This is a genomic window from Desulfomarina sp., assembly GCF_054039375.1.
The window spans coordinates 1-42,960 of sequence record NZ_JBPLBA010000012.1; the positions used below are offsets into that span (position 1 = coordinate 1).

39 protein-coding genes are annotated in these 42,960 nt (G+C 47.7%); 16 read left to right on the forward strand and 23 right to left on the reverse strand.

Annotated elements, in window-relative coordinates; genetic code table 11:
• Positions 1 to 520: 520 nt before the first annotated feature.
• Complete coding sequence (locus ACXLDX_RS00620) at positions 521 to 2,614, forward strand: methyl-accepting chemotaxis protein (RefSeq protein WP_457575250.1); 2,094 nt, start codon at positions 521 to 523, stop codon at positions 2,612 to 2,614.
• A 106-nt stretch (positions 2,615 to 2,720) separates the two neighbouring features.
• On the opposite strand, the gene ACXLDX_RS00625 is transcribed toward ACXLDX_RS00620, so the two are convergent.
• Positions 2,721 to 3,149, reverse strand: coding sequence for a hypothetical protein (locus ACXLDX_RS00625; protein WP_457575251.1), 429 nt, complete (start codon positions 3,147 to 3,149; stop codon positions 2,721 to 2,723).
• A gap of 526 nt (positions 3,150 to 3,675) precedes the next feature.
• Between ACXLDX_RS00625 and yaaA the strand changes: the two genes are divergently transcribed.
• Positions 3,676 to 4,458 carry a peroxide stress protein YaaA gene (gene yaaA, locus ACXLDX_RS00630; RefSeq protein WP_457575252.1) on the forward strand — a complete coding sequence of 261 codons (783 nt, stop codon included), beginning with the start codon at positions 3,676 to 3,678 and terminating at the stop codon, positions 4,456 to 4,458.
• A 185-nt stretch (positions 4,459 to 4,643) separates the two neighbouring features.
• Here yaaA and ACXLDX_RS00635 read toward each other — a convergent pair whose 3' ends face one another.
• The 10 genes from ACXLDX_RS00635 to htpG form a co-directional block, all read right to left on the reverse strand.
• On the reverse strand, positions 4,644 to 5,120 hold the full coding sequence (locus tag ACXLDX_RS00635; RefSeq protein ID WP_457575253.1) for a hydrogenase maturation protease: 477 nt from the start codon (positions 5,118 to 5,120) through the stop codon (positions 4,644 to 4,646).
• Positions 5,117 to 5,593: a hypothetical protein gene (locus ACXLDX_RS00640; RefSeq protein WP_457575254.1), complete on the reverse strand. Its 477-nt coding sequence runs from the start codon at positions 5,591 to 5,593 to the stop codon at positions 5,117 to 5,119. Before ACXLDX_RS00640 ends, ACXLDX_RS00635 begins: the two co-directional genes overlap by 4 nt.
• The gene (locus tag ACXLDX_RS00645) at positions 5,590 to 5,841 is read right to left on the reverse strand and encodes a 4Fe-4S dicluster domain-containing protein (protein WP_457575255.1); all 252 of its coding nucleotides are present in this window, start codon (positions 5,839 to 5,841) and stop codon (positions 5,590 to 5,592) included. The genes ACXLDX_RS00640 and ACXLDX_RS00645 overlap by 4 nt, the downstream gene beginning before the upstream one ends.
• Positions 5,842 to 5,845: 4 nt before the next feature.
• Entirely contained in the window at positions 5,846 to 7,258 is a 1,413-nt protein-coding gene (locus ACXLDX_RS00650) for a Ni/Fe hydrogenase subunit alpha (RefSeq protein ID WP_457575256.1), read from the reverse strand.
• Positions 7,259 to 7,261: 3 nt separating this feature from the next.
• On the reverse strand, positions 7,262 to 8,191 hold the full coding sequence (locus tag ACXLDX_RS00655; RefSeq protein WP_457575257.1) for an NADH-quinone oxidoreductase subunit B family protein: 930 nt from the start codon (positions 8,189 to 8,191) through the stop codon (positions 7,262 to 7,264).
• 22 nt (positions 8,192 to 8,213) lie between these two features.
• Positions 8,214 to 8,708 (reverse strand): hypothetical protein, encoded by a 495-nt coding sequence (locus ACXLDX_RS00660; RefSeq protein ID WP_457575258.1) that lies wholly within the window; start codon positions 8,706 to 8,708, stop codon positions 8,214 to 8,216.
• 282 nt (positions 8,709 to 8,990) lie between these two features.
• Positions 8,991 to 9,611, reverse strand: a complete 621-nt coding sequence (locus tag ACXLDX_RS00665) for a YqaA family protein (RefSeq protein ID WP_457575259.1) — start codon at positions 9,609 to 9,611, stop codon at positions 8,991 to 8,993.
• Entirely contained in the window at positions 9,592 to 10,269 is a 678-nt protein-coding gene (locus ACXLDX_RS00670; RefSeq protein ID WP_457575260.1) for a protein-L-isoaspartate(D-aspartate) O-methyltransferase, read from the reverse strand. Before ACXLDX_RS00670 ends, ACXLDX_RS00665 begins: the two co-directional genes overlap by 20 nt.
• Positions 10,235 to 10,633 carry a hypothetical protein gene (locus tag ACXLDX_RS00675; protein ID WP_457575261.1) on the reverse strand — a complete coding sequence of 133 codons (399 nt, stop codon included), beginning with the start codon at positions 10,631 to 10,633 and terminating at the stop codon, positions 10,235 to 10,237. Before ACXLDX_RS00675 ends, ACXLDX_RS00670 begins: the two co-directional genes overlap by 35 nt.
• A 312-nt stretch (positions 10,634 to 10,945) precedes the next feature.
• On the reverse strand, positions 10,946 to 12,817 hold the full coding sequence (gene htpG, locus ACXLDX_RS00680) for a molecular chaperone HtpG (protein WP_457575262.1): 1,872 nt from the start codon (positions 12,815 to 12,817) through the stop codon (positions 10,946 to 10,948).
• 242 nt (positions 12,818 to 13,059) lie between these two features.
• Between htpG and ACXLDX_RS00685 the strand changes: the two genes are divergently transcribed.
• The 13 genes from ACXLDX_RS00685 to glpB all read left to right on the forward strand — a co-directional run bounded on the left by ACXLDX_RS00685 (position 13,060) and on the right by glpB (position 28,801).
• A complete protein-coding gene (locus tag ACXLDX_RS00685; protein ID WP_457575263.1) occupies positions 13,060 to 13,743 on the forward strand; it encodes a metallophosphoesterase in 684 nt (227 codons plus the stop codon).
• The gene (hemG, locus tag ACXLDX_RS00690) at positions 13,740 to 15,137 is read left to right on the forward strand and encodes a protoporphyrinogen oxidase (protein WP_457575264.1); all 1,398 of its coding nucleotides are present in this window, start codon (positions 13,740 to 13,742) and stop codon (positions 15,135 to 15,137) included. The genes ACXLDX_RS00685 and hemG overlap by 4 nt, the downstream gene beginning before the upstream one ends.
• A gap of 182 nt (positions 15,138 to 15,319) precedes the next feature.
• Complete coding sequence (locus ACXLDX_RS00695) at positions 15,320 to 16,090, forward strand: DeoR/GlpR family DNA-binding transcription regulator (protein ID WP_457575265.1); 771 nt, start codon at positions 15,320 to 15,322, stop codon at positions 16,088 to 16,090.
• Positions 16,091 to 16,296: 206 nt separating this feature from the next.
• A complete protein-coding gene (glpD, locus tag ACXLDX_RS00700; protein ID WP_457575266.1) occupies positions 16,297 to 17,817 on the forward strand; it encodes a glycerol-3-phosphate dehydrogenase in 1,521 nt (506 codons plus the stop codon).
• A 119-nt stretch (positions 17,818 to 17,936) separates the two neighbouring features.
• Positions 17,937 to 19,031, forward strand: coding sequence for an ABC transporter ATP-binding protein (locus tag ACXLDX_RS00705; protein ID WP_457575267.1), 1,095 nt, complete (start codon positions 17,937 to 17,939; stop codon positions 19,029 to 19,031).
• A gap of 12 nt (positions 19,032 to 19,043) precedes the next feature.
• Positions 19,044 to 20,135, forward strand: a complete 1,092-nt coding sequence (locus tag ACXLDX_RS00710) for an ABC transporter ATP-binding protein (protein WP_457575268.1) — start codon at positions 19,044 to 19,046, stop codon at positions 20,133 to 20,135.
• Entirely contained in the window at positions 20,135 to 21,016 is an 882-nt protein-coding gene (locus tag ACXLDX_RS00715; protein WP_457575287.1) for a carbohydrate ABC transporter permease, read from the forward strand. Before ACXLDX_RS00710 ends, ACXLDX_RS00715 begins: the two co-directional genes overlap by 1 nt.
• A 1-nt stretch (position 21,017) precedes the next feature.
• The gene (locus ACXLDX_RS00720) at positions 21,018 to 21,815 is read left to right on the forward strand and encodes a carbohydrate ABC transporter permease (protein WP_457575269.1); all 798 of its coding nucleotides are present in this window, start codon (positions 21,018 to 21,020) and stop codon (positions 21,813 to 21,815) included.
• 15 nt (positions 21,816 to 21,830) lie between these two features.
• A complete protein-coding gene (locus ACXLDX_RS00725; RefSeq protein ID WP_457575270.1) occupies positions 21,831 to 22,112 on the forward strand; it encodes a DUF2160 domain-containing protein in 282 nt (93 codons plus the stop codon).
• A 77-nt stretch (positions 22,113 to 22,189) separates the two neighbouring features.
• Complete coding sequence (locus tag ACXLDX_RS00730; protein WP_457575271.1) at positions 22,190 to 23,911, forward strand: ABC transporter substrate-binding protein; 1,722 nt, start codon at positions 22,190 to 22,192, stop codon at positions 23,909 to 23,911.
• Between the two features lie 244 nt (positions 23,912 to 24,155).
• A complete protein-coding gene (glpK, locus tag ACXLDX_RS00735; RefSeq protein WP_457575272.1) occupies positions 24,156 to 25,649 on the forward strand; it encodes a glycerol kinase GlpK in 1,494 nt (497 codons plus the stop codon).
• A 281-nt stretch (positions 25,650 to 25,930) separates the two neighbouring features.
• The gene (gene glpA / locus ACXLDX_RS00740; protein ID WP_457575273.1) at positions 25,931 to 27,508 is read left to right on the forward strand and encodes an anaerobic glycerol-3-phosphate dehydrogenase subunit A; all 1,578 of its coding nucleotides are present in this window, start codon (positions 25,931 to 25,933) and stop codon (positions 27,506 to 27,508) included.
• Positions 27,509 to 28,801, forward strand: coding sequence for a glycerol-3-phosphate dehydrogenase subunit GlpB (glpB, locus tag ACXLDX_RS00745; RefSeq protein ID WP_457575274.1), 1,293 nt, complete (start codon positions 27,509 to 27,511; stop codon positions 28,799 to 28,801).
• A gap of 41 nt (positions 28,802 to 28,842) precedes the next feature.
• On the opposite strand, the gene ACXLDX_RS00750 is transcribed toward glpB, so the two are convergent.
• From ACXLDX_RS00750 to ACXLDX_RS00760, 3 genes are all read right to left on the reverse strand, one after another.
• Complete coding sequence (locus ACXLDX_RS00750; protein WP_228854786.1) at positions 28,843 to 29,475, reverse strand: TetR/AcrR family transcriptional regulator; 633 nt, start codon at positions 29,473 to 29,475, stop codon at positions 28,843 to 28,845.
• A gap of 347 nt (positions 29,476 to 29,822) precedes the next feature.
• Positions 29,823 to 30,818, reverse strand: a complete 996-nt coding sequence (locus ACXLDX_RS00755; RefSeq protein ID WP_457575275.1) for a phospholipase A — start codon at positions 30,816 to 30,818, stop codon at positions 29,823 to 29,825.
• Between the two features lie 507 nt (positions 30,819 to 31,325).
• Positions 31,326 to 31,463, reverse strand: coding sequence for a hypothetical protein (locus ACXLDX_RS00760; protein ID WP_457575276.1), 138 nt, complete (start codon positions 31,461 to 31,463; stop codon positions 31,326 to 31,328).
• Here ACXLDX_RS00760 and ACXLDX_RS00765 point away from each other — a divergent pair.
• Positions 31,462 to 32,958 carry an AMP-binding protein gene (locus ACXLDX_RS00765; protein WP_457575277.1) on the forward strand — a complete coding sequence of 499 codons (1,497 nt, stop codon included), beginning with the start codon at positions 31,462 to 31,464 and terminating at the stop codon, positions 32,956 to 32,958. The two genes, ACXLDX_RS00760 and ACXLDX_RS00765, sit on opposite strands and share 2 nt — an antisense overlap.
• Positions 32,959 to 33,079: 121 nt before the next feature.
• Here ACXLDX_RS00765 and ACXLDX_RS00770 read toward each other — a convergent pair whose 3' ends face one another.
• The 9 genes from ACXLDX_RS00770 to ACXLDX_RS00810 all read right to left on the reverse strand — a co-directional run bounded on the left by ACXLDX_RS00770 (position 33,080) and on the right by ACXLDX_RS00810 (position 42,739).
• On the reverse strand, positions 33,080 to 33,937 hold the full coding sequence (locus ACXLDX_RS00770) for a polysaccharide biosynthesis tyrosine autokinase (RefSeq protein WP_457575278.1): 858 nt from the start codon (positions 33,935 to 33,937) through the stop codon (positions 33,080 to 33,082).
• A gap of 60 nt (positions 33,938 to 33,997) precedes the next feature.
• Positions 33,998 to 34,978, reverse strand: coding sequence for an ExeA family protein (locus ACXLDX_RS00775; protein WP_457575279.1), 981 nt, complete (start codon positions 34,976 to 34,978; stop codon positions 33,998 to 34,000).
• Between the two features lie 215 nt (positions 34,979 to 35,193).
• Positions 35,194 to 35,586: a universal stress protein gene (locus ACXLDX_RS00780; RefSeq protein WP_457575280.1), complete on the reverse strand. Its 393-nt coding sequence runs from the start codon at positions 35,584 to 35,586 to the stop codon at positions 35,194 to 35,196.
• A 157-nt stretch (positions 35,587 to 35,743) separates the two neighbouring features.
• Positions 35,744 to 36,550 (reverse strand): ABC transporter ATP-binding protein, encoded by an 807-nt coding sequence (locus ACXLDX_RS00785; protein WP_457575281.1) that lies wholly within the window; start codon positions 36,548 to 36,550, stop codon positions 35,744 to 35,746.
• A 93-nt stretch (positions 36,551 to 36,643) separates the two neighbouring features.
• A complete protein-coding gene (locus ACXLDX_RS00790; protein WP_457575282.1) occupies positions 36,644 to 37,942 on the reverse strand; it encodes an ABC transporter substrate-binding protein in 1,299 nt (432 codons plus the stop codon).
• A 113-nt stretch (positions 37,943 to 38,055) separates the two neighbouring features.
• The gene (locus ACXLDX_RS00795) at positions 38,056 to 39,150 is read right to left on the reverse strand and encodes a branched-chain amino acid ABC transporter permease (protein WP_457575283.1); all 1,095 of its coding nucleotides are present in this window, start codon (positions 39,148 to 39,150) and stop codon (positions 38,056 to 38,058) included.
• A gap of 3 nt (positions 39,151 to 39,153) precedes the next feature.
• On the reverse strand, positions 39,154 to 40,047 hold the full coding sequence (locus ACXLDX_RS00800) for a branched-chain amino acid ABC transporter permease (RefSeq protein WP_457575284.1): 894 nt from the start codon (positions 40,045 to 40,047) through the stop codon (positions 39,154 to 39,156).
• A complete protein-coding gene (locus ACXLDX_RS00805; protein WP_457575285.1) occupies positions 40,047 to 41,972 on the reverse strand; it encodes an AMP-binding protein in 1,926 nt (641 codons plus the stop codon). The genes ACXLDX_RS00800 and ACXLDX_RS00805 overlap by 1 nt, the downstream gene beginning before the upstream one ends.
• A gap of 5 nt (positions 41,973 to 41,977) precedes the next feature.
• Positions 41,978 to 42,739, reverse strand: coding sequence for an ABC transporter ATP-binding protein (locus tag ACXLDX_RS00810; RefSeq protein ID WP_457575286.1), 762 nt, complete (start codon positions 42,737 to 42,739; stop codon positions 41,978 to 41,980).
• Positions 42,740 to 42,960 lie beyond the last annotated feature (221 nt).

Genomic DNA, 42,960 nt, shown 5'->3' on the forward strand with positions numbered 1-42,960 from the left:
TTTCCTTTGCCTGTCCGTTTTCAACATCATGCAGGAACCCTGTCGCTGCAGGACGGGTTGATTTGAGAACAGGTTCAAGATCACGCCTTAACTCCTGAAGAACATCTTTTTTCAATGATCTCACTTCATCGCTGAGAGCATCCAGCTTCTCCAGAATCAACGCTTCATTCATCGTATTTCACTCACCGGTTAGAATTGCGGAAGAACCACCATGTAGTATTACTACCATGTAGTAGCATACTCCAGCAAATATGTGAAGGAAAAAAGAAATGCAATAATTTACCTAAATACTTTAGCACTCGATATTTTTTTTGAGTTATGTTTTTTATTATTAAATTAATTAGTTAATCACAGGCGTACTCTTAATCCCTCCAGGCTTCCACTCCTTAAATTGATCAGGTGACACAAGAATCCATCTAAATAATTTGACAATAATTCTTATTTACGAGAAAATACGTAAATCGTTTGAAAACGAGAATAAACATACCCGCATGATGCCCGGCGCATACAAGGAGAATACATGTTAAAGCTGAAGGATATTAAAATTAAACCAAAACTGACCATTCTCTTTCTTCTCGCGGGGATCATTCCCCTGGCTGTTGTCGGCTGGTGGTCCAGCTTTAAAGCCAGTGACGCCCTGATGCAGAGTGCTTTCAATCAACTGAGAACTTTGCGGAGTGTAAAAAAGATTGAAATTGAGTCTTTTTTGAAAGAGCGCATGCAGGATATTGAAATTCTAGCAAGAAGCGCTGATACACATAATATTATCAACCATTTTTTTAAATATCATCATGAATTCAATATCAAAGCAGATGGCCCGTACAATACATCCACACCTGAATACAAAAAGATCTGGCAGGAACAGGGAGAAAATCTTTTCAAATATATGAAAGAATACGGTTATTATGATATTTTCGTTATCTGTGCCAAACATGGCCATGTCATGTATACAGCGGCAAAAGAATCAGATCTCGGTACCAATCTCAGTCATGGACCGTTGAAAGACAGTGGTCTTGGCAAACTCTGGGCCCGGGTAGTGAATACACAAAAACCGGCCATTCAGGATTTCAAGCCCTATGCCCCGAGCAATAATGAACCGGCGGCATTTATCGGTTATCCTGTTTTTGATGAAAACGGAAATCTCGAAAGCATTGTGGCACTGCAACTCTCTCTGGAAGCAATCAATAATATAATGCAGGAACGGGAGGGTATGGGTAAAACCGGTGAAACGTACCTGGTCGGCCAGGATAAACTGATGCGTTCAGACTCCTTTCTTGATCCAGAAGGACATTCGGTCAATGCATCCTTTGCCGGCAATGTCGCCGGTAACGGGGTCGACACGGTCGCCAGCCGAAAAGCTCTGGCAGGAACAACAGATGCGGGAATTATTATTGATTACAACGGCAATCCTGTTCTTTCCGCCTACACGCCGGTCAAGTTCGGAAATACCACATGGGCCCTTATAGCGGAAATTGACAGGGCCGAGGTAAAGGAACCGATCAACAATCTCATTAAAAGTGTTATCATTATAGCAATCGCGGCAACAGCGCTGATTACCTTGTATGCTCTGTTTATTGCAGGAATGATAGCAAAACCACTTATCCGGGGTGTCAATTTTGCGCAAACCATCGCCGGAGGTGATCTGACAACACATTTTGACCTCAACCAGAAGGATGAGATCGGCGACCTTGCCCGGGCTTTGAATGAAATGGGCAAAAAACTTCGTACAATGTTTCAGAATATTGCTGGTGGAATTCAAACTCTCTCATCAGCCTCAAATGAACTTGCCGCCATATCCGGCATAATGTCCACCAGCTCTGAACAGACAACAGAAAAAGTCAACAGTGTGGCGGATGCAGCCAAAGAAATGAGTATGAATATGGACTCGGTCGCCGCTGCATCTGAACAGACCTCAGTGAATGTCAATATGGTTGCGGCTGCAGCAGAGGAAATGTCTTCAACAATCGCAGAGATATCATCCAACACCGATAAAACCAGCACAAAAACACAAACAGCAGTCAACCAGTCGGACAATGCATCAAACAAGATTCAGGCCCTGGGTGAAGCCGCCCAGGAGATAGGTAAGGTTACAGAAGCAATCACTGAAATATCGGAACAGACAAATCTTCTTGCACTCAATGCGACCATTGAAGCCGCCCGGGCAGGTGAAGCGGGCAAGGGTTTTGCAGTGGTTGCCAATGAGATCAAAGATCTGGCAAGGCAAACATCGGACGCAACAGCCGAAATCAGGGACAGCATCTCAAGAATACAGGATGCCACCAGTAATTCGGTCATGGAAATCACCCGGATTTCTGCAGTGATTGGTGAAATAAATGAAATGGTATCTGTTGTTTCTGACACAGTGAACGAACAAACCAATGCCACCCGTGAAATTGCCGACAACATATCCCAGGCCTCCCTGGGCATACAGGAAGTGAATGAAAATGTATCCCAGGCATCAATAGCAACCAGAGAAGTGGCAAAATATATTATCGAGGTGGGAGAGACATCTGAAGGAATCAACTCAAACAGTGAAAAAGTCAACACAAGTGCAGGAGATTTAAGAAAACTGGCCGGACAATTGACCGACATGATCAATCAATTCAAGCTATAGGGTGCCTTGGAAGATCAGTTTTTTCCTTCGAAATCAAGGAACTGAAAAGACACTCCAGCTTCGAAAATTTCATTTTTTCTCCAGACATCTCATCCTGGAAATCTGTTTATTTTCCTGCAGCTGTGCCCGCTTCTTTCAGGCGGGCAACAAGATAGGCGGCAAGCTGTTTATCATCTTCAAACATATCGAAACAATAGCCATCACTTCCGGAAAGACCTCTTGGAATGACCTCTCCTCTCTCTTCGGGGTCCGTAATCATATCACCGTAAAAACAGACGGACAGCCAGCGTTCCGCCGGATCATCATCAATAACGTCAATGATGGCAAACAGCTCCCTGTCGGTCTGCCTTCTATGCTTCGGCCTGATGGAAAAACTGACTCCGGGCCGGGCAACAAACTGCAACTCAACATCTTCCATAGTTTTTACGGTATCAAAAAAGAGCCGAAACCAGTTCTTCATCGGCTGATCACCCTCTCCACCCCAGTCACTGAGAAATGTTTCGATTTCAGATTCCACCATTTTCTTTTCCATCATTTCACCCTCCATAAAACTAAAATGATTTAACCACTCACAGGTCAATTAACCATGTGCTTTTTCGTAATTGGTCACAGGGGTAGTAACTCCAAGAGTAATTACGCTTTTTCTCTCTGAAATGTAATGAAAATTCTTCTAAATAACAAAAGTTATTTTTAATTTGACCCGGCAACGCCCAGGTGGAACGCTGATTACGTACAAAATTCAGCCTGATACTTGAGACCTGTGGATGTGCCTGTTTTATAAGGCGTATTTCAAAAATCACATTGTACTGGTTTGAAAATAATCTGGACTGACACTTTTTTCATTTGAATTCCTTATCAATTGAGATTTCCAGTGATTTTTGACCGTAAGCTAGCCTTGTAAAGCAGGTCCAATCCACAATTTGGCTGAGTTTCATGGGTAATCAAGATGAAAATAGAGTACCGTGTAAGCTAGGTTTTTTTTAGACAACCGGCCACTCCCTTTCCAGCGAAAATGCTGTTTTCCAAGGTGGTCTGCACACAATTCAGCCGATTACTCTACAATGCTTCTCATTCTTGCACCTTCAAAAACACAAGCCTTCAATGGACGTGATTTTCCCCTTTATTTCCAGCCGCTCTTCCCAGACAAAACCGAGTCACTGATCAACCAGCTTCAGGCCATGTCAAAGGATGAACTTGCAACCATTTTAAAGACCAGCAGGAAACTGACGGAAACAACCTATGAACGTATCCACAGTTTCCAAATTCCCCTGCGAAAGGGACGTGTCCACCAGGCCTTTTTCACCTTCCAGGGAGATGTGTACAGAGGAATAGGAACTGATTCTTACAATAAAGACCAACTCCAGTACTGCCAGGATCATATCTTTATCCTGTCGGGACTTTATGGAATCCTGCGCCCTCTGGATCTCATGCATCCATACAGGCTCGAGATGGGAACAAAACTTGTGACGGGGAACGGGAAAAACCTCTATCACTTCTGGAGTGATCACATCACTGAAGAAATAAACAGGACACTCCTGAAAACTGGATCAAATACAGTCATTAATCTTGCTTCAACCGAGTACTCCAGAACAATTCTCAAAAAAAAGCTGCAGGGAAAAAGAGTGGATGTGGTCTTTCAACAGAAAAAAAACTCTATTTACAGAACAATTCCAATCCATGCAAAACGGGCCAGGGGATATATGACTGATTTCGCCGTCAAAAATGGTATTGAAAAAGCGGAATATCTCAAAGAATTCGATCTTGAAGGTTATCGTTTTCAACCCCGGGATTCGACAGAACTGCGATGGCTGTTCAGGCAGGAAAAAGAAACACAGGGCCAATAACTCACAGTTTCCCAGCCTTTCATGCTCTCTTTTGCCCGCGCAGGCTGAAGCAGACTATAGCGAACAAAAGAACCTGAAAAAATCTTTACCCCCCTGCAGGTAATTACTTTTTGTTTCCTGATTACCCATGAAACTCGGCCAAATTGTGGATGTGCCTGCTTTATCAGGCTGAGTTTTGTGCGTAATCAGATTTTGTTTTTCTTGCCATTGAGAAGATCAAGCACCCGATCCACGGCAGGATCTATTGCCTCTGCGACCTTATCACTCATCCCCGTTCCCAACTGATCAAACTGATGCCCCTCTATTCCCACCAGGTAAATTTCATCCGGCACCTTTTCCGGGTAAATCCTGGCAGCAACCTCAACAGCTTCCCGTATTCCGATTCCATGCCCACTGACGGGACGGCCCCCTAGGGATGGAATTTTATCCCAGGGTAATTGATGCACCGTTCCCGACGGACTTCCAAGCTGAACACTGTCCACCACCACCAGAATCTGCCCTCCCGGTAAATATTCGAGAAGGTCCATTCCTCCAAGGCCAAGATATTCCACCCGGACACCAGAAGGTAAATCGAGTTGTTTCAGTCGCTCATAGACTGCAGCACCAACGCCGTCATCACCTATAAAATCATTACCGACACATATGACAAGACCTTCAGTCATTGTCTCTTTAACCCACTGAACGCCAGATTAAAAATGCACCGCTCACCGGTGGAAACAGTTCGTGGTCGTACCGGCATACCTGCAAGTTCAGCCACCATCCCCGCAATATAGTAATGAAACATCTGACAGGTCTGCCCGTCAATCTCCATTTTCCTGTTCTCGCAGACACTGCCGATTGGACATTGATTGATTGTAATCACAGCCTCCGTTCCTTCAAAATGTCCACTCAACTCCAGCTCCTGGATTGAGAAAACACGGACAAGCTCCTCAATAACCTTTTCAGGGCTGTTATCCGTCAGATAAACCGGCAGATTGGCCGCCATTTTCCTGCCCGCGGCTACCGCCAGGGACGGCGTGGATTTACCGACGAAAACAGTGATGGTCTCAACGAACATGTCAAGAAGAAATGAGACTTCGGTAAACGCCTTGTCATAGTCTTCCAGAGTCAGGTTCAGCTCATTTTCCGTTATCATAAGAATTTCCCCATCCGACGACTGAATTGTATGTTACGATAAAAATTCTTGACTACATGATGATTTCTGTGACTGATGGCAAGGGACGGACAGATATAGGCACAACTCAGGCATTCGATACAACTCGCTATTCTCACGACCACAGCTTTCCTGTTCTCCTCATCAAATTCAAAACAGTCGGTTGGACAAACTTCAAGACATAACCGGCAACCACGGCAGGCCTTCTCATGAATGGTCATTTCCAGCATTATTCTACCTCCTGATTCTCCTGATTACCTGGTTATTGCATCGTATTTCGACTTCCAGAGCCATTCTTCCAACAGCATGGGTGGAACATGCCAGGCATGGATCATAACACCGCACAACAAATTCGAGATTATTCAGCACCTGTTCATCATCACTGCCGGTCAACAGACAATTGCCACTCCGTTTAAGCGAACTGTTGATGGCTGCCGTATTCTGCTGGGTGGCAATGATCATATTCGCCTTTCTTACAAGCCCTCTTTCGTCAATTTCATAATCATGAATCAACGTGCCACGGGGAGCTTCGATATGGGCAACACCTCTTCTGCCGGCAAATGATGCCTCCACCCGTGTTTTCCCCCGCAATGCCGGATCATTAATCAGCTGATCCGCCCGCTCACAGGCATATATCAGTTCTATCAGTTTGGCATACATCTGAATGATACTGTTATGGCAGGGCGAATCAAAGCTGGTTCTGAACCGCTCAAATTCGGCCTGGGCCAGGGGCGTTTCGATCCCGTCAATCACGTTTAACCGGGCAAGGGTGCCTACACGATACATATTTTCCACATTTGCATGGAGAAAATAGACCTCCTTGGCGTAGGAGTAGGTAACTGCGCGCTCCACCAGGCAACGATCATACTCAGCAGCTCGAAACTCTTTTCGGATTACACCGTTTTCATCCATACCGCGCAAAACTCCATCATAAAAATTGAGTGTACCATCGCTGACATTACCCAGGTACCATGACGGCAGGCTCTGGCTTTCAAGCAGCCGGGGGTTGGCGTCGAAAAGACGAAATAAAAGTTCCCTGATCTGTCCTGCAAGCTCCGAACAAAGATTCACCGTTTCCGCCGTCAGCTCCTGCAGCCTGGAAAACTGTCCGTCACTGAGCGAAAATGAGATTCCTCCGGCAACCGCGGTCACGGGATGAATCCCCCGGCCGCCAATAGCCTCGTTTATTTTCTGGCCCAGACTGCGAAGGCGGAGTCCTTTTTTGGTGAGCTCCGGTTCCACTTCAGCCATCCCGACAATATTTCGGCCCGCATCTTGGCCCTGCAGACCAAAAACCAGATCCGGACCGGCAAGAATAAAAAGGGACAGGGCATGAGAGTGAATCACATGGCCCATATACATGAACTCCCGCAGCAGTTTCCCTGCCTCGGGGACGGTTACACCGGCCGCCGCATCAAGAGCCTTTGCCGCCACCAGGTGATGGGCCGTGGGACAAACCCCACAGATACGCGCAGTAACCTGGGGCAGTGTATGAGCTTCCATACCAACCAATATTCTCTCAAAACCCCGAAGCTCATTAACACAGAAAAAGGCATCTTCAACCTGACCTGCTTCATTGCAGTCCAGCAGAATACGGGCATGCCCTTCAATTCTCGTCACAGGATCAATTCTGATTGTTGTGGACATGTTTTATTCCTCTGAATCGGCTATCCATTTCTTTATGAGAAATGTTGGTTTCTGGCCAACCATTTTTGTGGCCATTGCATAGGCGTAATGTGTCTTGGCTGATTTTTCCATTTTTTCCATGATATCATCATAAGGAATTGCAGTCAGCTTGGACATGCGCTCACTCACCTCCGTTCTGATATCCCTGGTGGGTTCAGTGAGAATCTGCATCGTCGGTCCTGCACAACCAGTACAGGGAATCCCATGGGAGGGGCAGGGAGCCAGGCAGCGATCAAGGGTGACGGAACCAAGACAGATATAACCCTGGCTGAGAAAGCAGATATCGTCTTCGGCGATTCCCTCATGACCGGCCCTGACAGCAGTGACGTCGGTCTTCTCCATTACCCTGTTGCAACCGGCACATACCGTTTCCTGAAGAACCCTAGGTTCCGATCCAACTACAAGGGAGGAGAGTGCCTCAAAAATAAAACGGGCATGGGGAGGACAGCCTGGCAGGTACAGATCCACATCAATGACCTCATCAATCGGAATAACCATCTTTTCCAGGGATGATATGGAGTTTCCCGGAATAAGATCCGTTTTTGTAGTAGGATTCTTCCTGTAGACATGATCCAGGATTTCTTCCCTGCTGTGTGCAAGACCGGCACCGTGGAATCCCCCGTAAACAGCACAGGTACCAAAGGCAATAATGGTTTCACATTTCTCCCGCATCTCAATAGCGGCATTGCGATCATGTTCCGTTCTGATGGCACCGGTGACAATGCCGATATCAGCCTCCGGATACCCTTTTTCATCCGTCAGTACCGGGCATTTCTGGATTTCTATGGATTCCAGGACCCGCAGCATCTTCTCATGCAGATCGACAATAGCCACGTGACACCCTCCACAATCGCACAGCCACTCACTGTTCAGGCGAACCTTTTTCTCACTCATCTTTTCCTCCGGGAAGATCCCCTCAAGCCGCAACCGTCAGTTTTTTCAGACAACTGTTCTCACCGGCATGTTTTATGGTCAGTGTCGCTTTTTTTCCCATGATAGACTCCAGGGCACCCGCAAAAAATCCATACATCATGTTACACAGGGAACCCTGCTGTGGATGTCCGAAACGAAAAAGAGCCTGCCTGATCATACAGTCCCGAAAGACCAGAAGCATTTCGAAATCACCCTTCTCATTTCTGCAGACGAACTCCTCCTGCCCTTCAGGTTTAAACGGTTCAAATCCCCACAAACAACTGTTGGCCACCAGAATATTCCTGACTTCTTCCACTGCTTCCAGCAAATCATCCGTTTTCCTGGCATCCTCAGAAAATTTCCGTCCCAGGTTTCTCCCTGCCGACATGGTCATGCTGTTGGCTCCCCTGCCGAGAATCGGTTCTATTCCGGCAGACAGTGCTACCATGAAATTCATCGTTTCCTGAAGGGTCCGCCTTTTTTTCAATATTTCTTCCACACCCCGCTCCTTTTTCCATCTACTCCACCGTAACTGGTCACAGGGGTAGCAATCATATGATTATATTACCTCTGAGCCGGAATTGCTCACAGGTACCCCAGGGTATTAATGGTTGAACCATTTGAACCGGCCGTACCGGTTTAAATACAGGCTCACGCATTCAGGGTATAGAAAGAAAATTGGAAATTCAAGAAAAATCAGGCAAGATTGATAGAGTCAGGGGTTTCTAACAATTAAAATAAGCACAACTTGGCCCATTAAGCACTTTTGGCCCAATGAAGATCAGAAAAAATATTTGACCAGGGCAAAACCCGCAACAAGAAGAAAGACAAAAAGAAGGGAGAGGATATTAAAATAACGATCTATAAACGTCTGTATCCAGGGCCCGAACTTACGAATAAGTCCTGCCACCAGAAAAAATCTTGCGGACCGTGCCACCAGTGACACAATCATGAATGTAATAAAATTGGAATGGACAAAACCGGCCGTAATGGTGAACAGTTTATATGGAATGGGCGTAAATCCGGCTGTACCCACTATCCAGACATCATACTCTCTGAAATAGTGCTGCACCATCTCATACTTTGCAGACAAACCATACCACTGCACAATTGGCATACCGACACTATCCATGAACCAGTATCCCAGACCGTAGCCAAAAGCCCCGCCCAGAACTGATCCAACAGAACAGATTGCAGCATACCTGAAGGAAGTCAGCGGAGACGCCACACACATGGCAATGAGAAAAACGTCAGGAGGCAAGGGGAAAAAAGAAGATTCAACAAAGGCAATCAGGAAAAGTGCATACGTACCGTATGGGCCACTGATCCAGTCCATACATCTATCATACAGTCCACGAATAATACTTTTTGAGCCAATGTCTTCACTTTCCACTCCAGCCATACTCCCCCACCAGGTCAACAAACCGGACATTTGCCAGTCGCCTGATCTCAACCTGCCCGTCCTTTTTTATAAGTAATTCAAGCCCCTGGGCATGTCTGTCCCCTGTTGGAATAACAAGCCTTCCCGGATCGGCCAGCTGATCAATCAGCGGCTGCGGAATTTCCGGCCCACCCGCTGTAACAATAATTGCATCAAAGGGACCGTGTTCCGGCCACCCCAATGTGCCATCGTCGAGTTTTGACCTGATATTGAAATACCGCAGCCGGTCAAAAACTTTGCGGGCAGTGGCAAGAAGGGAATTAATCCGTTCAACTGTATAAACTTTCCTGCACAATCTGGAGAGAACAGCAGCCTGGTATCCTGATCCCGTACCGATCTCAAGTACAGTTTCGTTTCCGCAAAGCTGCAGGGCCTGTGTCATACAGGCCACGATATAGGGTTGGGAAATGGTCTGCCCCGCACCAATAGGCAGCGGATAATCTCCATAGGCACGCCCCCCCATGGCATCATCCACAAAACAATGCCGGGGGACTTCATTCATTGCGGCAAGAGTTCGCTCGTCAGTTATATTACGATTAAGGAGCTGCTCCCTCACCATTTTTTCTCTGCTGGTTACATACCGGTCACTCACTTTTTTTCTCTTGCCAGGAGTAATCATCAGCCCAATCCAGATCATCCTCGTCAGTACGCAGATAAACGCACTTCGTGACTATACCATTTTTCAAAGTCACAATCAGACGACTGTACTCAGGAGAACCAAAATATTTTCCGGCATAGGGCACTCTCTCCAGAAGGGTCATATCCTTCTTGGTGTACAGCCATTTTTCAGAGCCGTCCGGCCCAACCTGCTGTTCGTCGGGATCACCTAAATATATCAGAACATCCTCACGGGTTGACACTCCAACCTTCAACAGAGCCGCATCAGATGCCAGGTGCCGTACAGGTTTATTATAACAGCCGGACAAAAGGGACAAAAGACACAGCAGAAACACAACAGTATAAAAAATTTTTGAAAAAGACATACTCTCTCCGGTAATTCATCTGAAAATTTTATGCCATGCCCTCTTTCCCTTACACTCCATGCCACCTCTATAGCCTGTACGATATTTTTTATCAACGAATAACTGGCGGCAAAACTGCCAAGGCAATGTCGTTAACTTAAGGACAAGATGGTTCATGAAAGTCCCATTCTGACCTTGACCGAAGGTATCTGCAGCCAGGACGGCTGCAGTCAAGCCCCTCCAGGGACGGGTTTAGGCGTCCCTCGGACGAGGTCGGAATGGGACTCATCGCTTAAGTTAACGACATGGCTGCCAAGGTAACCTGAGGCCCAATCACTCCACCACCCGGTTAAGAATCCTGTAGTTCCTCTCAACCATTTCAAGCGGATCTACAACCAGGCCCGCCTGGATCATAGCGTTATCATGAATCTGCTTCACCACTTCAACGGCAAGCTTCTCATCGTTTTCACGCAACCCGGCCAGTTTGACAATCAAGGGGTTTTTCGGATTGATCTCCAGGGTTTTCTTTGATTTTTCTCCCGCCATCAGTCCCTGCTCTTTTCGACTGGCCGCAAGGATCCGCTCCATCGATGAGGTCATGAAACCATCAGGATTAACAATCATTGCCGGCGCATCCACCAGCCGTTTGGAAACAACCACATCGGCTACAACCTCGCCCAACTCCTCCTTCATCCACTGCAGAAGCTCATCGAGTCCCTTCCTGTCAAGGCTGTCGCCATCATCACCGGCCTCGTTTTCCCCGGCATCCTCCCCATCCTTTGCCAGAGAAAGATCTGCCCGATCTGCTGAAACAAGTTTTTTACCATCAAATTCGGCCAAATGACTGAGAACAAAATCATCAATTGGTTCAAGGGTATAGAGAATTTCAATATCCTTTTTCCTGAACATCTCCACATAGGGCCCGGCCTCAATCGCTGCCCTGGAAGGTCCGTTGATATAGTAGATCTCCTCCTGGTCGGGATTCATTCTCAGGACATAGTCCGCCAGGCCGACGGGTTTACCGTCCTCCGATTTCGAGGATTCAAATCGAAGCAGTTTTCCAAGCTCTTTCTGATATTCATAATCGCTGGTTACACCCTCTTTCAGATAAAGACCAAAAGTTGACCAGAATTTCCGATATTTCTCCTCATCTTTTTTCGCCTCTTCATCCAGATATTTCAGGAATCTTTTGGTAATAACCTTACGCAGTTTGGCAACAAGGGCATTATCCTGCAGCGACTGCCTTGAAATATTGAGCGGCAGATCCTCGCTGTCCACCACACCTTTTAAAAACCTTAACCACTCAGGCAGAATATTTTCGGAATGCTGGTCAATGAGGATTCTCTGGCAATAGAGATTGACACCCGGTTCAACCCGTCCAAACCCGAGAACCTCAAAATTCTCCTGGGGAACAAAGAGAAGTGCATTAATAGCCAGAGGAGCATCGGCAGAAAAATGCAACCTGTACATTGCCTCCGTAGTGGCATTGCCGACAAACTTATAAAAATCGGTGTATTCCTCTTCGGTTATTTCGTTGCGGTTTCTTGTCCACAGGGCCTGAACCGTGTTGACGACTTCCCCTTCGAGCTTTATGGGGAATGAGACAAAGGCGGAATACTGTTTAATGACCGACTCAATCTTCCATTTCTGTGCATACTCCCTGGCATCATCCTTCAAGGCGATGATAACCTTCGTCCCCCTGTGCAGCCCCTTCATTTCGGTGATGGTAAAAGATCCTGAACCATCAGAAACCCATTCATGGCCCTCGCTGCCATCCCAGGAACGACTCTGGACCCGAACTTCTTTTCCAGCCATGAATGCGGAGTAAAAACCCACACCAAACTGACCGATCAGGCTGACATCCTTTCTGGCCGCCTCCACTAGTTCTGTCAGAAAAGTATTAGATCCCGAATGGGCAATAGTACCGAGATTATGCTCAAGCTCTTCACGGGTCATGCCGATTCCGGTATCGCTGATTGTCAGGGTATGTTTTTTTTCATCAACATCTATGGTGATCTCGAGCGGCACATGATCATCAAAAACATCCGTTTTGGTGAGAGACTCATGCCTGAATTTTTCCAGTGCATCGGCCGCGTTTGAAATCAATTCCCTTACAAAGATATCACGCTCGGTATAGAGTGAATTGATGACTATATCGAGCAGCTTTTTGGTTTCCGCCTGAAATTCATGCGTAGTTGTTTCCATATTTCACCTCATTCTTAACGTCTGTACGGGAATGGAAAGAAAATCCTTTCCATTGATTTTTTTTGGAATTTCGGCCAAAATGTTAAGCATCGAAGAACAACTGTCAAGATACGGCACCCCTGACCACTGACAAATCGGCAGTAAATTAAAGGGTAATTGCTCACAGTTATCCCATACGGACAGAAGAGACCGTTAAAGCCGGGGTGCCTGTGAACAGTTCCCCATACGTTCCCGGCTGACCTATGAAAATAATTGCCTTTGGTGATATCCACATGGCCACATCCCTCGTCGGAACTATCCCGGAGATCGAAAAAGCTGATCTGATCCTGCTCACCGGCGACCTCACCAACCATGGCTCCGAATCTGATGTAAGAAAAGTACTGAACGAAATAATAACCATTAACCCCAGGGTTCTCGCCCTGTTCGGCAATCTCGACAGGAAACAGGTTGACACATGCCTGGATAAGCTTGGTATCAACCTGCATGGCCAGGCAAGACTGATAGGTTCTAAACTTCTCATTCTCGGCGTCGGAGGCTCAAATCCCACACCCTTTAATACACCTTCGGAATTTTCAGAAAAAGAACTGGCGGTTCTCCTGCAAAATTCTTGGAAACAAGGCAGGAATCTGTTACATCAGGCAGCGGATAATACAAAAAACAAGATACCGACGATCCTTATCTCCCATCCCCCGCCATACAACACGACAACAGACCGGATTCGAAGTGGCCGCCATGTCGGGTCCCGGGCGGTAAGAACATTTATAGAACGGCACCAGCCCGATATCTGCATCACCGGACATATTCACGAATCAAAGGGTGAGGATCGGATCGGCAATACACGAATTTACAACCCCGGCATGCTGCAACATGGCGGCTGGGTTACACTTTATCTCCAGCATTCTCAATTTCACGCAATACTGCAATGACCAGAAAACTCGATACTGTTATCATAGGGGCTGGGCTCTCAGGCCTCACCACAGCCCATGTACTCAAACAACAAAATCCCAGCCACCGCTTTTTGGTTCTTGAAAAGGAATCCCGTACAGGAGGAGCTGTCCGCTCCTCCTGTCGTGACGGATTTATCGCGGAAATCGGCCCCCACGGCTTTCTTGACAACTGCCCTGAAAGTCAGAAATTACTGAATGAAACGGGACTCGACGGAGAAACGGTAAAAGCACCGCTGATTGATTTTGTGCGCTACGTCTACCTGAACGACAGACTGAACCTCATACCCCAGACCCCGAGAAAAATACTTATGGCTCCCCTTATCCCCTGGACCGCAAAGGTCCGGGTCCTGGCAGAACTCTTTCGCCCTCCCATAGAAGGAGAGCCGACTGTCGCCAAATGGATCCACCACAGATTTGGCCCTGCCCTGCTGCCCTATGTGGATGCCGTTTTTACAGGAACTTATGCTGGAGACTGTGACAGGTTGACCATTGACTCAGTCATGCCTGGTGTTCGTCGACTGGAACGGGAGACGGGTTCTGTTCTTCGGGGGTTGTTTAAAAAGATGAGGGAAGGAAAAAAAAAGAAAAGAGGTTCCCTGCAGTTACCGGCGATGATCAGTTTTTCAAATGGTATGCAGCAACTCCCGGAGCAACTTACGAAAGAACTGCAACAGGGAAAAGAACTGAAGACAGACTGCCGGGCTACAGCGATAAAAAAAGAAGGCAAAAACTGGCATGTCAAAACAGAAAAAGAAACTTTTTCAGCAAAGAATCTGGTTCTGGCCCTGCCGGTAAACAAAGCACTTCAACTCCTGAGACCGATTTCTCCGCCCTGCCCCCTCAACTCGATTCCTGAAGCAAAAATTGCTTCTGTCGTCTTTGGATTCACCAACGAGACAAAACTCCCGCCCGGTTTCGGTTATCTTATTCCTGAATGCGAAAAACGTTTTACCCTTGGTTCACTCTTTTCATCCAATATGTTTCCTGGCCGAGCTCCGGAAAACCACATTCTCTTTGAGACCCTGGTCGGCGGCAGACGTCATCCGGAAAGACTTGAGTTGGACGACTCAACTCTGATATCCAGGGCCTTTGATGATACAAGAACAATACTCAAGATCAGAAACGAACCTGTTTTCACAGACGTCCTTCGTCCCCGGTCCTCCATTCCCCAGCTCGAAAGAGGTTATCCAGCCCTTCTCAAATGGCGCTCAACCCTTCTGTCATCACTGCCGGGCCTCCATATCTGCGGATTTGGCTGGGAAGGGATCGGCATCAATGACATGATAAAAAACGGCTGCAGGGTCGGCGAAGCCATTCTCACCAGAGATTCGGTCACAGCAACTGCAGCGGAAGTCAAAGGAATTTATTTTTAGAGAGTGTCTGTCCAGAAATGAGGATTTTTGTTCGAGATCAAGGCGCACGGGAAATTTTACCGCAACCATATAATTGATATCGGAGTCTACGCTTACCTCCGAGGATAAATTTTTTCGGCCAACGCAGATATCGGGCAAAAAGACCAACTATGGACAAACACTAACTACAAGGCATAATTCCTATGGATGTTCTTTCACCCCGCCAGAACAGCATACTTGGCCTTGCCGGGAAAAACGGTAAAGTCGAAGTTGAAGAACTGTCCATCACTTTCGAAGTTTCACCACAGACAATCCGCAAAGATCTCAACGTCCTTTGCGATAAACAATTGCTGCAGCGTGTGCACGGGGGAGCCATTGTCGGCTCCGGCATAGAAAACGTCAGCTATGAAGCACGAAGGCTCCTGGCACCTGAAGCAAAAATCGCCATCGGAAAGAAAGCAGCGGAACTGATCCCGGACAACAGTTCCCTGCTCATTAATATCGGTACGACAACTGAGCAGGTGGCCCATGCCCTGAAAAATCACCGGGGCCTGCTGGTTATCTCAAATAATATAAATGCTGTAAACATCATGAAAAACTTTCCGGGCATAGAACTGATTATTGCAGGTGGTCAGGTCCGTCGTTCAGATGGTGGAATTGTAGGTGTTGCGGCCGTGGATTTCATCAATCAATTTAAAGTGGATTATGCGGTCATTGGTGTTTCCGCCCTTGATGAAGATGGTTCTCTGCTCGATTACGATTTCAGTGAAGTTCGCGTAGCCCAGACTATTATTAATAATGCCCGCCATGTCATTCTGGTGACAGACAGTATGAAATTTGAACGGAATGCTCCAATCCGTATCAGCCATGTTTCCAAAATCGATACAATAGTAACAAACAGCACCTTGCCGGAAAAACTGATGAAAACGTGCAGAGAACACGGCACAGGGATAGTTGTTGCCGGTGAAGGATAAAGTCCCGAAACTGCATTCTCATCAGACCCGAATTTTCACCACCAAACAGAAAACCCTGCAGACAGGAAAACATTTCCCCCTTTTCATTTTCACTTGAATTAGCATTTGATTTCAGTTAAACATGGCGCACGATTTCACCTGAAAGGCGAATAATCATAATTCGAAACAATCATTCTCAACAAAGAGCATCATCCTGAGGGTCGGCCATGAAAACAATCGTTTTCGATCTGGTTATTATCGGTGGCGGCATAAATGGTTGTGGCATTGCCAGAGACGCCGCCGGACGAGGCCTGTCCGTCTTTCTCTGCGAGAAGAATGATCTTGCCTCCGGCACTTCGTCAGCAAGTACAAAATTAATCCATGGCGGCCTGCGTTATCTGGAGTACTATGAGTTTCGCCTGGTTAGAGAAGCCCTGAGGGAACGGGAAATACTTCTCACCCATGCACCACACATCGTCTGGCCTCTTCGCTTCATCCTCCCCCATTACAAAGGGCTGCGCCCATCATGGCTGATCCGTCTGGGTCTTTTTCTCTATGACCACATGGGACACAGGAAGTTGCTGCCCCCCACTTCCACCGTTAACCTGACCACCGACGAGGCTGGTAGCGTACTGAAAAAAAATTACAGGAAAGGATTTGAATATTCTGACTGCAGGGTTCTGGATTCGCGCCTGACAATCCTCAATGCCCTTGATGCATCCGATCTCGGAGCCGAAATCCATACCGGGACTACTTTTGTTTCCGCCAGCCGGGTGGAAAACACCTGGCATATCGAACTGTTCAACAATAACAGGAAAGAAAAACAGATAATCCGCTCAAAAGTACTGGTCAATGCGACAGGTCCCTGGCTTGATTCTGTTCTGGACACACTGCCCCACAGCGAAGATGGAGAGCATATCCGTATGGTCAAGGGCAGCCATATTGTTGTGAATAGCCTGTTCAACCATGACCGAGCCTATATTTTCCAGAATGAGGATGGACGCATCATTTTCGCCATACCGTATGAAGACAGGTTTACCCTGATCGGAACCACAGATGTGGACTACCGCGGGAAACCTGATGATGTGGAGATATCCACGGAAGAAATCCAATATCTCTGTGAATCAGCGGGAGAATATTTCACAACTCCCATCACCCCGGAAGATGTCGTCTCCTCTTTTTCAGGTATCCGTCCGCTTTTTGATGACGGCAGAAATGAGGCAAAAGCTGCTACCCGCGATTATGTGCTTAAGCTGGACGTCAGAGACGGCCGCACACCACTGCTTTCCATCTACGGCGGGAAAATAACAACGTACCGCAAACTGGCTGAATCGGTATTGAAAAAACTGGAACCTTTTCTCCCCTCGATGAAACCGCCATGGACAGCAACGGCGGATCTGCCGGGCGGCAATTTTTCTCCCGGGGAATTCAGCAAAGAGGTTCAAAAACTGCTGGCAATCTGCCCGGATCTTTCCAGAGAAACGGCAACAAGGCTTATGAGAACTTACGGCACCCTCGCAGAAGATATGTGTCGAAACCTTACAACCGGTTCGGCCTTCGGCACCCACTTCGGCCATGGACTCTATGGCTTTGAGGTTGACTATCTCCTTCGTCGTGAATGGGCCGGGTGTGCTGATGATATATTGTGGAGACGCACCCGCCTCGGTCTCCTGTTCAGCCCCAAAGAAACAAAACGACTTGAAGAATACGTGACAACACACCTGCCCGCCGGCAATGCTGAACCATGAAAAATCAACAACTCTGCACGCCTGGTGCGGGAAATAACACAGCATTGCTGTTATGAGAAGTCCAATAGTAATTAAATCATTTTTTAACGGTGCAGATTTTCAGATAGAGGAAAAAATTTATGCAACTTGAGTTACAGAATATTTCCAAAAAGGTCGGAACCGAATTTCATATTTCCGATGTGTCTCTCACCTTTCAGGCGGGGACACTCAATATTCTTCTGGGCCCGACTCTTTCCGGCAAGACCTCCCTCATGCGCCTCATGGCCGGTCTTGACCAGCCCAGTTCCGGCCGTATTCTTGTCAAGGGGAAGGATGTCACCGGAATCGCCGTACAGAAACGCAACGTGGCCATGGTCTATCAGCAGTTTATCAACTACCCCAATCTCACCGTTTATGAAAATATAGCGTCACCTTTACGAATAGCGAAAACCGAACAGAATCTTATTGACGAAAAGGTGCAGAAAGTCGCAAAACTGTTAAAACTGGAAGACATGCTCAGTCGCAGTCCACAGGAACTTTCAGGCGGCCAGCAGCAGCGGACAGCACTGGCCCGGGCTCTTGTGAAAGGAGCTGAACTGGTCCTGCTGGATGAACCGCTGGCCAACCTTGATTATAAGCTGAGGGAAGAACTGCGCGAAGAACTGCCCCTTATTTTTGCCGAAACAGGATCAATTTTCGTCTATGCCACAACGGAACCCTCCGAAGCCCTGCTCCTGGGAGGCAACACCGCAACACTCCACGAAGGAAAGGTAACCCAGTTCGGAAAAACCCTGGATGTCTTCAACAGGCCCGGGAACCTTATCACAGCGAAAACCATTTCCGACCCCCCCCTGAACTGTCTGCCGGTAACCAAGCTCAACAACACCATGCTGTATAAAAGTCATGTGGAAATCCCCCTTATCGGCAGACTTCCACAACTCCCGGATGACAACTATACTATCGCCTTCAGACCTCACCACCTCTTTCTGGAAAAGAGCCCGGCAGCAACTGATATGATCCAGGTCAGGGCCAAGGTTGTTGTTGCCGAAATTACCGGTTCAGAATCCTATATTCATATAGATGTGGCAGGAGTCCGCTGGGTTGTCCTGACCAAGGGAATTCATAATTTTGATGTCCATGATACCATTGAGGTCTTTCTTGATCCGGCAACATTTTATGTCTTTGACAGAAATGAACAACTTGTAGTCACTCCGGAAAAACTTCCGTTAACATAGAAGGAGATTGTAATGGCCAGCATAACCCTCAAAGACATTGCCCATTCCTATACGGGAGAATCGGAAAACCCAAATGATTTCGCCCTGAAAAAACTCAATCTCACCTGGCGGGATGGCGGCGCATATGCCCTTCTCGGTCCTTCCGGCTGCGGAAAAACAACCCTGCTCAACATCATCTCAGGCCTGCTCACCCCGACACGGGGCCAGGTCCTCTTTAATGACAATAATGTTACCGGACTGCCGACGCAGGAAAGAAATATTGCCCAGATTTTTCAGTTCCCCGTCATCTACGACACCATGACAGTTTTTGAAAACCTGGCCTTTCCCCTGAAGAACCGGGGCCGAAATAAAACGGAAATAGAGCCCAGGGTCGTTGAACTGGCGACAATGCTAGGCCTTGAAAATGAACTGCATACCAAAGCCCAGCATCTGACTGCCGATGCCAAGCAGAAAATTTCCCTTGGCCGGGGCCTTATCCGCAAAAGTGTCAATGCCATTCTCTTTGATGAACCACTGACAGTCATTGACCCACAGCTCAAATGGGAGCTCCGGTCACAGTTGAAATTCCTGCATAAACAGTTTGCCTTCACTATGATTTATGTCACCCATGACCAGACTGAGGCCCTCACTTTTGCGGACGAGGTAATCGTTATGTACGAAGGCGAAATTGTGCAGGTGGGCACCCCCGAGGCCCTCTTTGAGCGCCCGGAACATACCTTTGTAGGCTACTTCATCGGTTCCCCCGGCATGAATATCCTGCCATGCAGGCTGCAGGACAGAAACAGTATCCAGGTTGAAGGACAAACCATTGTTCTTGACAAAAAATACGGACACATCGATCCCACGGCCAAAGTGGAGCTGGGCATCAGACCGGAATATCTCTCTCTGGCTCCACCCGGGGAGACCGGCCTGCCCGCCAGAATTCTGAGGGTGGACGATATCGGTCGACATAAAATTGTCCGCGTTGCCCTGGGGAGCCGGGAACTCAATGTTGTGGTCTCCGAACTGACCGGCATGACAGGAGATGAAACAAACCTCCTTGTCGACACCAGTCATGCGAACCTGTACATCAACGACCATCTTATTTCAGGAGAAGAACTGTGATAGAAAAACAAGTCAACCAGAAGGCATGGTTCATGGTGCTGCCTGTCTTTCTGCTGGTCGCTTTCAGTGCCATTATCCCCCTGATGACCGTGGTCAACTATTCGGTTCAGGACACCTTCGGGAATAACCAGTTTTTCTGGGTCGGTATGGACTGGTTCCGTGACCTTATTCATTCGGAGCGCTTTCACGATGCCTTTCTGCGCCAGCTGCTCTTTTCCGGCATAATCCTGCTGATCGAAATCCCCCTTGGTATCTGTATTGCCCTGGCCATGCCGAAAAAAGGCTGGGGCGTTCCTGTCTGCCTGATCACCATGGCCCTGCCGCTCCTGATCCCCTGGAATGTGGTGGGAACCATCTGGCAGATTTTCGGTCGCGTGGATATTGGCCTTCTCGGCCACAGTCTTGCATCCCTCGGGGTTGACTACAATTATACCCAGGATCCTTTTGCCGCCTGGGTTACCATTATTGTCATGGATGTCTGGCACTGGACCAGCCTTGTGGTCCTTCTGTGTTATGCAGGCCTCTGCTCCATCCCGGACGCCTATTACCAGGCAGCCCAGATAGATGGAGCGTCCCGCATTTCGGTCTTTCGTTATATTCAGCTTCCAAAAATGCAGAGGGTTCTGCTGATCGCAGTTCTCCTGCGTTTCATGGACAGCTTCATGATTTATACAGAGCCATTTGTAATAACCGGTGGCGGACCTGGTAACTCAACAACCTTCATGTCCATCGATCTTGTGAAAATGGCCATCGGTCAATTTGATCTTGGTCCCGCCGCGGCCATGTCTCTTATCTATTTTCTTGTAATTCTTCTACTTTCCTGGGTGTTCTACACGGTGATGAGTAACATCGGAGAAGAAAGTTCAAACGGAGGTTCCTGATATGCGCTGGAAATGGCTGATACCCGTATTTTATATTCTTTTTCTGCTCCTGCCCATTTACTGGCTGGTCAATATGAGCCTGAAAACCAATGAGGAAATTCTCTCGGTCTTCAGTCTCTGGCCACAGAACCTGACTTTTGCCAATTACCGGGTAATCTTCACCGACGCTTCCTGGTATTCCGGCTACATCAATTCGATGATCTATGTCTCCATCAATGTGGTCATCTCCGTATGTTTTGCCCTGCCGGCAGCCTATGCCTTTTCCCGCTATAGTTTCGTCGGTGACAAACACCTCTTTTTCTGGCTGCTCTCCAACCGGATGGCGCCCCCGGCAGTTTTTGCCCTGCCCTTTTTTCAACTCTACTCATCCATCGGCCTGTTTGATACCCATATCGCTGTAGCCCTGGCCCATTGTCTTTTCAACCTGCCGCTTTCCGTCTGGATTCTGGAAGGATTCATGTCAGGAATTCCAAAAGAAATCGACGAAACGGCCTTTGTGGATGGATATTCATGGCCCAGGTTTTTCATTAAAATATTCATCCCCAATATTGCCTCCGGTATCGGTGTCACCGCCTTTTTCTGCTTTATGTTTTCCTGGGTGGAGTTGCTGCTGGCCAGAACCCTTACGGCGGTCAATGCCAAACCTATTTCGGCTATCATGACCCGTACGGTTTCCGCATCGGGACTTGACTGGGGTGTTCTTGCCGCAGCGGGAGTCCTCACCATCCTGCCGGGTGCGCTGGTCATCTGGTTTGTACGTAACCATATTGCCAAGGGTTTTGCCCTTGGACGAGTTTAAGGGAAGGAGGAAACAATGAATTTAAGCTGGATGGCCTGGACCGGACCCACCGCCGCCTTTTTTATTATAATTTTCTGCCTGCTCGTGGCCATGACGATCTGGGAAATAAAACGTCCCGGCGGTGCGCCCCGGGTCGGTATTCTCAGGTTTGAAACCACACGGGGAGACCGGCTCTTTGTCTCACTGCTCGGCTCAGCCTTTATCCATATCTTCTGGCTGGCCTTTTTCAGCGCCAGTCTCTGGTGGGGTTTTGCCCTGGCCTGTGTGTACGCAGTCTGTGTTTTTGTATGGGTATAATACCTGTATTTTTTGTCCCGTTCCGTCCCGGACTTTCCGCCGACGGAATAAACGTAAAACAACAGAGGAGGAAATCGATGATCAAAAAGTTAGTTACTGCAGCAGCAGTGGCCGCCCTACTGGCAGGACCCGTATCTGCCATGGCGGGAAGCGCCGAGGCCCAAAAATGGATCGACAATGAATTTCAACCCTCAACCCTCTCCAAGGCCGACCAGATGAAGGAGATGGAGTGGTTTATCAAGGCGGCCGAACCTTTTAAAGGTATGGAAATCAACGTGGTTTCCGAAACGATCACCACCCATGAATATGAATCGAAAACCCTGGCCAAAGCCTTTACCGAAATCACCGGTATCAAAGTCAACCACGATCTCATCGGTGAAGGTGATGTTATCGAGAAACTGCAGACCCAGATGCAGTCCAATAAAAACATCTACGATGCCTATATCAACGACTCTGATCTGATCGGCACCCACTTCCGTTATCAGCAGGCCGTACCGCTGACCGACTGGATGAATGGAGATGGAAAGGATGTTACGGACCCTATGCTTGATGTCAACGATTTCATCGGTAAATCCTTTACAACCGGCCCCGACGGTAAACTTTACCAGCTCCCGGACCAGCAGTTCGCCAACCTCTACTGGTTCCGTTACGACTGGTTCACCCGTCCTGATCTGAAAAAGAAATTCAAGGACATCTACGGCTATGAACTTGGTGTACCTGTAAACTGGTCTGCCTACGAGGATATTGCCGAATTTTTCACCGACAAAGTCAAGGAAATTGACGGTAAACGGGTATACGGCCATATGGATTACGGCAAGAAAGACCCATCACTCGGCTGGCGTTTCACCGATGCCTGGCTCTCCATGGCCGGTGCCGGAGACAAGGGTATCCCCAACGGCCTGCCCGTTGACGAATGGGGAATCAGGGTAGACGGCTGCCGTCCGGTCGGCTCCTCGGTTGAACGTGGTGGTGCCACCAACGGACCCGCCGCAGTTTACGCCCTGACCAAATATATCGACTGGCTCAAGAAATATGCTCCACCGGAAGCCGCGGGAATGACCTTCTCCGAAGCCGGTCCGGTACCAGCCCAGGGAGGCATTGCCCAGCAGATTTTCTGGTACACAGCCTTCACCGCGGATATGGTTAAACCCGGTATAGCCGTGGTTGACAAGAAGAACATGCCCAAGTGGCGCATGGCTCCTTCCCCCCACGGTCCTTACTGGGAAAAGGGAATGAAACTTGGCTACCAGGATTGTGGTTCATGGACTCTTATGAAGTCGACTCCTGTAAAACGCCGCAAGGCCGCATGGCTTTATGCCCAGTTCGTTGTTTCCAAAACCGTCAGTCTGAAAAAAACCCACGTGGGACTGACCCCGATCAGGGAATCGGACATCTGGCATGAATCCTTCACTAAGCGGGCACCTGAGCTTGGCGGACTGATTGAATTCTACCGCAGTCCTGCCCGTGTTCAGTGGACACCCACCGGAACCAATGTTCCGGATTACCCGAAACTGGCCCAGCTCTGGTGGCAGAACGTTGCCGATGCCGTAACCGGGGACAAGACCCCGCAGCAGGCCATGGACAGTCTGGCCATGCAGCAGGACAAGGTCCTTCAGCGGCTTGAACGGGCAAAGATCCAGGGAGAATGCGGACCCAAGCTGAACAAGAAGCAGGATCCGTCCTACTGGCTGAACCTGCCCGGTTCACCCAAGGCCAAACTGGCCAACGAGAAGCCTAAAGGCATGACCATCGACTACGATGAACTCGTTAAAAGCTGGGCGGCTGCCGCCAAAAAATAAAGAATAGTTCTTCTTTTCGGCCCGTGCGACTTCCTCCGTCCCAGGAGGAAGTCGTCATTCAGTAATTGCTCACAGGTACCGCATCTTTTCACGATTTCTTTTGTCCGCCCGCTAGGCTATTGCGAACTAAAGAACTTGCAAAAATATGTGGCACCTGTGAGCAATTACAGTGCAGAGGTAATAAAATCATAGAGTTGCTGCCCCTGTGATCAGTTACTTCATTCCTTCTTCGGGGAGATTTATCATGTCAGCACATATTCTTGCCATCGACCAGGGAACAACCTCCAGCAGGGCAATTATTTTCAACGAACATTTTGAAACAGTGGGACTGGCCCAGCAGGAATTTGAACAGTTTTTCCCCCGATCAGGCTGGGTTGAGCATGACCCGGAGGAAATATGGAACAGTAGTCTCGCCACATGCCGACAGGCACTGGACAAAGCCGGACTTGCCGCAACAGACATCAGCGCCATAGGGATTACCAACCAGCGGGAAACAACCATTGTCTGGGACCGGGAGACAGGAAAACCGATCCACCGGGCCATTGTCTGGCAGGACCGGAGAACTGCCGATTTCTGCAGCAGACTGCGTGAATCCGGGCATGAGCCCATGGTTACTGCCAAAACAGGACTGCTTCTGGATGCTTATTTTTCCGGCACAAAAATCAACTGGATCCTTGAAAACGTCACTGGAGCCAGACAGATGGCAAAGGACGGGAAACTGGCCTTCGGCACTGTTGATACCTTTCTGTTGTGGAGATTGACCGAGGGAAAGGTTCATGCGACGGATGCCACCAATGCCTCCCGCACCCTGCTGTACAATATCCACGATAACTGCTGGGACACGGAACTTCTCCAGCTCTTTGACATCCCTGAATCCATGCTGCCTGAAGTCAAAAACTGTTCCGATGATTTTGGCATAAGCGCACCCGCTCTTCTGGGTTCTTCCATACCAGTACGGGGAATTGCCGGAGATCAGCAGGCTGCCCTGGTCGGCCAGGCATGTTTTCAGCCCGGAATGATTAAATCGACCTACGGTACAGGATGTTTTATTGTTCTAAATACAGGGGGACAGGCGGTCACCTCTGGTAACAAATTGCTCACCACCATTGGTTACAGACTTGATGGTAAAACAACCTACGCCCTTGAGGGTTCCATCTTTGTCGCCGGAGCTGCAGTTCAATGGATGAGGGATGCCATGGGACTGATAGAAACCGCCTCTGAAACCGGGAAACTCGCACGGGAAGCGGATATAAACCAGGATGTTTACCTCGTTCCAGCCTTTACCGGTCTTGGTGCACCCCACTGGGACCCGGATGCCAGGGGTGCGATCTTCGGCATCACCCGTGCCACAGGTCCTGCGGAACTGTCCCGGGCCGCTCTGGAATCGGTCTGTTACCAGACAAGAGACCTGCTTGAAGCAATGGCCGGCGACTGGCAGGGCATGAAAACAACGGTACTTCGGGTTGACGGCGGCATGGTAGCCTCCAATTATACCATGCAGTTCCTGGCTGATATCCTCAATGCACCGGTTGACCGCCCAACAATTCTTGAAACAACAGCCGTCGGTGCTGCCTACCTTGCCGGACTTCATGAATCCATCTTTCCCGCTCCGTCTGAATTCGCAGCGACATGGAAACAGAACAGACGATTTAAACCATCCCTTGATGAAAAAATACGGCAACGAAAATACAATGGCTGGAAAGACGCTGTCTCAAGAACTTTGACCAAACAGCACTGAGTCATAACTGACCATGGGAATCCCATGTCGGTTTCTGTTATCTCACGCATTTGATTTTCATTTATCAACATATTTACTTTCAAGTGAAATTAATCTTATTTTCACTTGAACTATTTTCCCGTACTGTTTATATAAATAAATCTTCTTTTACAGCTAAAGTTGGAATCCACTCCTGAATCCGTGAGTATTCTTTCGTACTTTGAAGTACAGAATAGAGGTATTTGCAAAAAAACAATCACAAAGGCCGTCACAGATTCAGGATTATAATCGGGAGTTCCGGGATGCACATTGAAACAGAAGTGCTGATAATCGGTGGCGGTGTAACCGGCACCGGAATTATGCGTGATCTTGCCTTGCGCGGTATTGACTGCTGCCTGATTGACAGAGCCGATCTCTGCTCAGGTGCCTCAGGAGGAAACCATGGACTGCTCCACTCCGGTTGCCGATATGTTTCTAATGATCTCCACTCCGCCATGGAATGCCGTGCTGAAAGTGAAATTCTCAAAACAATTGCTCCCCAGTGCATTGAAAATACAGGAGGTCTTTTTGTCGCAGTCGAGGGTGACGATCCTCTTTTTGCCGAGAAATTTCCCCGATACTGTAAAGCAGCATCTATTCTCTGTGAACCGCTGACCCCCGCCGAAGCCCGCGAACTGGAACCGCTGTTATCCCGGGATCTTTTCAAGGCGTTCAGAGTACCTGATGCGACCATTGATCCTTTTCGTCTCGCTCTTTTAAATGTGGCGGATGCACGCCGCAACGGGAAACACAGCTATCATCCCCATACGGAACTTCTTCGCTTTTCCTTTGATAAGGACGAAATAACCACAGCCATATGCAGGGATAACAAAACAGGCAACAGGATCTCAATCCAGGCAAAACAATTTATCAATGCCGGTGGTGCATGGGCCATGGAGATTGCCCGTCTTGCCGACTGCCGGGATGTCAACCTGCTCTATTCCAAAGGATCCCTTCTCATAAGTCACGACCGGCTGACTCGTCATGTCGTCAACCGGCTGCGTCCACCTGGAGACGGTGATATTCTAGTACCCGGCGGTACTGTTTCCGTTCTCGGCACCACTTCCGTCCGAACAGACAATCTCGATGATATCCGGCCAACGGTACCTGAAATCGATAAAAATGTCATCGAAGGATCGGCGATGATCCCTTCTCTTGCAACCACACGATATATCCGTGCCTTCTCCGGGGTCAGGCCTCTGCTCCAGTCAGGAGGAGCAGGAGATGATCGGGAAGCGACCAGGGGTTTTGCCCTTTTTAATCACGAGAACCAGGAAATTTCCAACTTCTGCACCATAACCGGGGGTAAACTCACGACCTTCAGGTTAATGGCGGAAAAAACGGCTGATCTGGTCGCCCGTCGCCTCAACAACACTGAACCCTGCACTACCCATCTCGTCCCCCTGGTTGACGACGGGAGCTGCAGATGGACAGAACCGGGCGCTTCCCCCAGATACTGGTTCCAGTCAAATAATGCGGAAGACATGATACTCTGCGAGTGTGAAATGGTCCCACAGTCCGCCATTGATGAAATCATCACTGGTGCACCAGGATATGAAAAGGAAATGACTCTGGAAGCCATCGCTCTCAGGTCCAGAGCCGGCAAGGGACCGTGCCAGGGATCGTTCTGCGGTATCCGCATCGCCTCCCACCTTTACGATCGTGAATTTTATTCAGACAGCAAGGGGCTCATCCATATGAGAAATTTCTTTGACGAACGCTTCAAGGGAACACGTACCATCACGTGGGGTGCCCAGGCCGCCCAGATGGAACTTGCGGAAGCCATGCACTGCGGTCTGCTTGGTCTCGACATGATTGACGAACCATCCGGAGAGAGATAAATGGCTGAACGGACACGGCATATTTCAACTGATCTGGCGATTATCGGCTCCGGTCTGGCCGGCTTTTCCGCATCAATCTTTGCTCTGAACAGGAATATCAAAACAACCCAGGTGGGTGACAGCGGCGCTGTTACCTACACTACCGGCTATCTTGATCTCCTCGGCTGTCATTTTCCGGATTCCATGCAAATTCTTGATGACCCATGGCTTGGTGTACAGCAGCTGCGGGAAATACAGCCGAACCACCCCCTCAGTCAACTTACTGAAGATGAAATCCGCAGTGCCTTCATGCAGGTAACAGATTTTCTCAGCAGTTGCGGGATCCGCTACAGCCGACCCGGCGTGACAAATCTGCAGGCCCTGACCCCCGTGGGAACCCTGAAACCGACACTCTGTCTACCTGAAACCATGCTGCCCGGCGTGGAAGCCTTCCGTTCTGAAAAACCAACAGTTATTGTTGACTTCAAAGGATTGAAAGGATTCAGCGGCAGGCAGATTGTTGCCAATCTTAAAACCCGGTGGCCCAACCTTGCAACCTGCCGAATCGAATTCCCCGACGCCCGTCCGGGTGAACTTTATCCGGAACCCATGGCCCGCTCTCTCGAAGTTCCAGGAAATCGTGAAAAGCTTGCCGTTCTTCTGAAAAAAACCGCCGGATCCCGGGAATACATAGGACTGCCTGCAATCCTTGGAATACATAAACCGGACAGGGTAAGAGAAGAACTGGAACGCCTTACCGGGAAAAAAATTTTTGAAATCCCCACCATGCCGCCGGGAGTCCCAGGTATCCGGCTGCGGGAAATGTTCCAGCGGGTCTTCCCTGAAAAAGGCCTTTCTCTGATTCCCCAGCAGAAGGTGCAAAAAATCTCTCTGCAGGAAAACACCGCAAAACTGGAACTGACCGACAATCTTGGCCCCGTTGATATCAAGGCAAAATGTGTCCTCCTGGCCACGGGCAGGTTTCTGAGCGGTGGGCTGCAGGCAGGATTCCACGGCCTTAAAGAATCTCTTCTGAACCTGCCGGTAACCCAGCCGGCATCAAGGAGTGAGTGGTATAGAAGAAAATACACTGACCGGAACGGACATCCGGTCAATCAGGCAGGCATTGAGGTTGACTCTTCCTTTCGCCCTCTGGACAGTCAAAAAAAAGTATACAGCAGAAACCTCTTTGCGGCGGGCTCTCTTCTTGCCCATCAGGATTGGATTCGGGCCCGTTGCGGCGCCGGAATTGCCCTTGGTACCGCCTACAAGGCCGTTGAAGAAGCTGAACGCCAGCTCAGAAAGATGATTTAATCTGCCACAGTCAACAGCTCCATACCCTGCCAATCTGACGCTTATCCGAGAAAACTCATTATAAACTCAGTCTGACGCTCTATATATTCATCAATGGTCATATATTTGGCAAAATACCAGCGGCGAAAAGCCCATGTATGCCCCATAATTGAAATATTATGGCCGATTAAAGTGATGGTATTGTCATCAAGGTCCGGAAGCTTGCCCATTTCCCGCAGGGATTTCATAGCCTCGATAAAAAGATTGGTAATGCGCAGCTCAGCTCCCAGCACCTTTTTCTGCCATTTCTCCGGCAGAAAATGGGTCACCTGATACATCAGCAGCACATGGTCGCTCATGCGGTCACAGACCAGAAAAAATTCCCGGATCACTTCCGCCAGAGCATCTTTGCTTTCGGTGGGACGCGCCAGAGCATCTTTGACCCCCTGTTCGACTTCCGAATGAATGGCTATTCCCACCAGATAGAGGACATCGTCCTTTGTGGTGATGTACTCGTAAATTGAACCGATGGAAAGACCGGTTTCCTTTGCCAGAGCTCTGGTCGTGGTCTTATGGTATCCATGCCGGATGAACAGTTTTACCGCGGCATCAACAATCTGCCTCCTTCTCTCTTTTACAAGTTTTTTATTCTTTATGTGTGTCGCGATTTCATGCTCATCGATATTATCCGGCATTCATTCTCCCCTTATTTTTCGAATCACTCCAGGCCACTTTGAAAAATTACCTTTTCACCCGATCTCTCCGTTACAGGAATGTAAAAAACACTCATATACATTTAATATGATGCGCTTTTTAGTTTTTCCGTTCCTTGATTCCGAGCAAAATTCTGATTTTCAAAACATCCTTTAATTTTCTGAATCCATGATTCCAGTCACCATCAGCAAAAATATACAAAAAATCAAAAGAACAAAAGTTAAAAATAGTATCAGCCACTGGGTTGTATAACAACTCACAGGGACAGCAATTACATTTCAGAGGTAACAAAATCATAAAGTTGCCAGTGTCCTGTGACTAATTACATTTACAGCCAGTCCGTAAGCGAAAAACCGATTCCTACAGCATTGGTATAACGATTATAGTCGAGCAGACTCTCACCATAACCATTAAAATACTGCACATATCCCCGCAGAAAAGGCCAGTGCCAGAGGGGAAAACTCCAGCTTAACTCAACGGCACCACGATGAAAACCTGATTCAAGATTATTCCGGGACATGACGCTGAAAACATGTTCCTGCCATTTATAAGATGCACTCAATTCATAGTGTCCCATGTAGTCTGTAATACCGGGATTTTCATCTTTTCCGTCAGAAGGAATGCGATACCAGGGTTTGAAACTCATGGCCAGGTTTCCACGTTCTACGGTAAACCACGCAAACAAACGGTTCCAGCTGCGTGAAAGAATACCATCCCGGCCATTGGACTGATGATTTATTCCAAAAGAATTCCAGACATTGGTGAACCCGAAAAATTCCCACCTGGGATGAAACTGGACCCAGATTTCAGGCTCATGGTTGGTTTCTCGAAAGGGTGCTGATTCTGTATTGTTATATACCTGCCAGAATGACCTGTTTGTATAAGCCGCATAGATGTCAAAGGTGTCATTTGCCAGGTTGACCAGAAGAGGGAATTTGATACTCAACTGGAATTTAGCCTCCACATCATCGCATTCCAGGTCAGGATTATTATACTGTTCCTGAAAAGGAGTCGCGTCGTAGGAACTGCTGTTATATGAAGCAAACAACACATAATTAGGTTTATGAGCCATCAGAGTGAACGGTTCAAGGACATGCTTTCTGTCCTGGTAGATACGACGTTCCACCAGGGGCAGCTTATCTTCCTTTCCGACCGGAAGGCTATCCGCCTCTATTTCTTTTTGACACTGGAGACGCAGCTCGCCAACGGTTTTTGAGTCTTCGGCTGCCTGCATGGCCCGCACCATGCACTCCTCCATTTCTCCCGCATGACAGTTTTGTCCAAATCCCCCAAGAGTAAAAAAGAAGAAAAAAAGGCAGACCACAGTTAACTGGAGTCCACCTTGAAATGAGAATTTCCATTTGAATCCAATGGACAAAGGAAAATAAATGCGAAGCATGTCGGGTATATTTTGGTGTTTTATTTTTCCGACTGACAGGGAAATCGGACAAAAAGGCCATTTCTGGAGAAATATTAAATGAGAATATTTCTGAACATCCCCAAGTTGCGACTTCATATTTCACCTCATCCGGTTTTAATAACAGAATTCAGAAAAAACATCCCCTTGCAAACGCTGGAAAAAATAATTCATTCCGTTAATAAATAAACCCGTCTCCGCTGTTTATTTTGGATTTTTTCCAACCGGCGACAAACAGCAAATCAACTGATGATTGAAGATAATTATATTGATATAAGGCTGGTTTTAGTTTAGGTTTTATTGAGATGAATTGCAATGGATTTCACTATTTACCTGATTAAGCTTTACAGGTACCTTGAAAATCTGACTTTTCATTCGAGACCAGGGAACAGGATGATTAAAAAGTACATCATATTAAAGAGATGTGAGTATTTTTTCCGGGCCACAGAGGTCGGGTGACAGGGCCATTTTCAACCTGGTCTGTATTCCCCCGCATAACACAAGAACAAGATATTCACATATGGTATCCTTTTTAAAGGAGATAAACTCCATGGACAGCCTTCGCAACCTGACCTACTATGATATTTATGAAAAAAATGCACTATTCAGAGGAGAATCAACCGCCATATGCTGGAATGATCAGGATACCAGCCATGCCGAACTTTTTGAACAGACCCGCCGACTGGCAAACGGTTTACAGAACCTGAATCTTCCAGCAGGCAGCAGGATTGGCATTCTATGCAAAAATCACCCCGCCTTTTTTCATCTTTTCGGCGCCGCTTCCGCCCTGAACCTGGTTCTTGTCCTTATCAACAGACGCCTCAACAGTGAAGAAATTTCGTATATCATTGAGGACACGACTCCTGCGCTTCTCATCTGCGACGGAGAAATGGAAGAACAGGCGAAAAAACTGAAAGAATCATGCTCCTTTGTTGATAACCTGTTTGTTGTAGATCACGAACCGTTCAACAATCTCTACGAAGAAACCGGTATAAAAAAAACAGTCGATTGTGACCGTAACGACCCATATATCATTATCCATACCGCCGCTGTCATGGGAAAACCCAGGGGAGCGGTCCTCAGTCAGGAAAATATAATTCTCGCCAACCAGCAGATTATTGAGACATTCAACCTTGACAGCAGCAGAACCTATCTCAATATCCTGCCACTCTTCCATATCATGGGTGTCAACCTGGGGCTTGCAACCCTCCAGGCCGGTGGCCGGAACATAATAATGGACAAGTTTGATCCAGGGCAGGTCGTGAAACTGGTGGATGAACAGAAGGTCAACATTTTCGGGTCATTCCCTCCGATTCTCTCCAATATCCTGGAAGTGCTGGAAGACGGGGAAACAACCCTGCCGAGTCTTGAAAGTGTCGCGGGCCTGGAAGCGCCTGATACTGTTAAAAAATGGGAAAAGGCTACCGGTTCTTCATTCTGGACGATGTATGGGCAGACAGAGACCTCCGGCCTTATTACCTTTGCAAAATATTTTGATAAACCCGGTTCTGCCGGGAAAATTTCCTCCCTTGCCAATATCAGAATCGCGGACGATTTCGACACCCTGCTTCCCTGCGGATCAACAGGCGAAATTCTTGTCCGGGGCCCCCTGGTTTTCCAGGGATACTGGAACAGTGACGAACTGAATGCCCACACCTTCCGTGAAGGCTGGCACCACACCGGTGACCTGGGCATGACAGATCAGGAAGGCTATCTCTTTTTCAAAGGGAGAAAAGCGGAAAAAGAACTCATCAAACCAGGCGGAGAAAATGTTTTCCCCGCCGAAGTTGAAAAGGTGATACTGGAACATGAAGCAGTGCAGGAAGTATGTGTCTTCGGTGTACCCGATCCAAAATTCGGTGAAGGAATCAAGGCTGTCTGTGCCCTGCACGAAGGACAGACCCTGACAAAAAAAGATCTGGTCAGTTTCTGTGCTGCCCGTATTGCCGGCTACAAAAAACCGCGATACGTTGAATTCATATCGGAACTACCGAAAGCAGAAGATGGTTCAGTTGATCGCACAGCCATTAAAACTCAATTCGGTTGACCAGTTCTGTTCCAGATCAATGAAAAACCTGGCAATTGCTTATTGTTACTTGATTACCCATGAAACTCAGCCGACTTGTGGATGTGCCTGCTTTATCAGGCTGAGTTTTGTACGTAATCAGCTATTGTTTTGCTGAATCACTGCTTTCAGGAGCTGTGTATTTAGAATACGTATTGTACGAACCAAGTATTTTCTTTTTCAGATAGCTGGTTTTCATACCATTAAAGACAATACCGATTATTTTATCCTGACCAATCTGCTCAATCATAGTCTTTACTTTTTCCCTGTCCGACTTTCCGTAGCCAACAACCAGGACAACCGCATCCACCTCCTTCGCAAGAACATTAGATTCGGATGCCAGCAGGTATGGGGGACTGTCAAAAATAATAAATCTGTCATTGTATCGTCCTGAAAGTTCATTTACCAGGTCGGACATTCGGGCTGAAGCAAGTAACTCTGCAGGATTAACAGGACAATCACCACTTGGAATAATTGAAAGCTTTTCAACCGTGGTTCTGAAAATGAGTTCCGCCGGATCAGCGCCATCCCTGAGATAATCGGTCAAACCTTTCCGACATACCGAAGAGAGACCAAACAGAGAGGCCACAGATGGCCTTCTAAGATCACAATCCACTAGCAGTGAATACTGGTCAAGCCCCCTTGCCATGGTTATCGCAAGATTTGCGGAAACAAAACTCTTTCCTTCCTCGGGGGCATTGGATGTCACCATTATAGTCTGGGGCCGCGCCTGACCTTCACGGGGGTAAAGAATGCGGGAACGCAAAATACGAAAAGATTCCGATGCCTCCCTGTTTTCATTGGTTACTTTCAGCAAGCGCTCATCCCATGCACCGGCAGAATAAAATGAATCCTTTTCGGCAACTCTTTTTTCACTGGTCGCCTTTCCTGGACGGGAAGGATTCTCGCCCCCTCCCAGGTCCACTCCGGATTTTTCAAGAATATCTGATATGTTTCCCATAAATAACCCAATCCGCAACTGATCGCGATATTTTTAATTCCTTGCTTTTATTAATTAAAATCACGAGATCATGCTGAAATAATAACTTTTCACAAAATTCCAGAACCCATCCAGCAGACCTGACTGATAGGCAAACCAGACACCGGCACTTTCAACACAAAGTAAAATGAGCAGTAACCAGAAAAGACCATTTTCCACAAATGATTTGTTTTGAGAGCCGGCACTGTCCCCCTTCTCATTTGAAAATTGCTGCCGGGCAATACAATCGCGAACAATTTTTTTATCAATCTGCAGAGAATTCTTACCGTAACCGGCCAGCAGGGCACTGTCACATATAATATTAATTACCCGGGGGTTCCCCTTTGAAGCCCGATGAATTTCATCAATGGCCTGATCCGAAAAAAGACCTGTCTGCTGAGCTTCCGCCAAATTAAGCCTGAAGAGGATATACTGCAAAGTATCCTCCCTTGACAGAGCGTCCAGATGAAAACGGAGAGAAATTCTCTGCCTTAACGGGCGCAGCCTGTCATCCTCCAACCGTTCTATCAATTCAGGTTGACCCACAAGAAAAACACTCATACCACCGGGATAACCGGCAGAAATATTTGTAAGCAGGCGAATTTCCTCCAGCATTGAAATTTCAAGAACGTGAGCTTCATCAATTATCAAAAGGATTTTCTTCCCAGATTTTTGATTCCTCTTCAAAAGATCTTCAAACGCCAGAAAAAATTTGGATTTGTTTCCCTCGAAATCCAGACCAATTTTGTTGGCAAAAAAATGGTAAAATTCTGCAATTTCAAGATTAGGATTTGAAATAAGACAAAGATCCTCGGTCATTCCGAGAGAAGCTGCAAGACAATTGACTAGTGTGGTCTTGCCGGTTCCGACACCTCCGGTCAGGAGCAGAAACCCCTTGTCAGACATTACACCGTACTTTAAAACGGCCAGACCCTCTTTATGACTTTCACCCAGGAATAAATTATGTACTTTTGGTGTCAGCTCAAAAGGTCTCTTTTTGAGACCATAAAATTTCAAATACATATTAGTTTGCCGATACCCTTAAAAAGCAATACAATCACATAGTTAATGGGTATTATTGCCAGTTTTTCTTCAGGGTGATTTTCTGGATACCTTAAAAAATTAGAATTTTCGTTCGAGACTTCCTGACAACCATCTTATCCTGTTCATCAATGAGGTTCAACGTAATTGTTCACAGGTAATAAAATCATAGAGTTGCCGCCCCTGTGAGTAACCACCTATTTGGTGGTGGTAACAGGACAGGGTGCTTTGAGAATCACATAACGGGATGTCGAACCGAGAATAATCTTTTCAACCCTGGATTTCTTCTTGATACCAAGAAAGATATGATCAATATCATTTTCCTCGGCAAAACGAACCAGATCCTCCCCTGCGGAAAGCCCACGTACGCTCTGCTGGGCATCGCACTCAAGCCCGGCTTCTTCCATTAACTTGCGGGCCAGGGCAAGTTCCCTGTCCACCTTTGCAATATCGGATTCCTTTTCCGAAGTCCCCCCGCCCATGGATGTGACGATATAGACAAATGCATCAAATTTCAGCGCAAAATCCCTGGCAAGGCCCAGGGCCTTGTCTCCCACCGCACCACCATTGTATCCAACCAGTATTTTCATAAGCTGCTCCTGTAAGTATCCGGCAATGAGGATTTTCGTTCGAATCCAAGAAGCCTGGAAAAATAAAAGCTCAGCATGTTGAGCCATTACAGTTCAAAGGTAATAAAATCATGGAGTTGTCACCTTGCGAACAATCACCATTTATTGATGGCACTGTTCACATCCATCGTTTACGTCGTTTATATGATTTCACATTCTTGAACGATTTTCTTCCACCCCCCTGGGTGATTCCCATGTAGAACTCCTTCACATCCGGATTATCCTGCAATTCCTCCGAGGGTCCTTCAAGAACAATTTTACCCGATTCCATTATATATGCATAATCAGAAACTGCCAGCGCAACCTTGGCATTCTGCTCGACAACGAGTATCGTAGTGTCAAGTTCTCTGTTAATAACCTTTATATTATCAAATATTTCCTTAACCAGCAGAGGAGCCAGGCCGAGAGACGGTTCATCGAGCATCAACATTTTCGGTGCTGCCATCATCGCCCGGGCAATAGCAATCATCTGCTGCTCCCCACCGGAACTGTAACCCGCCATTCTGTTTGTCACCTTGGACAGCCTGGGGAAATGCCTGTACATCAGTTCATTATCTTCGCGAATTTTTCTGGAACCGTCCTTTCTGGTAATTGAACCCACTAGAATATTTTCATTCACGGTCAAGTGCTTGAAGATACGACGGCCCTCGGGAACCATGACGGAACCAAGTTTAACGACATCGGTCCCCATCAGCCTGGTTGTATCAGTTCCGTCAAACTTAATATACCCTTCCTTAATAGCCCCGTTCTCAGGTTTCAAAAGCCCGCTGATGGCCCTCAGGGTCGTCGTCTTGCCCGCACCGTTAGTTCCCAGGAGTGCAACAATGCTGCCCCGTGGTACGGTCAGGCTGACCCCCCGCAACACCTGTATGATATCATTGTAGACAACTTCAATATTATTGACTTCCAGCAGAGTGTTTTCCATAAATTTGTTCTTTCAAGTTCAGCTTTACTCTGCCGACAGCCGGAATAACCGGCCGTCGGTTTTGAGATTAAAAAAAATCAAGCAGCAATAGAATTACTTGATCTTTTTCATAAATTCAGACTGGATCGGAGTACCGACTTTCTTAAAAGACCCGCTCTGAACAGTGTAGATCTGCAGCATGTCAACTCCGGCACGATCAGTTTTGGAATAGGTTACAGGACCGATAGTGGTGTAAGGGAAATAGCCGTTTTTGCCATTCATCTCATTCAGGGTTTTATAGAGATTTGCCCTCGTCACCTCGAGTCCTGCCGCCTTGGTACGCTTAATAGCCTCGGTTGCAACCTGAGCAACCATGATGCCGGCTGCATAGTTATGAGAGTTGGCCGCCTTCTCATCACGACCATATCGCTTTGCCAGAGCCAGCTGCTTTTCAGTGCCTTCATTTTTTTCTGAGGTCAGATTGAACGAACAGCTCCAGACATAACCTTCACAGGCATCACCCGCCAGGGCAATAAGATCGTTACCACCGGTATAGTGCACACCAAGAAATGTCAGTTTTCCTTTCTCACCGTATGTTTTGGCAATCAGACCCAGACGGGCGGCATCCTTCAGCATTGTGGCGACCGGAGACTGAACCGTATGGCAGAGAACATACTGAACACCTTTGGACATGAGTCTTTTCAGCATGGCAGAGTTGTCAAGATCCTTGCCGTGTTCGACAACTTCAACAATTTCCATGTTGAGTCCGGCGGCGACAGCCTTCTTCGCATCATCAACCGGTCCTCTGCCGAAAGCGGAAGGATGAATAAACATGGCGACTTTCGCCTTCCCGCCCTTGTGATTTTTCACAACATATTCGGACAAAGCGACCAGCTGCTCGGAATAAGACGCCACAGGCAGGAAAATATAATTGGAGCCATCCAGGTTTCCTGCATGATAGGACGCAGGGAGAACAGGAATCTTTTCCTCTTCAAAATCCCTCTTTAGACCGAGGGTACTGCCCGTTGAATAGTTGAGGTACATGACAATACCCTCATCTAGATACTCTTCAAAATTTCTTTTGGTAATATCAGTTTTATACTGATCATCCCTGATGGTGCAGTCGATGGTGTCATCACCGAGCATCTTTGTTTCATTGACGAACTTGAAGTAATCTTCAGTTCCTTTGGCATAAGGGTTACCCGCATCCGATGTCGGTCCTGTTATGGCCAGAGACATCCCCAGTTTATAGACTTTGCCCCCCGCATTTGCCACGGTGGTGAACGCAAAGAGTGCTGCAATGATCATGAGTGTATTGAAAAATAAGGTTTTCCTGTTGACCATGTTCTCCTCCTGTTTTGTTTTTTTGCTTCTACCTGTTACGTCTCCCGCTTTCAGGCGCCCGGAAGCCAATCCGCTCCGGCATGGCCCGGATCCCTTATCTGCTCAGATACAAAATTTCCGGCAGACAGGCGCAGATCCCGAACCTGCCGATTGCAGGATTCAGGTGCAAGAGAGATTCGGGGCTAGTACCTGAATGGCCATAGTTTGGTATAGGATTTTGCAATCCTCCACCAGTTTGAAATCCCCCTGGGCTCAAACATCAGAAACAACACAATCACCAGGCCGAAAGTGAAAGGTTTGAGTGCCGTGGCCAGATTCATACTCGAAGGAAGGTACTGGCCTGCAAATTCCGCCAGAGCGCCCACCTTGAGATCGAGATATTTTATGGCAACGGGTCCCCAGAAAGATCCATTTAAAGTTCCAAGGCCTCCGACGATGGCCATGGCAAGATAGGAAATTGATTCATGCAGGGTAAACGACTCAAAGCCGACACCCCTGTACAGATACGCATGCAGACCACCGGCAACGCCTGCAAAAAAACCGGACAGGGCAAAGGCATACACCTTTGTAAGCCCCGGGTTCATACCCATGGCATCAGCCGCCCTGTCATTGTCCCTTACTGCCACAAGGCTCCTCCCGTACCTTGTTTTCAGCAGGTTTCTAATTCCGAATCCCAACAGGACCACAACCGTCAGGATAATAAAATACCAGAACACATAGTGGTCTCTTCTCCCCACTTTACCGGTAAACCAGAAAACCCTGCCGACGAAGATCGTCTGTCCCTGGTTGAAAAAAGACATAAAATTGATAACCCATTGAAAAATCATCTGAAACGAAAGGGTCGCAATGGCAAGATAGAGATGTTTCAGCCGCAGGGCCGGCAGACCGACAATCGCTCCGAAAACCGCCCCCATAAGACCGCTGACCAGAATGAGCAGTGGCCAGAAATGGGTAATCAGGACATGGGTATCGCCGATCACCCTGCAGAATGAAGCCACCGTGTAGGCACCAATACCCACGAAGGCGGCATGGCCGATGGAAATAAGACCGGCAAAGCCGGTAACCAGGTTCAATCCCATGACGGCAACAATGGCGATCAGAATATTATCTATCACCAGCATGATTTTATTGCTGAGATGAAAAAAAAGAGGCCAGACAAAGAGCAGTACAAGAAAAAAAAGAAAAATCGACCTGTCCAGGCTGGTGAGAAAATTCCTCTGTTCCTCTTTATATGAAGTGAAGAAATTACCTGTTGCTAACCATTTGTTTGCTGACATAGATTACACCCGCTCAATTTCGTGAATACCGAACAAACCGTGAGGTTTGAAAAGAAGAATGATCAGTAGGATGATATAGGGCATGACATCCCCCGTACCGTTCAGCCCCCAGTTACCATCCAGATAGCCACTGGCAAACTGCTGGATAAGCCCCATGATTATCCCCGCTACCACTGCCCCCAGAATCGAGTCAAGTCCCCCCAGAATAACAACCGGAAAAACTATGATTCCAAAAGAATGGAGTGTGTCAAAGTTAAGACCGGTTATATTGCCGATGATACATCCGGCTGCAGCGGCGGAAAGACCGGCAGTCGCCCAGGCAAGCCCGAAAACCTTTGGCACGGAAATCCCAACCGACATGGAGGCAAACTGATCATCGGATACGGCCCGCATGGAAATACCGACAGTTGATTTCTTGAAAAACCAGGAAAATCCACCAATAAGGATAAAAGTCAATATGACCCCCACGAGCTGGGTCCAGGAAATGGAGACACCACCGAATACCAGTGGTTCCCTGGGCAGAAAGGCAGGAAAAGAATAATTTTCAGTGCCAAACGGAGTCAGGTAAATCAGGCCATCCAGAATCGAGCCAAGACCGATTGTCACCATGATAACAGAAATAATCGGTTCCCCAATCAACCGGCGCAGGAAAATCCTTTCCACACTCATGGCGAGAAAAAAAGTTATGACCATGCTTCCCAGGAATGAAAAGAAGATGGGTATACCCACTGTGACGGTGAGAAAATAGGTAACAAAAGCCCCGATAGCAATAAGCTGACCATGGGCAAAATTTGCAACCCTGCTCGATTTATACACCAGAACCAGCCCGAGGGCTGCCAGGGCATAGATCGAACCCACCACGATTCCACTGACAACAATTTGAAAGAAATAGCTCATCAGACCCCTTCCACCGTGTAGAATTTAATACTTGCCGTAACCGTCGTTGACTGCCCGTCCTGATACTGGAAGGACGCCTCAACATCTTTTTGTGTTACGGATTCATCATACAGTGCATCATAGAGATGCTGGTATTTCTCCTGGACAAACTTGCGACGGATCTTGCCGGTCTTTGTCAACTCCCCGTCATCCACATCAAGCAGTTTATAGAGCAGAGCAAAGCGCTTGATCCTGAAATGTTCCTTCTCAGCACGTGCGTTGACGTCAAGAACCTCTTTCATGATCAACTCAGCCACTTCTGTTTTTGCCGACAGATCCATATAGGTTGTATAGGAAATACCGTGATCTTCGGCCCATTTACCAACAACAACCGGATCGATATTGATGAGGCAGCTGACAAAATCCTCGTTGTTCCCGAAAATAATTGCCTCTTTTATATAAGGACTGAACTTAAGGGAATTCTCAAGGAACATAGGAGAAAACATCTCTCCTTTCCGGCTGTGCATCACATCGGACAACCGGTCGATGACAATAAGATGACCATGCTCGTCTATGTAGCCGGCGTCCCCCGAATGGAGCCAGCCACCCTCAAGAGCTTCCGCCGTTTTCTCCGGTAACCCGTAATAACCGGGAGAAACGGAAGGGGACCGTGAAAGAATTTCACCATCTTCAGCAATCTTGCATTCAGTTCCGGGAAGAGGCTTCCCCACGGTATCCGGTCTGACATCACCATCCCGGTGCATATAAGCGATGCCGGTAATCTCCGTCTGGCCGTAAATCTGTTTCAGATTCACACCGATGGCCTGATAAAAGGTGAACAGTTCAGGGCCAAGGGCCGCCCCACCGGTATAGGCACGCCGCAGTCGCAACAGTCCCATCTGGTTGATCAGGGGCCGGAACATCATCAGGGTACCGAACCAGGACTTTATTTTCAGACCTGCGGGCATATTCTTTCCCCGCATACGGTATTCCGCCGCTTCCAACCCCACTTTGATAAAATAATTATAAAGCAGTTTGTTCAGCCAATAGGACTGGTCGATTTTCAACCAGATTTCAGAACGGATCGTTTCGTAAATCCTGGGAGCACCGAACATGAAATGGGGCCCGATCTCCTTCAGGTCCGACATGGCCGTCTCAACAGATTCAGGAAAGTTGATGGTAATTCCCGTTGCCATGGCCACTCCAAAGGAATTCATCTGCTCTCCAATCCAGGCAAAAGGCAGAAAGGAGACATATTCATCCGTGGGTTCCAGGGGATCCACCTCGGTAATCCTGACGCCCATATTGATATAATTGCGATGGGTCATCATGGTTCCCTTGGGAAGCCCTGTGGTGCCTGACGTGAGACAGAGATGACAGACATCGTCAGGTTTGCCCTGATCCACCAGGGACTCGAAGAGATCCGGATTCTTTTTATGTTCCTCTTCCCCCATTTTATATAAATCACTGATATCGATAAACCAGTCATCCGACATATATTCCCGCATCCCACGGGGATCTTCAAAAATAACCTTTTTGACACCCGGTATCCTGTCGCGCACTTCCAGAACCTTGTCCACCTGCTCCTGGTTGTCACAGAAAACGGCACTGACTTTCAGATAATCAATGATCTGGGCAATTTCATCCGGCATGCTGGTTTGGTAGATGCCCGCGGAAATAGCGCCAAGACAATGGCCACCGATAGCAATAAAAAGCAGCTCTGGAATATTGTCACTGATGATGGCAATGGTGTCATTTTTACCAAGACCAATGGCCCTGAGCCCAAGGGCGGTCTTACGGACATAACTGTAATAATCCTCCCAGCTGTAGGTGTTCCAGATACCAAAATCCTTTTCCCGGAGCGCTGGACGTTCGGGTGTACTTCTGACCCGCCAGCGCAGCAGCTGGGGGATCGAATATTCAACCAGTTGTTCACGTGTAGTCATTTCGTTTACTCCTCCCCGATATAGGCTTCAATTACCTTCGGATTCTGCGCGACCTCTTCCGGGGTACCGGACCCGATGACCTCACCAAAATCGAGAACATAGATCCGATCGGAAATATCCATGACCACACCAAGATCGTGCTCGACAAGAACCACGGTAATATTGCGTTCCTTCTGAATATCCATGACAAAGCGGACAATGTCTTCCTTCTCTTCCTGGTTCATTCCCGCCATGGGTTCGTCCAGCAGAAGAATATCAGGAGCAAGTGTCAATGCCCGTGCAACCTCAACTTTTTTCTGAACCCCGTAACTCAGATTCCCCACCAGGCTTTTCCGGTAGGGTTCCAGTTCCATGAAATCAATGACACTCTCCACATAGGCCCTGTTTTCCGCCTCAATCCTCGAGGCTTTACCGTAAAAGAAAACAGCATGCAGAAAGCTGTATTGCAGCTTCGAATGACGGGCAAGAAGAAGATTGTCGAGAACAGAAAGCCCGGAAAACAGCTCAAGATTCTGAAAAGCCCTGGCAATCCCCATATTTGAAACATCATGAGGGGAGGCGTTTGTCAATTTTTTCTCTCCATAGAAAATATCACCCAGGGTCGGATGATAGAATCCGGAGATACAGTTCAACATACTGGTCTTGCCGGCTCCGTTGGGACCGATAATGGAGGTTATCAGTCCCTCTTCTATTTTCATATTTACATTTGACAGAGCCTTCAAACCGCCAAAAGAAAGAGTGACGTCCGAGATATTTAAATATGGCATATCGACATTAGAATTATATTAAATAAGCAATATTGAGTTAATAAATCATTAATATTGATGAAAAAAAGGTACAGCTATCCCTTTAAATATTACCCCTTTACATATTCCCGTATGCTATTTATAGCATATTGTATTCATCTCAGCGACCCCCAAAGAGAAAATATCTTTATACTTTCATCTTCGGCAAATCACGTTCTTCAATATCCTGAAATGAGACAGCC

Bases quoted from the DNA above. Each gene is read 5' to 3' on its own strand.
- ACXLDX_RS00645 (WP_457575255.1), bottom strand. From the start codon at position 5,841: ATGCTGGAAATGACCATTCATGAGAAGGCCTGCCGTGGTTGCCGGTTA.
- ACXLDX_RS00635 (WP_457575253.1), bottom strand. From the start codon at position 5,120: ATGACTGAAGGTCTTGTCATATGTGTCGGTAATGATTTTATAGGTGAT.
- glpD (WP_457575266.1), top strand. From the start codon at position 16,297: ATGAAAACAATCGTTTTCGATCTGGTTATTATCGGTGGCGGCATAAAT.
- ACXLDX_RS00665 (WP_457575259.1), bottom strand. From the start codon at position 9,611: ATGGCTGGAGTGGAAAGTGAAGACATTGGCTCAAAAAGTATTATTCGT.
- ACXLDX_RS00710 (WP_457575268.1), top strand. From the start codon at position 19,044: ATGGCCAGCATAACCCTCAAAGACATTGCCCATTCCTATACGGGAGAA.
- ACXLDX_RS00785 (WP_457575281.1), bottom strand. From the start codon at position 36,550: ATGGAAAACACTCTGCTGGAAGTCAATAATATTGAAGTTGTCTACAAT.
- ACXLDX_RS00695 (WP_457575265.1), top strand. From the start codon at position 15,320: ATGGATGTTCTTTCACCCCGCCAGAACAGCATACTTGGCCTTGCCGGG.
- ACXLDX_RS00750 (WP_228854786.1), bottom strand. From the start codon at position 29,475: ATGCCGGATAATATCGATGAGCATGAAATCGCGACACACATAAAGAAT.
- ACXLDX_RS00670 (WP_457575260.1), bottom strand. From the start codon at position 10,269: ATGATTACTCCTGGCAAGAGAAAAAAAGTGAGTGACCGGTATGTAACC.
- ACXLDX_RS00770 (WP_457575278.1), bottom strand. From the start codon at position 33,937: ATGGGAAACATATCAGATATTCTTGAAAAATCCGGAGTGGACCTGGGA.
- ACXLDX_RS00625 (WP_457575251.1), bottom strand. From the start codon at position 3,149: ATGATGGAAAAGAAAATGGTGGAATCTGAAATCGAAACATTTCTCAGT.
- glpK (WP_457575272.1), top strand. From the start codon at position 24,156: ATGTCAGCACATATTCTTGCCATCGACCAGGGAACAACCTCCAGCAGG.
- ACXLDX_RS00620 (WP_457575250.1), top strand. From the start codon at position 521: ATGTTAAAGCTGAAGGATATTAAAATTAAACCAAAACTGACCATTCTC.
- ACXLDX_RS00810 (WP_457575286.1), bottom strand. From the start codon at position 42,739: ATGCCATATTTAAATATCTCGGACGTCACTCTTTCTTTTGGCGGTTTG.
- ACXLDX_RS00655 (WP_457575257.1), bottom strand. From the start codon at position 8,191: ATGAGTGAGAAAAAGGTTCGCCTGAACAGTGAGTGGCTGTGCGATTGT.
- ACXLDX_RS00720 (WP_457575269.1), top strand. From the start codon at position 21,018: ATGCGCTGGAAATGGCTGATACCCGTATTTTATATTCTTTTTCTGCTC.
- ACXLDX_RS00775 (WP_457575279.1), bottom strand. From the start codon at position 34,978: ATGTATTTGAAATTTTATGGTCTCAAAAAGAGACCTTTTGAGCTGACA.
- glpA (WP_457575273.1), top strand. From the start codon at position 25,931: ATGCACATTGAAACAGAAGTGCTGATAATCGGTGGCGGTGTAACCGGC.
- ACXLDX_RS00675 (WP_457575261.1), bottom strand. From the start codon at position 10,633: ATGTCTTTTTCAAAAATTTTTTATACTGTTGTGTTTCTGCTGTGTCTT.
- htpG (WP_457575262.1), bottom strand. From the start codon at position 12,817: ATGGAAACAACTACGCATGAATTTCAGGCGGAAACCAAAAAGCTGCTC.
- ACXLDX_RS00705 (WP_457575267.1), top strand. From the start codon at position 17,937: ATGCAACTTGAGTTACAGAATATTTCCAAAAAGGTCGGAACCGAATTT.
- ACXLDX_RS00685 (WP_457575263.1), top strand. From the start codon at position 13,060: ATGAAAATAATTGCCTTTGGTGATATCCACATGGCCACATCCCTCGTC.
- ACXLDX_RS00780 (WP_457575280.1), bottom strand. From the start codon at position 35,586: ATGAAAATACTGGTTGGATACAATGGTGGTGCGGTGGGAGACAAGGCC.
- ACXLDX_RS00650 (WP_457575256.1), bottom strand. From the start codon at position 7,258: ATGTCCACAACAATCAGAATTGATCCTGTGACGAGAATTGAAGGGCAT.
- ACXLDX_RS00800 (WP_457575284.1), bottom strand. From the start codon at position 40,047: ATGAGCTATTTCTTTCAAATTGTTGTCAGTGGAATCGTGGTGGGTTCG.
- ACXLDX_RS00805 (WP_457575285.1), bottom strand. From the start codon at position 41,972: ATGACTACACGTGAACAACTGGTTGAATATTCGATCCCCCAGCTGCTG.
- glpB (WP_457575274.1), top strand. From the start codon at position 27,509: ATGGCTGAACGGACACGGCATATTTCAACTGATCTGGCGATTATCGGC.
- ACXLDX_RS00795 (WP_457575283.1), bottom strand. From the start codon at position 39,150: ATGTCAGCAAACAAATGGTTAGCAACAGGTAATTTCTTCACTTCATAT.
- ACXLDX_RS00725 (WP_457575270.1), top strand. From the start codon at position 21,831: ATGAATTTAAGCTGGATGGCCTGGACCGGACCCACCGCCGCCTTTTTT.
- yaaA (WP_457575252.1), top strand. From the start codon at position 3,676: ATGCTTCTCATTCTTGCACCTTCAAAAACACAAGCCTTCAATGGACGT.
- ACXLDX_RS00760 (WP_457575276.1), bottom strand. From the start codon at position 31,463: ATGGAGTTTATCTCCTTTAAAAAGGATACCATATGTGAATATCTTGTT.
- ACXLDX_RS00640 (WP_457575254.1), bottom strand. From the start codon at position 5,593: ATGATAACGGAAAATGAGCTGAACCTGACTCTGGAAGACTATGACAAG.
- ACXLDX_RS00765 (WP_457575277.1), top strand. From the start codon at position 31,462: ATGGACAGCCTTCGCAACCTGACCTACTATGATATTTATGAAAAAAAT.
- ACXLDX_RS00730 (WP_457575271.1), top strand. From the start codon at position 22,190: ATGATCAAAAAGTTAGTTACTGCAGCAGCAGTGGCCGCCCTACTGGCA.
- hemG (WP_457575264.1), top strand. From the start codon at position 13,740: ATGACCAGAAAACTCGATACTGTTATCATAGGGGCTGGGCTCTCAGGC.